The following is a 57,671-nucleotide window of genomic DNA, read 5'->3' on the forward strand; positions in this document are numbered from 1 at the left end:
TCTTAAATATTCGCTTCGATCTCTAAAAAATTCCTTAAAGCCTTATGCCTCTTAAACATCCTTAGCCCCTCTGCGTGAAACCTCCGCTTTGGTCTAAAAATTTCCTCAAAGCCTTATGCCTCTTAAACACCCTTAGCCTCTCTGCGTGAAACTTAGCCCCTCTGCGTGAAACCTCCGCTTAGGTCTAAAATTTCCTCAAAGCCTTATGCCTCTTAAACACCCTTAGCCTCTCTGCGTGAAACTTAGCCCTCTGCGTGAAACTATTTCAGCATTTCTTTTACCGCCGCCTCCAGCTGGGCATCTTTGCCGGCCAGGAACTCTTCGTATGGTAAAGGCACTTTAATATCCGGCTCTAACTGCAGGTTTTCTGTAGGCCTGTTTTCCTTGCCTATAGTAGCGATCATAGGGATACCAAATACCAGGGTAGGATCTATCTGTGTTTCCCACCAAACTGCCGTACCGGTTCCCGGCACCGGCATACCTATCAGTTTACCCACTTTGTTTTGTTTGTAAACATATGGGAAGATAAACGCGTCGCTGTAGTTGCCTTCGCTCATGATCACGCAGCTAGGTTCCAGCCATTGGCCAATCGGCTCGCCGCCTTTTACCTTCTGGCCCTGCGGCGCAAATTCCAGGTACTTTTTACCGTTCAGGAAACTGTAAAGGTCGTCGTGCAGCCATCCACCGCCATTAAAGCGGGTATCTACGATCAGCGCTTTTTTATCGCGGTTCTTACCCATTACTTCGTCGTATACAGAACGGAAGCTGGCGTCGTTCATGCCCTGTACGTGTACATAGCCTACTTTCCCGCCACTCAGTTTGTCTACCATTTCACGCATGGTGTTCACCCAGCGTTTGTACAGCAGGTTCATTTCTTCGCCTGCCGAAATCGGTTTTACTACTTCTTCCCACCTGGCTTTGGTAGTAGGATTATAAACGCTCAACAATACATTTTGTCCGGATTTGCGGTTCAGTAACGCCGACCAGTCGCTGTTGCCTGCAATGCTTACTCCATCTATCTTTTCAATAACATCCCCTTTCTTCAGCTTAGCTTCCGCTTTGTCCAAAGGTCCGCCGGCGATCACTTCATCCACTTTCAGGCCGTTGGCATAAGAGGTTTCATCATAGAATAACCCTAATGAAGCAGTAACATCCGGGTTTACAGGTTGCGGTGAATAACGGCCGCCGGTATGCGATCCATTCAGTTCGCCCAGCAACTCGCTGAGCAGGTCCTGGAAGTCGTAGTTATTGCTGATATGAGGCAGGAAGCGGGCGTAGTTGTCGCCATACGCCTTCCAGTCCATATTCCTGAGGGTTGGATCGTAGAATTTCTCTTTTACCTGTTTCCAGGCATGCCAGTAAATATAGGAGCGTTCCTTCTCCTGGTCTAACGACAGTTCGGTATTGATGCTGATAGGCGTGATCTTGCCGCTGCCGGCGTCTACTTTCACCACGTTACCGCGGTTGCTCACAAACAGGGTATTGCCATCTTTGCTGATAGCAATGCTGCCAGGGCTTCCGCCCAGCTTTGCCAATATTTTGGTATCGCCGGTCCTTGGCTCGGTTACCCACAGGTCGTAGCCTTTTTCAAAAGCCGCCATATAGAATACTTTGCTGGCGTCTTTATTCAGCACATAGTCGCTGATGGAGGAGCTGTTGATGGTCAGCCTTACCTTCCGGTTCTCAAGGTTATTGAAATCAGGCGTCCAGTTTTTGGGTTCTGCGGCCTTTTTGCCGGTTGTATCTTTCTTGCTGGTGGTATCTTTTTGTTCTTTCAGCAGGCTGAATTCATCTTTCGATAGTTTGAACTTATCGTAAGCATCCTGGTCGAAGAACACGCCATAGATATCGTATTCGCGGCTTCCCTGTTTAGCCAGCGATTTGCGGCCTTCGCGCGCGCTCATCGCAGTTAACAGTTTGCCGTTCATTGCCCATTTGGCATTGCCTTCCCCGAACCCGCTGTTAAGAGGATAGATGACCTGCCCTTTTCCATCAACCGGGAACAGTGCTGCGTTGGAAACGCCGAAGTAACCCTGGGAGTCGTCTACCACCAGGTATTTATTGTCTGGGCTCCATTCGAAGCTCCAGTCGCCATCCGCATAGGAATGGTTATGGCCTTCCGGCATCACCGTGCGGGATTTGCCGGATGCAATGTTGTATACTTTCAGCACATTCCTGTTCTCTATGTAAGCGATCTCTTTTCCATCGGGAGAGAACAAAGGCTGGTATTCTTCTGCCGCAGTAGCGATAACAGGTTCTTCCTTCAGCGTGGTAGCGTTGAAGAAGAACTGTTCTTCTTTACGGGCTTTGGTAGTTTGATAGATATCCCAGTTCCCGTTCCTTTCGGCGGCATAGATGAGTTTAGAACCATCGGGCGACCAGGCGATCATCCTTTCCTGTTGCGGAGTATTGGTGATGCGTTTGGTCTGGTTCCCGTCTACGCTGGTTACGAACACTTCTCCCCTGGCGATGAAAGCCATTTCCTTGCCGTCGGGGCTCATTGCAAATTCGGTAGTATTGCCGTTGATAGGTACGTTCTTTACAGTACCGGCACGGCCATCGTTGAAAATGCGGACATCCACTTTCTGCGGTTGGGAACCTTCTTTCAACGTATATATTTCACCGTTATAGGTGAAGCAGAGCGTATTGTTTTGCGCCAGCGAGAGATCCCGTACAGGATATTTGGTGAAGCGGGTCAGCTGTTGCATGTTGCTTTTATCGGCAACAGATGATTTGAAGAGGTTCTGGGAGATATTACCTTTTTCGCTGAGGTAATAGATTGTTCCGTTGCTGCCGAATACCGGCTCCCTGTCTTCTCCCTCGTAGGTCGATATCTGTTCATAGCTGCCTTTAGCCACATCCAGCACCCAGATATCCCTGGTTACGGAAGAAACATGATGTTTCCTCATAGGATCTTCATAGCCTTTCCTGTCCTGGAAGATGATCTTCTTGCCTGACTGGTCATAGTGCGCCACATCTGCTCCTGCTGCGCTTACCAGCACGGGGTTTCCGCCTTCAACCGGAACCGTGTACATGTTCCTGAACAGGCGGTAAGGAAACCGGATGCTTTTGGCAGGGGCGTTCCTGGCGCTGCCGAACAACACCTGTTTGTTATCGGCAGTAAAGTCGTAAGGATAATCGTTTGCGCTGTTCGATGTCAGCCGTACAGGCTTCCCACCGGTTGCCGGCATTACGAATACGTCGAAGTTCCCGTACCTGTCGCTGGCAAATGCGATGTATTTACCATCGTGGCTCCATACGGGCATCATATCATGCGATTCGTGGATGGTCAGCGGTACTGCCACTCCACCTTTAGCATCTACGCGATAGATATCTCCTTTATAGCCAAAAGCGATAGTTGTTCCATCGGGCGATATGGAAGGGTTACGTAGCCACAAGGCATTGTCCTGGGCATAGGAGGCGGCGGCCATCAGCATGGCGGCACAACCAAACAATAATTTCTTCATAAGCGATTGTTGTAATTGCATCAGTAGAGAGCTGATCCGCTAAATGTAGGAAATTGCAGGCTTTTTATCAAGCGTATATGGATAAAAGGCGAAAATCCGGCTTGCAAAGGCGTAAAGGAGAGGCCTTTACGATTTAATAATAAGTAAATACCGCCGAATTTTCGTAGCTTAATAGTACACCAAAAGCAAGGTAACATGAAAACTATGTTGATGCTCACGGACTTTTCCGAGAATGCCTTCCGTGCAGCAGAATACGGCTCATTTATCGCAGGCCCCCTCCAGGTTGAAAGAATTATTCTGTATAGCGCTTACCAGTCACTCTTAACAGGTACAGATCTGCCCAACAGCTATGTCAAAAACAGCCAGGAAGTCTATGAAGAAACGATGGAAAGCCTTGGACTGCTGCACGATAGGGTGAATACCATGACCGGAGGCAAGATCAAAATCGATATGGTAGCTCAGGAAACCATTTTGCCCGGCGATATCAACAACTACCTGAAAGCAGAAAACGTGGATCTTTTGGTAATGGGCGTTTCAGGCAAATCAGGCATCGAAAAGCTATTGCTGGGCAGCACCACTTCCAAAATGATAGAAGCCAGCGACGTTCCCGTGCTGATCGTTCCTAAAGAAACACCAATCGGTCGTCCGTTCCATTCTATCGTTTTCACTACCGACCTGAAAAGCGCAGATGTAATCCCGGTTCACCAATTGTATAAATTCCTGGATGCATTCCCTGTTCCTGTAAAAGTAGTGAATGTTGAATCGGCGGCCCGCGACAGCCGTTTTGATGTTGGCAGGAAGGAAGCTATAGCCGATCTCTATAAGATCTTTGAGAAGCATAACGCGACTATCGAATACCTGGATGATAAAGACATCGTGGACGGCGTGCTCGACTATGCCGACAGGCATGAAGCATCGCTGATCATCATGGTGCCTAAAAAGCAGGGCTTTTTCGCTTCTATATTCAATAAAAGCATTTCCAAAAAACTGGCATATCATTCAAACATTCCTATGCTTGCCTTACCGCCATTGATGATTGAAAGAAAAGCATAAAAAAACCTCCGGGTATACCGGAGGTTCTGCCGTTTCTAATTTTTTGTTCCTTACGCTAGCATTACCTAGGTCAAGTTTGTTGGGTTTTATCTCAGGTCTGTATGTCAAACCACCCCAATTAGAATTAGAAACTTTCACTTTTTACAGCAACAAAATCATGCCAGGCAAAAAGCCGGTATTTACAGCAATCGGGCTGGCAGATTTCACCACATCCTGTAACTTTCTTTCTGCCGTTGCGTGTTATTTTTCCGCAATAAATAATACTGCGTCCGCTACCACTGCGCCATCAGCCTGCTTATTGCTGATCACTACCGCTCCGTTACTGCCCGCTTTGAAATGGTAAGATCCAAGGTCTACCCATTCGCCGGATGTTTGTCCTTCTATTTTAATATCGCTGGCCGAAACTTTTATTTCTTTGTTCCCATCGCCCGACCGGATATTGATAGTGGTAGTTCCTGAAAGGTGCTGTATTTTAGGAATATAGGTGTATACATGATATTTGCCGGACTGCTTTATTGCAGGTTGAAAGCTGATCTCTTTGGCTTCGCTGCCTTTGCTGTAGTCGGCATATAAGGAATGGCCATAGCCGCCGCTTTTTGTTTCACGAACCCAATTTCCTGTCAGTTTCACCTGGGTGCTGTCGTCGTTGTCTACGAGGATCTCGGGAGTACTGCCGTTTGCCAACGGATTATTTTTGAGTTGCTGCTGCACTTTGCTCACATCTACCTGCTGCACACTTTTACGGGAATTAATCGCTTCCACGGCGGCGGTAGCGGCAGATTGCGCCAATACCATGAATACAGGTTCCATCCTGATAGATCCGTAAGCGATATGGGAAGCAGATAAACACACAGGAACCAACAGGTTGCTACAGTCTTCCTCCCTGGGAATGAGAGACCTGTAAGAAACCGGGTATGGCCCGAACCCTCCTATCTGCACATCTCCTTCATTCTTCACCATACCATTAACGACTATACGCTGGCAGTTATGGGAATCCATTGTATACGCCGCCATCCCTACTCCATCGTTCACCGTTTCCCTGCCCTGGCAATTAGCCTGCGTCATAACATAAGCGCCAACCATACGCCTGGCTTCCCGTATATATAACTGCGGCGACCAGTTCCCGTTATCGGTATACTCGTCTTTCGGGTATCCCCATTTCAGCATTTCATCCCGGATGGCTTGCGGAATACGGGAATCATGACCGATGAAATACAACAGCCCTTTGGTATAATCCTCATGCGCCTTAATAATTTTTCTTCTTTCCTCCTTACTGGCTTCAGGATAATTGTAGTTCATTCCTATCATGTCGGTAGAAAAAGGACCGTTATTGTTAATGTCGGTCTTGTTACCAGGCATATAGTCGAACTTCAGGATGTTGCGGATAGTGAGGGATTTATCATGCTGCAGCAGGCGAACCAGCAATTCATATTGGGACGGGTCATAATTCTCCGGCCGGGTGATAGGAATGCGGTTATCGGGGTTGCTGGTAAGACAGATCCTGAAATTATAGGCTTGTACTTTCTTGTCGCCTGTCCCGTTTTCGTCCGGTGCTGCATCACTGATCCCCCACAACAAGCCGCTTTGCGGGTTGCCTGGCTCTTTGTATGGATCTATCCCGTCAGGGAACTGGTGCTTGTCGCGCAACTGAACGCCGTTATAGGTTTCGGAGTACAGGCTGTTGGCCTCTCTTCCTACTGTATACTTAACGCCTGCTTTAGCCATCAGGTCGCCCTCATAGGAACAGTCTATGAACATCTTTGCTTTTACAACAAGCGGGGTTGCTCCTTCGACCGTAATGGTGCTAATACCTCCGTTGTTTTTAACCACTGAGGCGAGGGAGTAATTATACAATACCTCTACCCCTGCCTCCTTTATATACTGTTGAAAAGTGGCTTCCGCTACATGTGGTTCGAAGATCCACTGCTCCAGTTTCCCGTAGTGATGCCCTATTCTCCTGTAAAAATCCCTGGAAATGCCTGTAATGGCAAACTTATTACCGATATCTGTATATCCCAGTCCGCCGGTTGTAAGCCCTCCCAGGCGTTGGTCCGGCGAGATCAGCAACACCGTTTTATGCAGTTGTTTGGCCGTATAAGCAGCAATAACGCCCGCCGAGGTTCCACCATACACGCATATATCAACTTCCCTCACCTTATTGGCAAATAAAACGCCGCCCGACATTAGCAGGCAGCTAACAAAAAGAATAGCTCGTTTCAATAGCATAGTAAATGATTTGTCAGCCTATCCCCTCAAAATAGGAAAAATTTATTCCCTATAAAAGCGGGTCATTCATCTTTTGCTGAAACAAATCAATAAAGTTTCCTACATGGAAACCATCCATTAACCCGTGGTGTACATGAACGGACATAGACATACGTTTACACCCCTGCACTTCCGTCATCTTGCCAAACGAGATCTTCGGGCAGCTATCCGGGAACGAAAAAGCCCGGGCATGGGAAACAGCGCTGAAATCTATCCATGGCAAAGCGGAATAATGGATCACATTTTCACCGGAAATAGCGGGAACAAGTCCTTTGCTATTCCTCACCCGCGCCACTTCCTCCGCCGCTTTGACCGAGAAAGTAGCATAGTCGGGGTAATAGTCCATATACCCGAAGCCGAATGTACTGTCGGGGCGATTGATGGTAGGCGATGCCCCTACGGTATCGTATACCCACACTTTTCCGTCGTTGATCCGGTACCTGAAAGGGGTTACCTCGTTGGCGGCAACCAGTGAACGGTGCAGGTACAAGAGAAAAAAGGAGGTTTCCATGGCATTGGCCTGCTGCCAGGCAATACTGCAGTCAATGTCTACACAGACCCCGAAAAAAGGTTCTTCAAACCGGCTGAAAAACTCGTAATGCTCTTTTCTTGCCCAGGTGTCGATGTCTAATAAGTGCTTCATGGATTTAAGTGTTGCAGGATCTCCCTGATCGAATCGACTTTATAAAACCTTGGATCTTCCACGTTATAATCGATTCGTTCATGCTCCCAGGTTATATGATAGGGTATATGAATAGCGTGACCGCCGATAGCCAGCACCGGTATTACGTCTGATTTCAGGGAATTGCCCAGCATGAGGAAGTGGTCGGGACTACAGCCCAGGTTCTTCAGCAGCTTATGGTAGTCTTTTTCCTTTTTATCGCTCATGATCTCAATATGGTGAAAATACTTCTCCAGTCCCGAGTTCCTCAATTTCCTTTCCTGGTCCCTAAGGTCGCCTTTTGTGGCCACTACCAGCCTGTATTTACCGGAAAGCGCCTGCAATACCTCTTCCACCCCATCCAGCAGTTCAATCGGCTTATTCATCATTTCCTGGCCGTATTGTATCACTTTATGCAGGATTTCCGGGTTTACCGAATTACCGGTGACGCGTAACACAGTTTCAAGCATGCTCAATATGTATGCCTTAATGCCATATCCGTACAGGTCGAGGTTCGCCATTTCCGTTTTAAAAAGTTCCTGGGAGGCGCTGTGTTTGGGAAGATAATCTTCCAGCAGGCTGCAAAATTTATCCTCTGTTTCCTGGAAATAAGGCTCGTTTACCCAGAGGGTATCGTCGGCGTCGAAAGCTATAACACTGATTTGTTGTATCATCTTATCTTTGCATTTTTAAGGAACGCAAAATTACATAGCCCCTCAATAAAACTTGGGACATTTGTCCAATATCCGATATGTTAAGAATTAATTTACCCATCCTGGAATTCGTTGAAGCCCGGTTGAATGGCCACCCCGAGGTCGGGAAAAAAGTGTTTGAAGCAGGGAAAACGTTCATACAGCAAGGGTCCCGGATCTCGAAGGTCTATTTCCTGTTGTCGGGTATCGCCAAATGTTATATCCAGGAGGATAACGGGAAAGACTATATCTTCGAATTCCTGGGGAAGGGAGAAGTAGTGGGCGATATTGAAGCCATCCGCCAGGAAAAATGCCTTTGCAATATTACCGCTATTACGGAAGTGGAAACGCTGGTGGTGCCGCAGGCCTTATTCAATTCCCTCCTGGAAAGCTATCCGGCCTTCAACGCTATGATCATGAAGGAACTGGCCACCCGTATCAGTCAAACCTGCATAAGGGCCGCCTACCAGCAGCTTTACCCGGTAGAATATGCCCTGCTCCGCGTGCTCACGCTGGAAAATGCGCAACAGATCTTCATTTCAAAAAAAGACCTGGCCGCCTACCTGGGCATTACTGTAAGAAGTTTCAACAGGACAGTGAAAGAGCTGCGCCAGAAAAAGATCATCGATACCCAGGGGCTAAAACTGGATATCAGCCAGGAGGCCCTGGTGAAAATTCTAAATCGTTTTGATGAATAATACCCGGTTCCTATTTCATAAGAGAAAAACGTCTCCTCGTCTAATGCTACGGAAGGCATGGATCAAAGCCTGATCTTCAGTCCCATTTCATTCTTCATAACCAGCAATGCCTCTGCATTGCCCTTTGCATCATCTACAGGATGATGAGTATGTTTTGTTTTCCATAGTATAAAATTCTACATTATTGTTGTGCGCCGATGCTGATCTTACCATTCACTATCCTTGGCTTGCCGTCGATATCCGTGGTACCGTTGACCGCCTCGCTGATCACGGCGCCTGCGTTAATAGCAGGCGAATTCGGCCGGATGTGCAGATCAGGGGTTGTAATACTTTTCAGCAAAGGATCTTTCCCTGAAAGAGATGCGGCATCCATTTTACTGGTCTGTTTCCAGGTATTGAAGTCGGTAATGGGCGTGCCGTTAGTAACGCCCCAAAGCCATTGGTACTGGCTTGTTGTATAATACAGGTTGTTATCTATCACGTTCCCGTTGCCACTGTTGGTATATTTATGGATCAGCTGGTCGTTGGCCCCGCCGTATACCAGGTTGTTGCGGATCACGTTATTAAAACAGTTCTCAGTCAGCCTTATCTCTCCTTCTATTTCTCCGAAAGCGCCTACAGTGCGGTTATTGCCGAACAATGTATTATTCACCACGTAACAGTCATACGTTCCGCCATGGGTATAGTTTAAATAATCTCCCATGTAGATGCCTGTACGATAACAATTATAAACGAAGTTATTTCTTACGATACAGGTTTTCGTAGGCAGCACATTGCTTTCGCTTACCAGCCCTATTCCCCTGTCGCAGTCGTACACTTTATTACGTTCAATAACAGTACCGGCGCCGCCGCAAACATAGATGCCGATAGCGCCATAGTTATCTTTTCCCCAGATATCAGCGCTGTTGCTCATGGAAACATTATACACCAGGTTATCGCTTACTACCCCGTTACGTGCGTAGTTGGTACTGATGTCGCCGCCGGGGTTCAGGTTATCGCCGCCGGCGATGATGATGCCTATGTTTTCTGTATGGTAGATGGTATTATGGGTGACAGAGAAGCCATCAATATTTCCTGCCAGTGTAAGATTCTCACTGGTACCGGTTTCCATATCATGGATGGTGCAACCTGTAACCACCAGGTCTGTTATCGGTTCTGCCGCATTGCCTACCACGAAGATGGCATGAGCGCTCCTGCTCTCGGCCAGGGTAGCCTTGTTTTTGATGTTGTAGATATTGCAATTCCGGATGGTGATATTTTTAGAATTGCCGGTAATAGAAATACCTTCCGGATCGGTACTGTTCCCGTGGGAAGTGAAGTTGCAGATATCCAGTCCTTCAAGGGTTATATAACGGAGATTTTTGATGGTCACCAACGCCTCCCATCCTACCACTGCCAGGCCGGTACCATCGATAATGGCTTTTTCGCCGGGTGCGGCCTTCAATATAATTTCTTTGCCTGCTATTCCTGATTTCGGGAAAACTACCTTTTCATGATAAGTTCCTTCTTTCACTATCACTACATCGCCCGGCAGGGCTTTGTTTAACGCGGCATTGATGGTTCTCAGCGGTGCAGAAGATTTCCCGGAATTCTGGTCATCTCCGCCCGGCGCTACGTAATAGGTGTTTGACTTGTTTCCGCTGTTACTATCATCTGGCTTTGGGTCTCCTTTGCTGCTGCACGACATCAGCAGTATAAATCCTAACAGGTATAAAACAGATTTCATACGATTACTTTTACTAACTACTCCTGTTAGCAGTGATCGGGTGACAATGAAACCGGTATTTTTTAGCCCAATACGTGATGCGCCAGTACTTTTTGCACTTCGTAAACATCCACCGAGCGATTGAACTGCTTTACCACGCTGGGTTCTGTTTCGCTCGATACCCAAATTTTCAATTCCGCCTCCAGGTCGAAATGCCCGGCAGTTTCGATACTAAAACGGGAGATCGTTCGGTAAATAATGCTCCTGTACTCCATTTTACTTCCTGTGATCCCCTGTTTATTAATAAGGATAAGGCGTTTATTAGTGAATATAAACGTATCCCTGATGAGTTTAAAACCCATTTCGATGCTCTCGCTGTCTGTCAGCAAGCGCCCATAATCCCTTTGCAGTTGTTCAATGCTTACTGAACCTGCATTTCCCATTAAACCTGAAAATAATCCCATATTCAGAATTTTTATGCTAGATACAAAGTTTTAGCATTCCGGGAAAAAAATAATGCCGGAGGTAACGTTATGGAAATAACGCGTACCGCCGGCATTGGTTGTTTTATTGCTTATGAGAACTATTACAGATTTTTTGACAGCAGGTCGATCTTCTCGTTCAGGGCATTTAAATGCGCCCTGGTTGACTGGTCTGCCGCCTGCGGTAATGCTTTTTTGATCAGCGCCCCGATGGTTTTGATCTCGTTAAAGGCAACTGAAGAAGCCAGCGATTCGCTGATCTCCGCTTTCGCATTCCTTGTGATATTGAACAATGCCCCTACGTAGGCGTTCTGCATCATCTGGTGGTTCCCATCTACCTTGGAAAGATTGTTCCAGATCTCTTTACGCACCAACTGCATGTATTGCTCTATACCCAGGGCTTTGTTACCGTAGCGACGCTCCAGCGTCATCAGGTAATTGATGCGCACAGGACTCAGCAACGAGTTTACAGCGCTGATCTGTATGGTTTCTACCGGATGTATGCCTCCCGGCACTTCCACCATATCCCTGATCTTTGTATCCATCAGCCATGTCGGCGTTTTAAATACTTCGTTGTTGAAGAATTCAACGGCGTCGATCTGTTTGGCTTTAGGAACAACGGTGTAGGAAGGCCTGTCGTCGCCATCCATGCGCACGGTGTAATTCACTGCTGCGATGTTTTTGGCTACATGGATAAGATACTGGTTATATTGTTTCATTACCTGCTCGTACATATTCTTCAGCAGTTCCCGTTGTCCGCCATCTTCTTTTGTCCAATCTTTCAGGTTGGCCATTACCCTTTTCAGGTTTTTAATACCCAGCGCATTGGCTTTGGCGGCGTTATCTCCAAGATCTTCCGTCTGGCAGGCAGGATCAATCTTTTTTTCTTCTCCATCCCCAAACCAAAGGCGGTCATTGGCTGCCAGGCGTTTGGTGATCAGGTCTCTCATTACCTTGTTATCTTCTTCCGGGGTTTTGGCGTTGATATACTTGTATCCCCATTCTATTGCCCATCTGTCATACTCGCCAATGCGTGGGAACAGGAGTTCCTGCGGGATCTTGTCTTCCGGTTGCGCCACGTAATTGAAACGCGCATAATCCATGATGCTGGCGGTATGCCCGTGCGCTTTCAGGTAAGCGATGTTGCGAAGACTATCGACCGGCGTTCGGCTGCTGCTGCCGAAATTATGACGCAAGCCCAGGGTGTGCCCCACTTCATGACTGGATACAAACCTGATCAGTTGCCCCATCAGCTCATCATCAAATTCCGCTGAGCGGGCTTTGGGGTCATTAGGTCCCGCCTGCACCTGGTACCAGTTATGCAGGAGTTCCATCACGTTATGATACCAGCCAATATGGGTTTGAATGATCTCGCCGCTGCGGGGATCATGAACGTTAGGACCATATGCGTTGGTAAGTTCGGATGCGAAGTAGTTGATGAAGCTGTAGCGAACGTCTTCCATTCTCATGGTTGTATCGTTCTCCGGCCATTCTTTGGCTACAATTGCATTTTTAAACCCTGCCTGCTCGAACGCCACCTGCCAGTCGTTCACTCCCATGATCAGGTATTTGCGCCATTTCTTCGGGGTAGCAGGATCAATGTACAGCACAATTGGTTTCGCCGGTTCAACCAGTTCTCCCCTCTTGTAACGTTCCATATCTTCCGGCTTAGGTTCCAGCCGCCAGCGATGAATGAAGTGGCGTTCCTTTGACCCTTGCTGATCATCTGCATATTTCACCATCCAGTCGGAGAAGTAGCCGACCCGCTGGTCGAAATACCTCATCTGCATAGGCTTTTCAGGCAGCGCGATCAGGGAGGTAGTTGTTTCCAGCGTAGCAGGCCTGGGAGCCGGGCCGCTGATCATCCCGTTTTTGCTGATGGAAATTTCGATATTGTCAGGAAATGCAAGAATTGCGTTCACTTCATGATCCTTCATGTTTTTTACATCCAGGGACTTGGCGATAAAAGGATGATTAGGCGCTCCCGAGTTAATGAAGTTATTATTCTCTTTCAGGAATTTGCTGACATCGATCACGTAACTGGCAGAATCCTTCCCATAGGCTTTAATAGGGAAATTAGCAATAACAGGATTCAGGTTGGAAGCAGTAACCGCCCTGGCAATGGCATTGCTGGAATCTGCCGCCCCTATCACCAGGTTCAGGCGAACCCGGATAGATTCGTTCGGTCCTTTTTCGAAAAAGATGGTTGAGTTGTCTAACTCTTCGCCGGGATATGCCAGGATACCGCCCGGCGCTTTTTTAATGCGATTAACTACCAAAATGTCCCTGCCCAGCAACGGCTTGTCGATCTCCAGGAAGACGCTATCCATCTCCCTGGTGTTGTGTACAGTAATAAGTCCCCGTTGCGTGATCATGTTTTTGGTGATCACCTGGTCATAAGGCTTTATACCGTTCTTCCCTACCGGCGCAACGGGTTTTGCTGGTGTTGCAGCGGCAGGCGTAGCGGCGGCTGACTTCTTGGATTTTTTATTCCCGCCCTTGAACACAGCACAGGATGCCAACACAGTCACAAGAGGGATATAAGCATAGCGTTTCATTCGTAAATACTAAATGATTTTGGTAATGAATAAATCTGTATGTACTAAAAACACCCAGGTTAATGCAGCGAACTATCCGGTTATGTATTTTTTCATAAAATATTTATTCAGCAAAAAGCTCCTTCTGCCAGGCAGGAAGGAGCTTTTACTGCATTAACAGGGATGGATAGTAACTGAAGGACTATTTTAGTTTTGAAGATAGTTTCCTGATACGGCTATCCAGGTCCTCCAGGTGCATCCTGGTTTTGGCATCTGCTGCCAACGGGATAGCTTTTTTAACTTCTTCTTTCAGTTTTGCAATTTCAGATGCGGCGATATTAAAGGCAGGGGAGCCCATCAGCGTCGGCTCCGGCGATCTGAAAATGGTAAACATACAAGCCAGGTAAGCTTTCTGCATATTGCAATGATAATCGTCGATGTTCACTGTTCCTTTCTGCAGATCTCCCCATATTGCTGCATGGGCTTTCAATATAATTTCATCGGCCGTAAGCGTTTTGTCGGCGCCATACCTGATGCCGCGGCGATAGTATTCGTTCAGCGTTGGCGCGCTAAAGGCTATGTTGATGCTCCTGAGCTGTGCATCTTCAATATAATTGCGCGTTCTCGGCATGTTGATCTTATTCAGCAATTCCGGGTCTACCAGCCAGGTTGGAGTATTGATAAATTCGTTGATAACAAAATCCAGGGCAGCTACCTGCTTTTCTTTTGGCACAGGTTCGTAAGAAGGCGCTTCGTCTTCATCTTCTTTAATTTCGTAAGTAACGCCGCCGATATATTTTGATACGTTTGCAATGAGTCCCAGGTATCTCAATACCCCAACCTCGAATATGTCATGCATCAGTTGCCGCTGTCCCCCATCTTCAAATGAATATTTGCTGATCTCTGCAAACACTCTTTTCATATTCATGATCCCGTAGGTATTGGCTTTAACGGCATCGTCGCCCAGGTCTTCCGTCTGGCAACGCGGATCAATAGGGGGTGCGTCGTATAACGACTCCTGCTCTCCGTTCCCGAACCAATAACGTTCATTGGCAGCCAGGCTGTCTTTGATCATCCGTGCCATTATCTTCCTGTCTTCCTCCGGGTTCGCGGCAAAAGTTTGCCTGTATCCCCACTGGATGGCCCATTTATCGTAGTCGCCTACCCGTGGGAACAGCAACGCTCTGGGTATGCTGTCTTCAGGTTGCGCCGCATAATTAAAACGTGCATAGTCCATAATACTGGCCGTATGCCCGTATTGCTGCAGGTATGTTTTACTGCGCAGGCTATCTGAAGGCGTTTTGCTGCTGCTGCCAAAATTATGTCGGAGTCCCAGCGTATGCCCCACTTCATGACTGGATACAAAACGCATCAGCTCCCCCATCAACTCATCGTCCAGGTTTCCTTTCTGCGCGCCGGGATCTGCGGGTCCTACCTGCAATACATACCAGGCATGCAACAGCTTTGAAATATCCTGGTACCACTCTATTCTTGTATGAAGTATTTCGCCCGACCTTGGGTCATGAACGTTCGGACCATAAGCATTCTGCTGCCTCGAAGGCAGGAACTGCAATACAGAATAACGCATATCTTCCAGGCTCATGGCAGAATCGTTTTCCGGCCATTCTTTCCCAATGATCGCGTTTTTAAAGCCGGCCTTTTCAAATGCCGGCTGCCAGTCGTTAATCCCTGCTACCAGGAATTTGCGCCATTGCTTCGGCGTTGCAGGATCTATATAGATGACGATAGGCCTGGCTGGTTCCACCAACTCGCCTCTTTTGTACTTCTCTACATCTTCAGGTTTGGGTTCCAACCTCCAGCGATGGATGATCTTGTTGATCCGGATCTTTTGCTGGTCATCTTTGTATGCTACATACGGGATGGCGAAATATCCTACACGTTGGTCGTAGAACCTGGTCGCCATAGGCGTTTCCGGCAATTTGATAAAGGAGGTAGTAGTAACAAGCGACATAGGACCTCCTTTTTTATTAATGAGGTTCATCTCATAGGCGCCGTTTTTACTGATGCTGATAGCTATATTTTCGGGAAACGTGCGCACAGATTCCACCTCGAAGTCCTTAAACGTAGCGATTTTAATATATTTCTGGAGATCGCTTTGGTCAATGCTGTTCATAAACCCTGATGCATCCCTGATCAATGGCGTCGCATCGATCACGATACTCGAATCCTTGCCATAAGCCAGGATGGGACAGGTAGCCAGCACCGGTCTTGTATTGGCGCCGGCAACCGCTTTACTCAATAACTGGGAAGAATCGGCCCGGCGTGATAACACCTGCTGCCTGATCTTCAGGTTGGAAAACTGCCCTTTTTCAAAGAACAGAATTTTCTCGTCCAGTTCTTCTGTTGCAAAAAATGGGAAACCTCCTGCGATCTTCGCTATCCGGTTAATCGCCAGCACGTCTTTTCCCAATAGCTGCCTGTCGATTTCCAGGTACACGGTATCCTTTTTTTGGGTACTATGAACAGTGATAAATCCCGGGTAGGTAACCATCTCACCGGTAATAACGCTACTGTACGGCTTTACCCCGTTCTTATCGGGCTTTACTTCTGCAGCTGCCGCAGTTGTTTCCTTCTTTTTGTTCCCACCTTTGAATACAGCGCAGGACGACAGCACAGCAACCAGTGGTATATAAGCATAGCGATTCATCAATAATTGCAATTGATTTTGGTAATAAATAAAAGGGGGGTGTATGTTTGAATGATCTTCCGTCAGAAACGGGTTTCAGGCAATGCGTTTTGCAACATGGGCCGTTTGTCTTTGTCTGCAGGCAGTATTTCGAACAGCGAGGGCGGTGTAATCACCTCTTCTGACACGACAATACCGGGCAGCTTTTTAATTACATTGGCATAAATATCTGCACGGTCGGCCGCTGCTTTGTCCCAGATCAGTACTAAGGGAAAAGCCGCATCGTTTATTGCCAGCCGGAAATCTGTTTTCTGCAATCCTTCTTTGGTAGTGCTCAGATCCAGTACCACGCCTGTATGTTTCTTAGCCCATTGGCTGATCAGGGTACCGGATAATAACTGGTATTTATAAAGAAGCTCGTTGGCGAGAGTATCGTGATGCAAAGTTGGCAATTGCACTACAACAAAAGGTTCGTCGTTCCCCGAAACGGGAATATCCAGGTAGGATATAGCGAAGTTGGATAATTCGGTTTGTCCGTTGGTTTCCTTTCCCAATATAGGCATATGGTCTTCCGGGAAGGTGGGCCTGTCGGGCAACTCTTTTCCACCCGGCGTTTGCGGCCTTATGTCCCCGCAACTGCCGAGCAGGGCGGCGCCTATCGACATAACCAGTAATCCTTGCAGGAATAAGATCTTTTTTCTTAACAGCATAAAAATGACTTCTTATGCTACATAAACACGGTATAGAAGGAACAGAACTATCCTGTTCCTAAAAAAAATCCTGGCATAGGGGTAGTTCCAATCAGCGGGGTTAGTGTTCCTGGAACTGTAAGCGTTGCAGCACACTGGAAAAAAGAACAGGCCACAGACCTGTTCTCCTTCCGCCATTTATAGTTTCAGTGGGTTTACAGGCCAGCTGTTACCGCTTTCATTTTGGCCAGGCCGGTACGGGCTACCAGTAGCGCATCCTGTTTGTAGTAGTTTGGATTAAAGACTTCCAGCGACAGGATGACGGGATTACCGGGGTGTTTTAATTGTTTCAGCAGCGGCTTTAAAGGCGCGATTCCATCGCCGGGGTAGATCCTGTCGGGCTCGGAGATCTTTGCCGGGGCAATACCGGCAGGATAATCGTTGATATGAAGTATATCCATGGCAGGCCTGCCTACGAACGGAGCGCTGTTGAAGCTGGACCCTCCCTTGAAAATATGGAAGGTATCCATCAGTACCCGGGCATCCGGGTCGCCCGTTTCTGTGGCCACATAGATCACCTGGCTGATCTTTTTCAGGTTAGTGGAGCCGCCCCACATTTCCAGGATAGGCATCACACCGGTTCGTTTGCCCATTTCAAGAATGGTCTTATACCGTTCAGTGATCACATTCAGGTCTATAACGGCAGCATCGGGTCCATGCGCCCCGAAGGGCGGCGCTGCCACCCGTTTGCAGCCAATTTTCGCCAGCAATTCCATTTCATGGCCCAACTGTCGCAGTCCTTCTTTCCTGGTAGCTTCATCATCCACTATCCATTTGGCGAAGCCTATGGCATTTTCAATTTCCAGTCCCAGGTCGCGGATCACTTTTGCAGCGGTAGCGGCATCGCCTCCTTCCGCCAGGTATTGCTGAAAGGTATCTATCCAGATCTCAACATGCCTGAAGCCTGCTTTGGAAGCAACTTCCAGCTCTTTTATAAAACCCAGTTGCTGCCCCCTTATCGTGCTCATGTTCAGGGAATATTTAAAATCCGCAGCCGGTTTGCTGATCGTTCCTTTTGCTGCAGCAGATCCCTGGACCAGGGAAGCCCCGGCAGATAAACCAAGTACTTTCAGCAACTGCCGGCGATCAAGTTCGAATGATGACATTTTTCGTTCGTGGAATTTGGTGAAGAATAAAGACCTTAAGATATTCAATAATTCCGGTCTTTACTATACCCGGCTGTTGGCAACAGCGTTATTTTCCTTCCCGGGTCACTACTCTTTCGCCAGCTTCTTCTTAAACTCATTCTCCCAAAACTTAACTTCTTCCTTATAACCTTTTTCATCCCGGAAAGCGGCAGGGTTATAAGCATCGCCCGGTTTATGCTTTTCGTGCAGTTTGAACTGGCTGGCATGAGAAGCTACCCAGATATCGAAGGTCTGATGTTTAAGAGAATTGATCGTATATGCGTAATCTTTGGCAATACCCGGGTAAGACCTGATGTCTTTGAATTTCTGTTCCGTAACGATGCTCGGCAGGTTTGCGATCAATACTTTATAGGTCTTTTTATCGTCCTTTACATTGAGCAGGTAGCTGCAGGAACCTTTCGTATGGCCGGGGTGATGAAGCATTACCAGAGTTGTTCCTCCTAAAACGACACTATCTTTATCTTTCAGCAGCTTGTCGGCTTTCACTGGTTTGAAGGAACTGTACTGGCCTCCCAGCGCGTAATCAGTCTTTCCTCCGCTGGCTACTTCCTCCGCATCCGCTGCATCTACAAAGAATTTTGCACCTGTTTCTTCTTTGATGGCTGCCATAGCGCCCAAATGATCATAATGCGCCTGGGTAGTGAGAAGTATCTTCGTGTCTTCAAACTTAAAGCCCAGTGCTTTAATGTTCTTTTTTATATCGTTGACTGAAGATGCCAGGCCGGTATTTATCAGGATGTTGCCGGCGGGCGTAACGATGAGGTAACAGGCCAGGTCGTAAGTTCCTACATAATACAGGTTCCCCGCTATCCGGAAAGGCTGGTAAGGCTTTACCCAATCCGGTTGTCCTTTAGGCTCCACCACTTTCTGGGCCATCGCGAAGTGACTTATTAAAACTGCAGCGCAAAACAACAGGTATCTTTTTATCATGATCGTGCTTTTAAATCCGGGGAAATATTGTTTAACTGATAAACCCCGCAAACTAACCAAAAGGTTGGGCGCCGGCAAATTATTTTCTCGGATAAATTTAATGCCCCATCATTATACGCAACAGGCCTAAGGAAAATATCTTTCCTTAGGCCCTTCCTGCCAAACATCCGCGCCGGCAGGCAATGCGACTATCTATTTTACCACTCCAAGCTGTTTCATCATGGTTAGCTCGTCTGTCACCCGCCAGTGTTCTGCAATACGCCCGTCTACGATCTTCTCTATATTTATCTGCAGCACCTTTACCGGCTTCCCTGTGGGCGGCAGGCCGAAAAGAGTATCCTGCTGGGTTCCCGTCATTACCACCCGCATGGTTAAATACCCCGGCGCCGGGATCATGTCCTGGATCTCGTAATGCAGATCGGGGAATGCTTTCCTGATAGCCAGCACAATGGGCTTCAGTCCTTCTGGGCCGGGAACTGTTGGCGCGCTGGGCGTATGGTTTATATAACCCGGGGCAAGTAAACTATCGAGCAGGTCTACTTTGCCCTGGTTCCAGACTTCTTCAAAATAACGTTGGCCGATCGTACGATTTATTTCCAGGGGATCCTTTATCTTCTGCGGTTGCGGCGCCGTACAGGCGGCAACCATTGCTATTAAAAGGAACGGGAGATATTTATTTTTCATGGTTCTTCATTTTAGTACAATAGTCTATTCCATACTTTCCGGCCCCCTGTAAAAAGCAGACAATGGATAAACCAATGGCCAGGAGAAAGAATTCCATCCCCTCTCCTTTTTGCATCCCAAACCAGTTCATAAAGAAATAGTCGTGCTGTACTGTGATAATAATACCAACCATGATAACGAGGATCAACAGGGCTGATATCCTTGTAAACCAGCCCAGGACAAGGAGTATCGGCATTGCAAATTCAATGACGATCACCGCAAAGCCAATAATAGCTGGTAATCCGACTGTTTTTGTAAAGTACTCCATAGACGCCTGGTAGCCGAACCCACCGAACCAGCCCAGCAATTTCTGGGCGCCATGGGGGAAAAGGACAATGCCCAGTGCCAGCCGGGCAGCCAGGGATGTAAGATCGCGGGATTCTGAAGCGGGTAATGCTAAAATTTTATTCATAGTTTGAAAGTGTTGTATAACGTCTCAAAATTAGAATATGGGGCTGGCCGGACCTTTGACATTTGATCTGAATTTAGTGTGATAAATATCACAGCATAGGTGTGCGTACATTTACCTTTGGCGCCCTCATACGCGCTCCGGTAACTGTTACCGGGAAAGAAAAAGCGCCTGTGACAAAAGTCACATCATTTTCAGTTGAATGCGCTATTTTTATAGGAAATATCAACCACTTTGCATCCGCTTCATAAACATATTACAGCAACAGTACCCCTTTCTGAAAAAGAATTCGAATTATTGCTCTCGCATGGCAGGAAAAGGAAATTAAAGAAGAACCAGTTATTGCTGCAGGAGGGCGACTATTGCCTTTCAGATTTCTTTGTGCTGGATGGATGCCTGAGACAATATTATATAGACAATGCCGGCAATGAACATGTGATACAATTTGCATTCCCGGGTTGGTGGATAAGCGACTGGTATTCCATTCTTCATAAAAAACCCTCAAACTACCATATTGAGGCGCTTATGCCCACAGAAACTTTACAGTTCACATATGAAGATCTCGAAAAACTGTTCCACGAACTGCCCCCGCTGGAACGGTATTTCCGCATCAATTTCCAGAGGGCCTTTGCCGCACAGCAACGCCGCATACTATGGTTGCAGCAACCATTGAAAGAAAGGTATGCCGAGTTCGTTTCGGTATACGGATTCTTTGAGCAACTGCTGCCCCAAAGCCAGATCGCTTCTTATTTAGGTACAACGCGCGAATCTATCAGCCGGATAAAAAACACTGTCTCCAACAAATAATATTATAAATAATTAAGCCGCCTACAGCAGCAGGCGGCTTAGTTGTTTTTTCTTATCAGCCAGCGGTTTCAATAACGAACGCCTTTAATTCAGCCATCTTGCCGTCACGAAATTTCCAGACATCACAATAGGAGTAATCGACCATCCTTCCCGCTTCGTTCTTCATACTGATCTTACCGATGGCCGTCACAAAATCGCCCTCTGCGATCAGGGTTTCCACTATAAACTTTGGCGGTTCAACATAGGCTACCGCCATATACTGCCTGACGGCTTCCTTTCCTTTCAGTGTATGGTCGCCCACGAATGTCCATTCCGTATCTTCCGAGCAGAAAGACAGGAAGCCTTCGTTATTTCCTTCCCTGATCGCCGCATTGGCTTTTTCCAGTATTGCTTTGTTAGTCAGATTCATGCTACCGTATTTTATATCCGTTGAAGTTACTTCGCCAGGCTGATATTAGTCAACCCGCCATCCGACAGGAGTTCTGTACCTACTATAAAGGCCGATTCGTCTGAAGCCAGGAACACCGCTGCATGCCCGATGTCGGAAGGGCGTCCCTGCCTTCCGGCAGGTGTAATGTTCGCCCAGAACTGCTTCACCTGTTCTACCTGTTCCTGCGGTACGGCCTTATCAAAGATAGGCGTATCAATAGAGCCGGGCGAAAGTGCATTCACCCGTATCTTCCTTGGCAACAGGTCAAGCGACAGGCCTTTGGCCAACGATACAACAGCCGCTTTGGCTGCGGAATAGATAGCCATGCCCGGCATCGCGCGATGCGCCGCGCTGGAAGCGATAAGGATAACAGAAGCGCCGTCGTTTAAATAAGGCAGCGATTTCTGTACGGTGAAATAAGCGCTTTTCAGGTTCAGCTCCATGTACCGGTCGTAATGTTCTTCCGTTACATCGGTAATAGCAGCCAGGGGCACTCCGTCAACCACTCCGCCGGCATTGACAACCAGCACATCTGCTTTTCCGAATTTAGCGGCCGTTTGTTTAAATATATTTTCCAGGTCAGCAACCTTCGTTACATCTCCCCTGATCCCGATAAAGCTGTTTCCTAATGCCTCTGCTGCAGTGTTCAACGTTTTTTCGTTCCGGCCCGTTATTGCGCCTACCGCTCCTTCTTTGCTGAATGCCTCTGCGATACCAAAGCCGATACCGCTGTTACCTCCTGTAATGACTGCTACTTTGTTTCTTAATTTTCCCATCTTTCTGTCTTTTTATTTGTGAGTTACAAAGCTAGGCACTCAAAGTATATTTTAGTAACTTCGTAACCAAAAGTAACGGTAACCTCTAAGTAACAAAGTAACCTTATGGAGTGCGCAAGTGAATTTTTAAAGGATCGCAAAAAGGAAATGATGGCGATCAACGACGCGATGGATGTGCTGAACGGGAAATGGAAGATCTGTATCATTTCATCCATCTGCTATTACAACAAAAGAAGGTTTTCAGATATCCTGAATGATGTAGCCGGTATTTCAAACAAAATGCTGAGCAAGGAACTGAAAGAGCTGGAAGCTAATAAACTGGTTAAACGAACGGTTTTAGACACCCAACCGGTTACAGTACAGTACGAACTGACAGATCATGGCAAAACCCTGCAGACTATTATCACGAACCTGACAGAGTGGGGAATGGAACACCGGAAGAAGATAATCGGAAAGAACTAGTACCATCTGTTCGTCCTGGTTAAGGGTTGCAAAAAGTTAATAATCCCTTAATACACACACCTGAAAATTGCGCTTAAGTTTGTCATTGGGAAAATAGTGGCAAACTATGCGATCAACTTTACCTGAACAACCGGATATATTATTATTGGAAGAATGCAGGAAAGGCAATACCAGGGCTTATGATGTACTGTTTGACCGGTACTCGGGCAAACTGTATCATTATGCGCTGAAGTATATCCGTGACGAAGCCCGGGCAGAAGAGGCCATGATGGACCTGATGTTCTGGCTCTGGGATAAACGTCATCAGCTGGAACCGGATATACAACTGGGCCCCTACCTGTTCAGGGCGATGAAGCATGCGATCATCAAAGTACTGACCCGCAACCAGACCGCTACCGTACCGCTGGACCTGGCCGGCGATACTTCCGTTGAAGACGCAGCCAATCGCCTCCGGGAAAACGAGCTCAGTGAACTTTACCAGGAAAAACTGAATGCCCTTAGCCAGCAACGGCAGAAAGTATTTCGTCTCAGCAGGCATGAAAACCTTTCGCATGCAGAAATTGCGAAGGAAATGAACCTCTCGCTGTTCACTGTTAAAAATCATATCAAAGCTTCGCTTACCTATCTCCGTACTGAACTGAAAGAATACATAGACATTACCGGTATCCTGGTATTGATTTTTATTTCCTGAAAAATTTTTTTCTGCACATTAGCCCCTCTCCTCTTTTTTTGGCCTTTATTAAGTAGGCGATAAGCATCGCCTGCATAACATGGCAAATATTACCAAAGCACTTTTAATCAAATACCTCGACAATAACTGCACCCCTGATGAAGCAGCTATCGTGGAAGCATACCTGCGCCAACCGGGCAGCGGGGATGTACTTAACCTCTTGCTGGAAGAACGCCTGGAGAAGGATATGGAAGAAAGTATGGAGGCGACTGCAGACAGGTCCCTGCAACAGCAATGGGTAACGGCGATGCATACACGCATGGGCAGAAGCGGCCCGTCCAGGCCTATGCGGAAATGGTACTACATGGCTGCTGCCGCTTCTCTTTTAATGATAGCCGCCATATCAGGACTATTCCACACCGGCCAGCGAAAACAGGCCAGCATTGCAATGTCCGTGCAACAAAACAAAGCGGGGCAGCGAAAAGTCATTCAGCTCAGCGATGGTTCTACCATCTACCTGGGCGCAGCCAGCCGCCTGCAATACCCGGAGCAATTAACTGGTCAAACGAGGGAGATCAGCCTTGCAGGGGAAGCCTTCTTCGATATTGTTACCGATCCGGCTCACCCATTTATTATTCATACGGGAGATGTAGCTACTACGGTACTGGGCACTTCCTTTAAGATTGAAGCGTTTGAAGGGCAACCGGTAACAGTTGCCGTTGCCACTGGAAAGGTAAAAGTAGCCGCACAAACGAACGGGCAAATAAAAGAACTGGCCGTGCTCACCAGCGGCAAACAGGTATCCTGGGATCATCGGCAGGCAGCACTCGATAATGTAAACGCAGGCGATGTAGCTACATGGCATAAAGGCCGCCTGGTCTTCAACAACCAGTCGTTACAGGAAATAGCCGCTGCACTTGAAAGATGGTATGATGTACAGATAAGCTTTGACAAGGCGCAAAAAGCAAAAGAGAAGGTAACAGTAACATTGTTCGCCGCCAGCAATCTTAATACCACCTTGCAAACGCTGGCTGCAGGAAACAATTTCAGCTATACGGTAAAAGGCCGGCAGGTAAGTATTCACTAAACTTTAATCATAAGCATGCACAAACACTACTAAACAAAACAAAAAACGTTCCCGCACGCATTGGACCGCAGCAGGAACGTTTAAGAAGGTATCCGGACTGCCAACAGTTTTCTCAGGACGGCAGGCAGCCGAATTATTAACAGATTTTCCCGGCAAACCGGGTCTAACTATCAACATTCAAAAGTATGGAAAAAGGATTAAAAAATGATCCTTTAGGATTTTTCGTGGAACCTGTGCCCGAAAGCTTTGAATTTGTGTTAAAGCCCACTGGCGCAGGGTCTCCTCCCGCCACCAATAGGTACAGACACAAAATTTACTTCCTGATGAAATGCTCATTTATTGTTCTTGCAACACAGTTGACTTTTGTAAGCCTGTTGTTTGCAGATAATCTCAGGAGCCAGGACCTTTCCCGTCGCCTTACCCTGCACATCGAGGGCGCGAATATCAAAGAAAGCCTGCTGAAAATCGAAAAGGAAAGTGGAGTTAATTTCCTGCTCCCGGAAGCGCTGATGTCTTCCGACTCAAAGAAGGTAAGTCTCCACAACGATGATATCAGCGTAAAAGACGCCATTGCCGGCGTACTTAGCGGCACCTCGCTGGAGTACCGCCTGCTCAATGGTTACGTGGTGATCGCCCGTAAAAAGGTGCCTGTAAAGATCTCTGGCCGGGTATTGGAAGCTAAAACTAAAGAACCATTGCCGGGGGTATCTGTACGCATTAAGAACAGCAGCGGCGGGGCAGTCACCGATATGAACGGTTACTTCACAGTAGAGATACCTTCGGAAGGTGCAGTGCTGATCTTCTCGCTCATGGGTTATGAACCCCGCGAAGTAAAAGTAACAGGCGGCTCCGCTCCTGTCAATATCCTGCTGAATCAGAGCACCCGCAACCTGGGTGAAGTGCAGGTACAGGCGCGTCGCAAAACCAATACAGAGATCACCGTGTTGCAGGAAAGACGCAATGCAGCCATCGTGCAGGACGCCATCTCCGCCCAGCAGATCGAAAGAACCGCTTCCATCACCACTACGCAGGCGTTACAACGTGTAAGCGGGGTAACTATCACCGATGATAAATATGTAGCGATCCGCGGACTGGGCGACCGAAGCGTGATCGGGCAGCTCAACGGCGTACGCCTGGCTTCTTCAGATCCCGACAGGAGCGCCATCCCCCTGGACCTGGTGCCTGCTTCGTTGCTGGATAACATCACCATCTACAAAACAGTAACGCCTGATAAACCTGCCGATGCGGCAGCGGGCATCGTGGAACTGAAAACCAAATCGGTACCCGATAAAGCAACGCTGGAGATCATTGCACAAACAGGATTCAACTCCAACATCGGTCCCGGCGGGCGCATGAACAGCTTCTACAACAGCGATCTCGGATTCCTGGGCAACAAAGTGAACAGGAAAAACCTGGGCAACGATTTCCTGCAGCTTGGCCAGCAATATCCAGGCGGTTTATCGCAGATCCAGAAACTTATTGCCGAAAGCAACGGCAGTCCGGCTATGCAACAGGAAGCAGCGCGCATCAATAAGATCATGCACAGCTTCGACCCGGTACTAACTACCCGTTATAAGACCGCTCCGTTGAACCAGTTGTATTCCGCGACCTATGGCAACAGTTTCAGGGTGTTTAAGAACAAAACGCTTGGCGTGGTTGCCGGCGCTAACTATTATCGCCGGACCACGGATGTATATGGCGGCGATCTTACGCAATACAGCATCTACCAGGGCGTGATCACAGGAAACCCGGATGTATACAGTCCCCGCAACATTCCTAACTACATTACCCCTAACAGCCTGTTCATGGGTAAATACCAAACATATAAGGAAAACACAGGCACCGAAACGCTGAACTATGGTGTGTTAGCTGGTCTCACCTTCCGCTTTGATACCCGCAATGAAATAAGCATGCAATACATGGGCAGCTGGGGAAGCGAGGCGCAGGCGATCAATATGTATGGAAAATATGAGTATACAGGTTTACCCGGTGAGGTCAGAAGTACTATCTACTCGCTGAAACAAACCCGCCGCAACCTGAACACCTTCAACCTGCAGGGCGAACATAAGTTCCTTGCCGGCCAGTATTCTCCGAAACTGAGCTATAACCTTGCATCTTCCACTTCCGCGCAGAACGACCCTGATTTTAGGTTTGTAACGCTTACAGACTACAAACCCCGCGGAGGCGCATGGTATATTAAACCAACCGTCGGGCAGGATCTCGGAAGCGGGGAATACGTATATACAGACCATTTATATGCACTGAATTCGGGTTACGTGAATGGCTATGGTACTTACGGCATCATCCAGGCAGAACCCAACGGCCGCCGCTGGCGCCGCCTGTCCGAAACCAACTGGAACTATAAAGCAGACCTGGCATTTCCTTTCCCTTTGTTCGGACAAAAACAGGAATTCAAAACAGGCTTCAACTACCTGAACCGCGACCGCAGATTCACCGAAAATATGATGTTCCTGCCCGGCTCTAACTTCTCACAAAACAAAGCAACAACATTATATGCCGTAAATGGCAACCTGGATGCGCTGGTAGGTCCGAATGTGATCGGCATCCAGCTTCCTTCCGGCGGCACCGGCGAAGGCACCGATGCGGTAGGAGGTTTTCTTTACAATACGCAGAAATCTCCCAACAACTACAACGGTTTCTTTGAAACAAACGCTTTCTACGGCATGCTTGATCTGCACCTGCTGAAGAACCTGCGCCTGGCGGGAGGCGTACGTTTCGAAAGAACGAATATACAGTCGGCAGTGGATACGGCGAACGTTTTCCTTGATCCGTCGCTTACCACCAAAAACAGCGATGGTACATCCGTGCCCGTTGTACTCATCAATCCCAACACCGTTTACAAGACCAGTTATAAGCCATACTATGCCATCAATATGACCTATACCTACAAGGAAGACATGAACTTCCGCGTAGCCTATAATACAACCCTGGCAAGGCCGGAGCTGAGAGAACTGACAAATGTGTTCGAGTTCGACGCATTCCAGATGGGCCTGGTGGTAGGCAATCCCAAACTGGTGAACCAGCATACCGAGAACCTCGACTTCCGTTGGGAATGGTTCCCTAATCCCGGCGAAGTGATCTCTTTATCTGCTTTTGGCAAACGTATCAACAACCAGCTGGTAAAAGTATTCAGCCTGCAAACCGAAGGCCTGGCAGCCAAATATCCGGAATACCCTACCATCCAATTCCAGAACGACCCGAACACCGGTACGGTATGGGGCCTGGAACTGGAACTGGTAAAGGATCTGGGCAGGTTAACGCCGGTCATGAAAAACTTCTTCATTGGTTCCAACCTCCTGCTGGCGCAAAGCAATATCAGGAAAACAGCCGCCCGTTATAATGCCAACAAATCGCTGGACCGGCATACGCCTGAAAACAGTCCCTTGTTCGAGCAGGCGCCTTATTCTATCAACGGCTGGCTGAATTATAAGAACATTAAACTCGGAACAGATCTTACCGCCGCTTTCAACATGGTAGGAGAACGCCTGGTGCAGATCAACCTGACCGGTGAACCGGACCTTTACACCCGACCTGCGCCGACCCTGGATTTCATTTTCTCGCAGCAGTTGGGCAAACGCCTGCTGTTTAAAGGTTACGCGAAGAACATCCTGAACCCAGCCATCGAAACGGTGTATGCCAACCCGGGCACCGGGGGCTTCTGGTATGGCAAGCGCTATGTGAACCGCAGTTATAAAAGAGGTGCAGAGATCATGATGGGATTCACTTACAAGTTGTTCTAAAAACTTAAAAAAGGGAAGATATGTATTATAAACGTTTTGCCGCAGCGTTGCTCCTCTTTGCCGGTTGCATACTGTCGTGCAAGAAGGAGAAGCTGAATTACTCGTATGATAACCGCCATGATACGATAGTTGGAGGAAGCTCCAATGTCAGGCTTGTCAACCTGCTGGGAAACAACCAGCTGGCTATTAACGGCGAGCGGCTGACCGGCTACCTGGTGCTGCAACCGCCTGTCGGCGGCGGAGAACCATTGTATCCGGGCACCTACTGGTTCCCTGCCAATGGTAAAATGGGAACCACTTTCACTATACCGCGCCAGTTCCTTACCAATGGCAAAGCCATGGTAAGCAGCGACAATATGGCATTCCAGTCGCCGAGCGACTCTATCGGGTTTGAAATAACGGAAGAGTATAACAAGCCTAAGGACTATTACATGGTAAGAAGTTTGCCATATACCGCGGCCGCAACGGAAAGAGTAACTGCAATACCGCGCGATATCACCGCCCCGGCAAAAGCCGGTTACTTCAAGATACGCCTCGTGAACATGGGCGACGAGGTAGCCGCCAGCAATAACGCAGAGAACCTGGCCTTACCATTGACGCTGGCCTATGCAGATGGTACGCCTGTCAGCAACGCTACCAGCAATATCAATACACATAGCTGGTCTGATTACGTGGAGCTGCCGTATGGTACTTACCAGTTTAAAGTGCTTACCCCTTCAGGCACTGAAGTGAGTTCTGTTTCCGGTAATGGCGTTGAGCAGACAAACATAATTGAACCGGCTACATCAACGCTGGTGAAACCGGTGAACGGGTTTCCCAACGCAGTAAGTACGGGGCTGACTTTCGGACCTGTTAAAACTTTCCAGCCAGGCGGCGTATATACTATAGCCGTAGGCGTTACCCGGATGACCGCGCCCTATGTATACGGTACTCCGGGTGAAAGCTTTCCTTTCTACCAGAATACCTTTCGCATAATCGCCGATATCAGCGAACCGGCCAACACGGACTATTACCGCCTGCAGGCCGTGCAGGCGAACCCGGATGAGGCGCAGGTGACTTTCCGCGTAAACGGTGAAAAGCTGGGAGATGCAGGTTACGCGGCGCATACAGGCTACGGCATTTATATCACAGGCGAAACAACCATAGAAGCCCTGGATGCCGCAGGTAAAGTGATCGCATCTGCCAAACAGTTGCTGAAACCCGGTTTAAACTATACAGCATGGTTGTACCTGACGCCTGAAGGGAAAGCCGCTATTTCGCTTGTCAATAATAATCTCAGTGGCGGCTGGTATGCAGTACGCCCCGACAATACGGGGCAGGACGGCATTTACAACCGCATGCTGAACGAATATCCGTTCAACCTGCGCTTTCTCAACTTCTGTCCTGATCTGCCTTATGTGAGCTTTACAATGGATAACGGGCAGGCTGTGGGCTCTGAAACCGGTTCGCGCAACCTGCAACCCGGAATACCTGCCCTGGAGCTGCCCTATGCCAGGTTTAACCAGGTGCAGGAAGCTTACAGGATCCTCGCTTACAGGTCTGGTCCCGGCGTTTACCCTGGCACGTGGCTGTCGGAGATCCCCGTTCTTAAAAGCACAGACCTGATCGCGCGCCCCGATGCTTATGTGCGGCCGGTAAAGCCAGTGCATGAACCGGGCATCTATACCATTGCGCTGATCGGCCGTTTGAAAGGCAACCTGCCTGAAGCAACGAAAGCGAAAATGATCATTATTAAACACACGAAGTAATTGTTATGACCAAGATAATGCACCTCCTGGCTGCCTGCACGCTGGTATGGAGTTTCAGCTCATGCAGCAAGGTTGACTATACGGAGATAGAAAGACCAGCCTATCTGCGGGTGTTCAATGATTTAAACCTGAAAATAGGACTGGAAAATAAGGATGAAGAGAGACCTTTTCTCTGCATGTTGATAGACCCGGTAATTGACAAAGACGGGGTGCCTGTATCGGCAGCTATCAAAGGCGACTTCCTGGATCAGCGCGAGCCATACGCGCCTCCTTATCCTTCCCACCTGGGCAGCAGCACCAGCAAAAATAATCCTGAATACCCGGGAAAAGAGAATGTACTGGTAGGACCTGTGTTAAATGGGTTCGATCTCTCCAGCTGGGCGCAGGTACCTTCCGGCAAACATCGCATCGTATTCTATTACCGGCCCGTGAATGAAGTATCCTTCTTTGACCTGGAGCCTAAAGTACGCAGCAATAAGGTAGTGGACACAGTGATTGACCTGGGCGTGGAAGAAGTGTATACCATGCATGTATTGCAGCGGAACTTTATCACAAAGGAAAAAGGTATCATCCTGCGCAAGGAGAATTTTCACCAGCTGCCGTTATCTGATTCCATGGTGTATGTGAATTTCTACAACTACAGCGCAGATGGATTCTGGCAGGCAGATAAAAGCCTGAAGAAAAACCAGTTCAATTCAGGCGTTATGCAATATGGGATCCGTGATGAAATGAATATCTGGCTTTCGATCTGCAAACCAGGCGGATGGAATACAATCCCGGGTTACCGCTTTGCTTACCTGGGGCAGGTAAAGAGGAATACAGGCAACCATGTAGCGCCGTATTTCAGCTTCCCGCTGTTTGCCGACAGCGCGTCCAATCATATTGTAACGGATATCTGGCAGCGTATTTCCCTGCTGGCGCCGGGAATTGATCCGGAGATAATCCCGCATGGCGATTACGCTACGATCACCGACGGCGCTTACGGGTTGATTGCCTGTTATGGAAATGGTACGCGGCAGAACTTTGAAAGAGGGGCGCTTTTCCTCCCCAGCATGATCGTGAACATTCATTCAGGCGTTTATAATCCCCGCTCTTTTGCGACGGTCAACACCATCGAGGTGGTTAACGGTAACGCCTACCTGACAACGATCCAGCGCAAGTATGAACCCCCGGTTTATTAAGCAGTACCAACTAATCATCAAAAAAGTAAAAGCAATGTTTAAATATATCAGAACCTGCATGATGCTTTCCCTGTTGCCGCTGGCTTTTTCGGCCTGTAAACATGATGAGCTGGCAGTGCCCGGGGAAAAGGAGTCGTTCCGGCTGGCGGGTGATTTTATCAGGAACAACTATGACCTCTCGCTCTTCAATGCAGCCATGGAATATACCGGCCTGGCCGAAGAGATGAATGGCCCCGGACCTTACACCCTGCTGGTACCGGGAAATACGGCATTCAATGAACTGGGAATTACCCGCCCATCTGATTTTCAGAAATTAAATAAAGACAGTCTTAAAGCCGCTTTGCAATACCATATACTCAGCCGCCGGTTGCCATCTTCAGCCATTCCCGCCAACGGCGTTGATATCAGGTATACCAACCTGGCCAACAAAGAGGTATACCTGACCTATGCCGCATTTCCTGTTGACTATCCGCAGTTTCCCACTAACCATATTTACGTGAACGGTTCATTTGTCACGAAAAAGGATGTGGTGCTTGCAAACGGGATATTGTATGTGTTGGACAAAGTGATCAAATACAATCCCGGTACGGTGCAGGACTGGCTTGCAGCCCGGCCGGAGTATAGCGTATTTGTGGCGGCGCTTAAGCAGTTCGGGCTCTGGAACCAGCTTTCAGGCGAAGGTCCGTTCACTGTTCTGGCGCCCGACAATGAAGCGCTGGCAAAAGCGGGTATCACCATGGAATCATTGCAGCTATACACGCCTGAACGATACCTGGGAGCAAGACTGTTCGGCGTATACCTGCTCAGGAAAAGGCATTTCTTTCTTACCGATTTCCCTGCGTTTTCCTCCATGTATGGCGCCAGCGGCACACAGGCTGCAATTGAAGGCGACAGTTACGAATATACGATGAGCGCTACGAAGAACACCTACCAGGTTTCACCAACGGTTTACACGTTCGGCTACCAGGACCCTGCGCGCCCCTTTCTCGGCGTCTTGCGCAGCGTTACAGGAAATACTTCCCGCAGAAACGATAACCTGACAGATAACGGCGTTGTGCATTATTTGCCGGGGGTAGTTGTCATGCCGGAAGAAGCTTTAAAAAAATGATACATAAAAAGCTATTAACATGAGAAGCATCATATTTTGTACACTCGCATGCTGGCTGTTGACAGTGGCCTGCCGGAAAGAAGAGTTCCAGCAGCCGCCGCATGGCGGGCCGGTACCATACAATGATACCGCCAGGTATGAATTGAAATCCCTCCTGGGAATGACGGGGCATAAACTGTTTTATGCCGCCTGGCAGAAAAGTAATTTGAATACGATACTCGCTGCGCAGGGAGCCGCCATGCGCTACACTATCCTGGCGCCCGATGATGCGGCGATGACCGCAGCCGGCTATACCAATGCCGCCATTGCCGCCGCACCGGTAGAAGAACTGGATTCCCTGCTCTGCTTCCACGTCATTCCCGAATATGTGGATACGCTGGCGCTTCGCGGCCAGCGGGGCAGCGTACGCCGAAAAACCATGTTGCAGGATAATACGCTGGTAGAATACCTGAACGGAGTTGGTTCTAATGTTCCCTTCATTAAACCATATACATACAAGCAATTCCTGGCCCTTGGCAAGGATGGCGGCTTGCTGGTAAATGGCAGGAACACGGGAAAGGGCCAACCCATGTATGCAACCAACGGCATTATCTGGCCGGTGAACCAGTTGCTGAAACGACCAACCGAAAGCATGCTTGACATTATACGCCGCGATCCCCGGCTCAGCATCTTTTCGGAATTGCTGCAAAGAACAGATGAGATCTGGCAAACGGAAAGCATGGGTTATTATGAGAGAGGAAACTTCAAGGGACTTGGACTGGTGAATGGAACAGAAGTAGTGAGCGACGGATTTTTTGCCCCAACGAACGATGCTTTTAAAAGAGCCGGTTTCAACTCAGTAGATGATCTTATGGCATTGAACAGCCGTTCCATGCCTTACTTCAACTGGGATACCTTTGAAATGGTAAATGGCTTTGTGACCGATTCTCTCCTGGCCTATCATGCCTGGGGAAGGATGTATACGCCTGTGGGCGCCTTCGGTACAGGTAACCGCTCCGTAGCCATGTTCTACTCCAATGACCTGGATAATAATATCATTGGCGACTATGACCTTACCAGCAGCAACGGGGGCAATTTGCCTCCCTACCCTATGACGCTTGAATTTGGCGTCAGCACAGCCGGACAGATCACAGTAAAGGTAAAAGGCAGCAACCATCCGGCAGCCTCCATCACGGAAGCAGACATCAATACATTCCAGGGACCGCTGCACCTGGTAGACAACCTGATTCTTTCCAATAAAGTACAGTACTAATGAGAAAGTTTAAGATCAATATACAATTACTGGCTGCCTGCGGCGCGTTGCTGCTGACCGCTGCCGGGTGTTCCAAGGATAAAACCGCGCAGCCCCAGGACGGCAACCGCATTGCGCAGGTACTGGCAGATAACTTCAACCTTACCATGATGAATACGGTGGTTACCCGTTCCAACCTGCGTACAGATCTGAGCGGGCCGGGTCCCTATACCTTGTTTGCGCCGTCAGACGAAGCATTTATAAGATCAGGGTATTCCAATACGGTAGCAATATTATCTGCCAGTCCCAAACTGATAAACTCTATCGGCGCCTATCATACCGTTGAAGGAATATACGACCTGAGTAAACTGCCTTTCCTCTTCAACCAGGAGATCACTTCCAGGGGAGGAAAGCTTTTTGTAACAAGGTGGGTAAAAGGAGAAGACACTGTGATCACCATCAACGGGAGCCGCCTGCTCTCGTCATTTATCAGTGCATCCAACGGGCGGGTGCAGGTGATCAACCGCATGCTGGAACCATACCTGCATGCCACGATTGCAGACGCCATTGCCGCCGAGTCGTCGCTTACCCTTTTCTGGCAGGCAATACAACGCGCCGGGATGGTGGATATGCTTAAAGGTAAAGGACCGTACACCATCTATGCACCTGACAACGATGCGATGAAAGCAATGGGATATGCAACCCTGGACGCCGTGAACGCAGCGCCGGCAGCGGCAATAACAGCCCTGGTGAAATACCAGGTTGTAGCAGATCGCCGCTTCGTCAATGATTACATCCTCTCCACCGCCATCGGAAAATCAACCACGTCGCAGGGAATGAGCGATAACAATTCCGTTACCGTAACGCTTACGCCAGATCCCCAACAACCCAATGTATTTTCAGGCATTACGCTTCGCGGACTTGGGAATACTACAGACGTAAATCTCCTGAAACAGGATATTATCTCCGGCAACGGCGTACTGCATATCACAGACCAGGTGTTAAAAATAACCCAATAATCATCAATGTTTACATAAGCTATCAGACATGCAAGTTTATACTTTTAAATATATACGCTTCTTCTTACTGTTGCTGCTGCTGCCTTTTGCAGCGCTGGCGCAGGAAACGGGAGGCGGCCTTACGGGTAAAGCGCAATCCGCAAAAGGAGAACCATTGCCTGGTGTAACGGTGATCGCCGTTCATGGCCCTTCCGGAACAAAATATCCTGTCATTACGGATAACGGCGGACGTTACCGCATCAACGGCATGCGGATAGGCGGACCTTACAAGGTTACCGCCACCATGATGGGAATGGAACCGCAGATCATTGACAATATTACCGTGAAGCTGGGCGAACCGCAGCTGCTGAATATCACGCTCGCCGATCAAAGCACTAAGCTGGGCGAAGTGGTTGTAAAAGGAACGAAAGCCGGCCCCCGCGCCAACAGCTATGGCGCAGGCCAGAATATAAGCAGGCAACAGCTCAACAACATGCCTACCGTCAACCGCAGCATACAGGATATTACCCGTATGGTGCCGCAGGGATCAAAAGACAACAGCTTTGGCGGCTCCAGCTTCCGGTATAATAACGTGACCATCGACGGCGCTATCAACAATGATGCGATCGGTTTCAGCCCTTCCAACGGCGGGCAAAGCGGCACCAGCGGCCAGCCGGGCAGCAGTACGCGAACCAACCCCGTATCGCTCGACGCCATCGAAGACATGCAGGTATACCTTGCACCCTACGATGTTAAAATAGGGAACTTCACAGGCGGCAGCGTGAATGCCGTTACCCGGAGCGGTACCAACAGTTTCACCGGCTCAGTATATGCGTATGGCCGCAATGCCGCTATAACCGGTAAAGACAAAGCAGGTACGCTCGGGAAGATGGACAATGAATTCAAGGACTACCAGGCAGGTGTACGCCTCGGGTTTCCTATCATCAAAAACAAATTATTCTTCTTTACCAACGAAGAGATCACACGCCGTACAGAACCTACACAGCTGATGGCCGGCAAGGCAGAAACCGCGCAGATCCTCAGCGCCGAAGATGCAACCGCTATCCGCAAAGAAACCATCAGCAGATATGGCCAGATCTTCGACCCCGGTACTGCCGGCAGTTATAACACCAGCTCCAGGTCCGATAAATTCTTTAACCGCCTGGACTGGAATATCAACGATCGCCATCAGCTTTCTGTACGCAATAACACCATCCGGTCAAGCGCCGTTCATATGGACCGCGACCAGCAGGACTTCCGCTTCAGCAGCATGGCATTCAAACAAACGAACAACCAGACAAGTACAGTAGCCGAACTTAAAAGCCGGTTTAACAACGCCATAAGCAATAGCCTGGTGGCAGGTTTCAGCATGGTAAAAGATCGCCGCGACCCGCTCAGCGATCCTTCCCTACCGCAGGTACAGATCATGGGCCGTACGCCGGGAACTACCATTTACCTGGGCACAGACCGCGAAGCCGCTATTTTCAATATGAAACAGCGTACTATCGAAATCAGCGACAACCTTACCTATACAAAAGGCAAACATACCTGGTTGTTCGGAACGCACAATGAGTTGTATCATATCGACTACGGCTTTGTAAACAGCTGGAACGGAAGAGTGGATTATCTCAGCATAGAAGATTACCTGAACAATAACCCTTACCGGGTGCGCGGCAGTTACAATTATGTAAACAACAACCGTGATTACATCCTCGCTCATCCCGGGGCAGTGTTCAATATCAGCCTGCATAGCGTGTATGCGCAGGATGAGATACAGGTGACTGATAAACTGAAAGTAATGCCCGGGCTCCGTGCAGACTATACCTGGTTGCCTGAAAAACCGGAGCTGAGCGAAAAAGTGATCAATTCGCCCGCCGACCCATATTTTGGTTCTACTTATTCCTATACTCCGTTGAGCCGTATCCGTAACAAATTCTTTGATAAGGTGAAACTATCGCCCCGTTTGGGCTTCCGCTACGATTGGCTGGGCGATCAGCGCCTGATCCTCCGCGGGGGCGCGGGGCTGTTCACAGGCCGCATTCCTTTCGCCTGGCTGGCTTATGCTTACTACAATAACGGTATCGGCTATGGATCGTTCGACCAGCGGGCCGACCAGAAGCCATTTGCGCCGGGGTCGGACGCTATTAAGCCAGGCCCCGAAGGCATAGCAGGTTTTATTAAAGACAATGGAACCATCATCAACAATCCCAATGCCGGCAAAACGCAGGTAGACCTGGTAGACAATGACTTTTCCATGCCGCAGGTACTGCGAGCCAGCCTGGCGGTAGATTACACCACTAACAGCCAGTGGAAATTCACGGCGGAAGGCATCGTTACCAAAGTGCTGAAAGATGTATTTTTCCAACAGGTGAACATCTCTGATAATCCATTCTATTATGGTTATGATAAGAACAGGGAACAACCTGTGTATGCAGGCAGCATCAACCCGGCTTTCTCCAACGCTTACCTGTTAAGCAATACAAGCAAAGGATATCGTTACAGCATTACGGGAACTATCGGCAAAACGTGGCAGAACGGGCTGTATGTGAACGGCGCCTATACATTCGGAGAAAGCAAGGATGTGTTCAATGGCATCCGTAACTCCATGGAGAGCAACTGGCAACTGAACCAGGCGTTGAGTCCCAACGCCGCCGGGCTGGCTTATTCGAATTTTGACATCCGGCATCGTATAGTCATAAACGTTAATTACCGGAAGCAGTGGAACAACGTATTGGTAACCACGCTGGGGTTGTTTGGCAGCGCGCAATCCGGCAGTCCGTTCACCTACGGCATTGTAAACAACAGCGTACAGGGATTGCCGCAGCAGGTGAGCCTGGCTTATATTCCAAGGGCCAACGAAGCGGTTAAATTCTTCCGTGATACCGAAAGCCGGACGGCCGAAGAGCAGGCAGCCGCCTTCAATTCGTATGTAGATGGCAACGCTTACCTGCGCACCAGGAGAGGCATGTTCACCGAAAGGAATACAGGACGTACGCCGTGGAATGTACAGGGCGACCTGCATTTCGCACAGGAATTCCATCTTCCTTCGCTGAAAACACAGTATATCACTATTACCGCCGATATCATCAATTTCACCAACCTGCTGAACAGGAACTGGGGAATACAGTACTTCTCCCCTAATACCTTTAACAGCACTGCCAGCGTAGGTTTAACGCCTACCCTGTACCCGCCTGCGCAGGGCAAGGAAGGATACCCGGTTTACGACTTTGCCAACCCTGGCAAACCTTATTCGATCGATTACCTGAACTCGCGCTACCAGATGCAGTTAGGCATGCGTTACACATTTTAATACATGAGAAATGAAAAAGATAATAACCTACTTGTTTAGCCTGGTGTTGCTGGCTGCCGTCGGGATGCTGGAAGCATGCAGGAAAAATGATCCGCCTTTGGCGAAGCCGATAGTTGTGAGCAGTTTTTATCCTAACAGCGGTAATGCCGGTACGCTGGTAACCATCCTGGGAACAGGGCTGCCGGCGGATGGCAAGGTAATGTTCGGCGATATAGCGGCAGATATACTGAGCCAGAATGATACGGCCATGGTTGTAAGGGCGCCTGAGAACGGGCAGACCGGCAAACTTGCACTGGTTGCCGCCAACAAAACAATAGAGATCGGCAACTATACCTACCAGGCTTTGAGCGTGCGCAGTTTCTTTCCGCAGAACGGACCAGCGGGCATGCATATACGAATAAGCGGAGCAGGATTTGGCAATACCGCTTCTCCCGCTGAAGTGAAGATCAACGGCGTAAGCGCAACAGTTGTGAGCGTAAGCGATACCCTGATCGTGGCGGAGATACCCGAAAAAGCCGGCAGCGGTCCTGTAACGGTGATTGTGGATGGCAAGAGTTCATCGGGCGCTGTATTCCGTTTCCAGTCAATTACGACAGTCAAACCCCTGACAGGCGGACCAGGTACGAAAGTGACCATCAGCGGTTCAGGATTTGAAGCGCTTGCGGCAGGCAATACGGTTGATTTCAATGGCAAACCGGCACAGGTGCTGGAAGCGTCAGAATCCCGCTTAGTGGTAGTGGCGCCGGCGGCAATTACCACCGGTCCTTTATCCGTGACCGTTAATGGCCAGAAAACGCCGGGTCCTGTTTTTACCATCGTACCCTTCCCCACCATCGACCTGGTGACGCCGCTCAGCGGGCCTAAAGGAATGGAGATGACCATTACAGGACTGAACTTCAGTAAAGAAACAGATGAAAATATTGTCACTATCAACGGTGTAGCGGTACCGGTTAAAACAGCTACCGCGAATAAACTGACGTTGACGCTTCCCGGAGGCACCGGCACCGGGAAGGTGATCCTGTCTGTAAATGATCAGAAAGTAGAAGGACCGATATTCAAAGAGCAGAACCTCGGCATCCTGCAGGTGGTGCCGGCCAACGGCCTGGCAGGAACAAAAGTGACCATCAGCGGCGCCGGCTTCAGCACCGTGCCTTCCGAAAACATTGTAACATTCAATGGCGTTACGGCAACAGTGGAAAGCGCTACTGAAACCTCGCTGGTTGTAATAGCCCCTGCCAACCTTACCACCGGCGCACTTGTGGTACGCAGGGCTGCTTTGGAAGCTACAGCGCCGGCAGCTTTCCTTCGTGCAGGCGTTCAAACGCTGTATGGAGGACCGGGAACAGGCAGTTTCATCAACTATGCTTCTACCAGCATAGCGGTAGACTCTAAAGGGAACGTATATATTTCCAACCGCGCCGATGCCACTATAAGGAAGATCACTCCAACAGGCCAGGCTTCCGTATACGCCGGTATTCCGAATACTTTCGGAACCAGGAACGGTCCTGTTGCGGAAGCTACATTTGGAAGCATCAGCAGCCTGGCAATTGACGCCAACGACAACATCTATGTTGCGGATAATTATGCAGGACCAACGATCAGGAAAATTACGCCTGATGGCATTGTTTCCAACTTCAAAACCGGTTTGCCGAGAAGTGGGGTGCTTTTCCTGAACAAAGCAGGAGAAGTCTATATCACCCAGTTATATGAAGGTATCCTAAAAGTATATGCTACCGGGGCCACTGAAAGGCTGTTTTCATACACGGCCAGCGATGTTTGTCGCCCGTCTGTCGACGCTGCCGGTAATATCTATTTCTCGACAGATGATTACAATCCCTACCTGTCGATGGTTGGCGGCAACGGTACTTATACCTCGCAGTGGCTGGGAGGATCGGAAGGCTACCTGGATGGTCCCCGCTTGTCTGCGCAATTTGGCGCCGGGTTATCGGGCACCGTTATCGACCAGGAAGGCAACCTGCTGATCCTGGATAAATGGAACTACGCAATCCGCAGGTACAACTTCTTAACCGGTGAAGTAACCACTATGATGAAGCTATCGTATGGGTTTGCCGACGGAAGTTTTGAAGAGGCAAAAATGGGAGCAGGCGTATCAGGTATGGCCCAGGGCAAAGATGGAGGTATCTATCTCCTTGACGGCAACAATGGGGCGGTTCGCAAAGTGTTCTTACGATAGTATTATCACTGAATCTTAGTAATATATCCGATAAACGTTTCCCCGTCTGTTCCCAGACGGGGTTTTTTATTCAGATAAATTCAGGTCACCCGCGGCGCAGGTTCATTAACTTGATACATAGCGGGATAAGCCCCAGTGAAATAGCAATGAATATGGCTACGCGGATGTAGTTAAGCAATTGCCACAGTGAAGTTTTACTCACCAGGTTTTGGGCAACCGACTGTGTTTCGGCTATTTTCTGGAAGTTGATGATGTTAGGCGCAAAGAAAGCCAGTGTCCAAACCCTTACAGCAATGTGAAAGGCGAATAATACCAGCAGCCAGTTCCGGGCGAAATCAATTTTCCAGCAAAATATGAGGGCCAATATAAAGGTCACTTCATGTAATGAATGAAATACGATCCAGAAATTTTTCAGGCTGGCGCCCCTGCCGTCTAATAATAATTTGAAATTGGCCGGCGGCGCATCTGTCCATTTAGGCACGAATACAAGCGTTTCAAATATCTGCGCCCCGTTCATGAGGAAGTAGACAAGCGTTGTGATATACAGCCATGCTTCAGCTCTTGTCAGGTAATTGGTTGTAATGTTATCCATTATTTAACTGGTTTTATAATTATATCAATTCCGTTGTATTTTTATAGATAATACATCTATTTAGATGCAAAAATAAACAAACAGGTGATTTTGTCAAATTTTTCGTCCATATTTCATTAGATTTACATCCAATCCGATATAATAATGAGTGAACTTGTTAAACTGATCAGCGCCTGGGAAGAGTATTCCCAAAAGAATTCATCCGTTACGGCAACAGACTTCTGCATGTATTTTTTGGCTAAAGAAAGCAACAACCAGTTGTTCAGCGGGCTTACGCCTCCCGACCTCGACACCGTATTTGCAAAACTGGTAGGCAGGCTGGCGGGCATGCACCGCGTGTATCTGAAAATGGCGTTGCAGGAAATACCGGGATTTGACCTGGAGTGGTTCTATTTCCTTAACTCTATTTACCAGATGAAAGAAGTAAAGAAAACCCAGGTGATACAGTACAACTTTACAGAACAGACCACGGGCATCGATATTCTCAATAAACTAAAAAACCTTGGGTATATCGCAGAGCGAACAGACCCTGACGATAAAAGGGCCAAACTGGTAGGTATAACAAAAGCCGGCGAGAAAATGCTGTTCAGGCTTTACCAGCTTTTATACAAACCTAACCTGCTGATGTATCATGGCATCGATCCGAAAGACAAACAAGTGATCATCAACCTGCTGAAAGACACGGAGCACACGCACCAGGAATTGCTATCCGGCGCCCGGAATAAAACCCTGGATGATCTGCTGTTGGAGGTATTGGGAGAAGAAAAACTTGCACAGGCGGAAGCGGAACAGGAAAAGCGAGTGGCTGCATTTTCGGGAACCAAACAACATAAGAGGGAAAAGAAACCGTAGCATGAGGCTACAGCATGGTTTTCAATAACAATCCTAACGCCGCCGCTATCAATATCACCACAGGCTCCGGCGTCTTCTTCATCTTCCATAATACAACTATGGTGGCCAGGGCAATTATGACAGTATAAAAGTCGGTAAGCGATCGCCGCGCCAATACGATAACTGCACCGGAAATAGCGCCGATAGCCGCCGCTGTTACGCCATCCACAAACGCTTTGATGCCGGGATGCCTGCCGTACTTCCTGAAATAAGGCGCCGGCAAAACAGTGAACAGGTAACAAGGGAAGAAAGTAGCAAATGCAGCTACCGAAGCCCCCTGCAAACCAGCCGTCAGGTAACCGATAAAACCCACTGTGATAACCACCGGGCCAGGCGTGATCATCGCCACCGCCACAGCATCTACGAACTGTTGCTCGTTCAGCCATCCATACTCTTTCACTACCCCGCCATATAGAAATGGTACAATAGCCAACCCGCTTCCAAATACAAACGCTCCTGCTTTCGTGAAATACCAGAATAACTGGCTCAGCTTCCCCCCGGAAACGCCGGTAGTTGTACTCCATAACAATGGAAAGAACAGCGATTTCGACGCCACTTCACCTTTTCGTATCAGCGGCATTTTCTTTGGCGGCGTTTTTATCAGCCAGTAGATCACGCCTGAACCCAGGAACAGCCAGACGTTCTCATTCTCTTTCCAAACCGTGTAAACTGCCGCTACGAGGTAAATAGCCATCAGCAGGTAGTTATGACCAATTGATTTCTTAGTGAGCTTAAATGCACTCATAGCTATTATGCCGATCACCGCAGCCCCTACGCCGTAAAACACTGCCTGCATCCACGGAATGCCCTGCCATAAAGTATATACATAACCCAGCGCTACTACCATAAAAAAAGAAGGCAGTACAAATGCCAATCCCGCCAGCGTAGCGCCCAGCAAACGGTAATGCACATACCCCATATAAATCCCCAGCTGCGCTGCCAACGGTCCCGGCGCCAGTTGAGCCAATGCAAGGCCTTCTTTATAATCTTCTTCCGTAATCCATTTTTTATTTTCAACAAGATCCCTATGCATGTAGCCAGCCAATGCAACAGGCCCGCCAAAACCCCAGGTTCCCAATTTTAAAAAATAGATAATAAGGTCCCGCAACTTATACGGAGCGGTTGATTGATTGTTTTCCATACTCCGCAAGTTCTCATTCAGTTTATCAAAAAACTAGAATGAAAAAGAAGGTTTTGATCATTCTTTACTTTTTTGCAAAAATTACCTGGCTTTGTTAGCCGTCTGATCCAACGCAGCTTTCAACCCCTTTGCCAGTTTCTCCGCCGGTCCTACGCCCCAATAGTGTAAAAAGAAGATACGAGGTTGCTCATGTACCATATGATTGTGCACGGCTACTACTTCAATACCGTTTTCTATCAACGCCCTAATCACGGGTTCTACTTCATTTTCCAGCATAGTGAAATCGCCTGCTACCGCAGCTTTATCGTCTGTGCCCTGCCAGGCCGCCCAGGTATTGAACCCCATAAAGGCGCTTACAGGTATCCCATGTTCCTGCAGCGGCACATCGGGGCGGCCAATGGTGTATTTATACACTCCTTTATTCCACTCTCCTTTCTGCCCTATAAGACTGTCGAGACGCGCTATATGAATGGTATTTTCAACGCTGTCGGCTTTCGCTTGTTTGGGGTCCTCTCCCCTTGCTTCTTTTACTTTATCGAAGGTGGCCTTTGTACCGGCAGCTACTTTGCCCAGGTCGCCCTTGCCATCAATGTGCATAAACATAATATCAGGATGGTTCCGGACGAAGTGGTTATGGATGGCAGTAATGGCAAACCCCTGGCGGATCACTTCCTGCTGTACGGGCGCCAGGTCTGTTTCGGTTACAACAATATCTCCCATTACCATTATGCTGTCGTTGCAGGGTGTGAAGGCCGCCCAGCTGCTTAGTCCCATGGCCGGGATAATTTTAAACCCATCTACGGTAACATGCAGGTCGTGCTGCGGTACGGTAATTTTGTATTCGTTATTCTTTGACACTCCTTTCATGCCTGTCAGTTCTTCAATTTTCTGAACATCCAGTTTGTTGCTGCCGGGAGGACATAAAATATTATTGCGTTTATTACTGGCTGTATCGGCGCCGGGGGCAGTTGAATGGTTGCAGGCAGATGCCAGCGCCATAGCGAAGAAGGCGCTAAAGAGAAAGCAGGAACTTATACATTTCATAACAAGTGTATTACAGGTTGTGCTGCCTGCAATTTCCTGCACTTTGATACTATAAAATAGAACAAAAACTAAGGTTTGGCCTGTTTTTTACTTTTTTGCCAGGCCTTTTTTATAGGCAGAAGGGCTTTTACCGGTAAACTTCTTGAAAATACGCGTAAAATGGCTCTGGTCTGAGAACCCTGTCAGGTAAGCGATTTCAGTCAGTGAATGTTCTGTAGTGTTCAATAATTGAATTGCCTTATCTATACGCAGTTTACGGATATAATCGCCGAACGACAGATCATCAAAGTATTTGGAGAACTCGCGCGACAGGTAAGCCGGGTGCACCTGCAAGGTTTCTGACAATCCTTTCAGGCTCAGATTCAGGTTGGTATCTATCTGGTCCTGGATGATCTCTTTCAGTTCCTTTGCCCATGCAGGTATTTTCCTGCTGCTTTTTTCCTGTTGCAGGTACTTATTGAAAATATCCAGCAACTGGTTTTCAAACGGCTGTTGCGTGTGCTTCACCTGTTGCAGGTGTTTGGCCCAGCTGTATAAAGCATCGTACAGCCACATACCTTTTTCCAGCAGTGCATAATCGTCTGGTTCATTATAGGCAAGACCCGCGGAGATAGCCCATAACCCTGATGCCTGGCTGGCCAGATCGTGCCTGTCGGTATCGGCTCCCCTGACGATCGGCGCCAGCACCTGCACTGCCGGGTCGTTGATCTTGTGTTTTTTTATGATGTAATCGAAGGTGCACTGGTCGGCGTAGTGCGTATACTCAACGCCTGGAATATCGAAGGGAATGGCATTTTCAGCCGCAGCTTTCTCCAGTACCTCTTCAAATGGTACATAGATAAACCGGGCATCTGCATCCACAAACCTGCGTATTAACCAGGGGCAGGCAAGGCGATCAATTTTCGGACGTTCGCGGGTGATCCATTTCATACCTGAAAGATAACCCGGATTTTCATTTTTCTGCATCTTCAATTTGCGGACGAACACCGGCTGGCAGCGGAGATAAAATTTCTGAGAGCCAGGAATTTGTCGTAATATTCCTCTTTAAATTCCACTACAGCAATTATTAACCAAAGCTAACTTTGTAGATATCATGGATGAAGTAAGGGACAGAAGGTATATAAAGGAAATTATTAATGAATATACCACCCGCTTTGTTGCCTGGGGCCCGCCAGACTCCTGGGACCTTGATCAATTCAAGACGCTGGAAAACATGATACAGGAGGCAACAAATGTTACCGTGAATGCCAATACCCTTAAAAGATTTTTTCAGCAACGCACCGGCAACCCGCAGCTAGCCACCAGGGACGCCCTCTGCAGCCTTCTTGGTTATGCCGGTTATACCGATTTCGTTATAAAAAAAACAAGGACAGTGGAAGCTGCCGCAGCTGAACCTGCCCAGGAAAAAATACAGGAGAAACAGGAAAAAGCAATGGACACGCCGGCGCCTCCTCCGGTTGCAACAACACCAAAACCTACGACGCCGGAGAAAACAGCGAATTCCAGCCGCCTGTACATCTACCTGCTTTCAGGCCTGCTGCTTGTTGTATGCGGTTACCTGCTGTATACCCTGAAAATAAAGGAAATGTATACCGACTACCTGCTGTCGAAGATCGAATTTTCTGTTTCCAACCCGAAAGGCGCCAACCCGTTAACTGTCACCTTCTCCTATAATATTCCCGCTCCCCTGCTTAAGAACATCAAACTGGTATATGAAGAAGCGAATGGAGATACCGCGGAAAAGCACCTGGCAAGGAACGTTGGCAAAGTAAATGCAACCTATATACAGGAAGGCGATGGCAAATGCATATTGGAGTATAACGGTCGCGCAATCAAGACCCTTACAATAGAAAACCGCAAACAAGGTTGGTCTGTTTATACCCGGAACGAACGTAAAGGAATTTTCAGAACACTCCCCATCAGTGAAGCATACAACAAAGAAGGCTATGCCAGCCTGCCGCTGGACAGCGTTGTGCCGGAAGCCCGGCCTGGACATCTATTTGTGAGCTATGTATATTATAAAGAGAAACTGGTAGATGGAGATAATTTTATTTATGAAGCCAGGGTGCGCAATTCAGCTAAAGATTATGCAATTCCACGTTCCGATGTAATGATGTACATCCTTTCCAGCACCGGCATGCACGGGTTTGCATTGAATGAAGCAGGTTTTGCATATATTAAATTCATCAGCAGCGAAAAGATGATAAAGGGAGATGAATTTAACCTGAGCAATTTCAACTTCAACGCATCTGAATGGCACGTTATGGGTATCAGGGTAGAAAACAAAAAATCCAGCTTCTATCTCGACGGGCAAAAAATATACAGCCTCGACTACACAACGCCTATCGGCATGGCCAACGAACTGATCCTGCGGTTTAAAGGATGCGGGGCGGTAGATTATGTGAAGATCACCAAACTGGATGGACAACCGGTTTACGAACAGAATTTTGACCAGGTCCTGCAATAAGAGTTTCAGCACGGCTTTCGCAGAAAGACGGCACAAACCTAAAAGAACAAACCTGGTTGCTGCTTAGCGTGTATGCGTTAAGCAGCAACCAGGTTTGTTCTTCTATTAATAATATTACTTTCCTTTAGATACTGACGGCGGCAATTCCGCGCCCTCAAATTTTCCTGGCTGAGGGCCCATTCTGAACTCCAACGTTCCGCCGTTTATAATATCATTGTGGGTAATGAACAATTTCGTATAGTCTTTCCCGTTCAGCTTTACACCCTGTACGAACCTGTTTTTGTCGCTTAACCCCGTTGCTGTTACTGTAAATGTTTTATTATTTACGGCGATGGAAGCCTTGTTTACCATTGGCGTACCAAATACATAAATACCTGAAGCCGGGTTAACGGGGTAAAATCCCAATGCGCTGAATACATACCAGGCCGACATCTGCCCGCAATCGTCATTCCCCGCCAAACCATCCGGCTGATCTGTATACAGGGTAGTCATGATCTGGTGCAACCTTTCCTGCGTTTTACCCGGCTGGCCAATATAATTATAGAGATAAGCCACATGGTGACTAGGCTCATTCCCGTGCGCATACTGCCCTATAAGCCCTGAAATATCCACAGGCACATTTTCACCGGTCAGCCCCGAAGAAACGGTAAATAAGCTATCCAGCGACCTGCCGAAGGCTTCGCGGCCTCCATGCAGGTTGATCAGGCCCTGTATGTCGTGCGGAACAAAAAAAGAATACTGCCAGGCATTTCCTTCTACCCAATCGCTTTCTCCATAAGAAGAAAAGAAAGGATCGAATGGCCGCCGAAATTTTCCTTTGCTGGAAAAGCCGTTCATTAGCTTGTATTCCTGGTCGAAGTAGGTGCTGTACGACATAGCCCTCTTCATAAAATAATTGTAATCTTCTTCCTTACCCAGGTCCCTGGCCATTTGCGCAATGCACCAATCGTCGTAACAGTATTCCAGCGCGGTAGAAACAGACTTGTTGTATAGGTCATAAGGAATATAGCCGAACTGCTTCAGCTCCGGTATTCCAAAACCCTCCTGCATGGCAGAATGTTTCATTGCCTCGTAGGCCTTGTTTACATCATAATTGCGGATACCTTTAAAGTAGGCGTCTACGATCACCGGTACAGAATGGTAGCCGATCATGCAATTCGTTTCGCCCGACCATAAAGGCCATACCGGCAGTAAGCCATACTGATCGTACTGCGCAAGCATAGACCGGATGATATCATTTACCTTTCCAGGTTCCAGTATCGTGAGCAAAGGATTGAGAGAACGAAAAGTATCCCATAATGATAAAGCCGTATAATTTGTAAAATCTCCCGCCTTGTGTATTTTATCATCGAATCCCCTGTACTCTTTATTAACATCATTGAACAGGTAAGGTGTGATCAGGCTGTGATACAATGCGGTATAGAAAATTGTCCTGGTTTTTTCGGGCGCTTCTATCCTGATCTTCGCAAGCTCCTGCTCCCATTTCAACTGGGCCTGGGTCAGCGTTTCGTTGAAGTCCCAACCCGGGATTTCAGCGCTCAGGTTCTCTAATGCATTTTCTACACTTACTGCCGATATACCTACTTTTACCAATACCATTTCATCTTTCCCTGTTTCAAAGTTCAGTACCGCTTTCACCTGTTTTCCGGATGCCGATTGCGCAGGGATAAACTTATCGTCAACCGCTATTGCAGCATGGAAAGGTTTCGAAACTTTTATTGCATAAAAAAGACGCTGGTTCACCCAGTATTTTTCGCCGGGTTCGCCCCAGCCTTTTGTTTTCCGTTCTCCCGCCAGCGTGCAGCTATCAACTACGTTCACTGAAGTAAAGAGCACCGAATCGGTAGCATAATGATGAGAGAGATCCAGTATGATATGCGATTCCTTAGCTGCGGGGAAAGTATACCTGTGAAAGCCGCAGCGTGGCGATGCGGTTACTTCGGCAGTAATATCGTAGTCTTTCAGTTTTACTTTATAGTAACCCGGCGTTGCCACTTCTTCATCGTGCGAAAACCTGGAGCGGTATCCTTCTTCCGGCTTTGTTTTGCTGCCCCGGTCGAGTTTTATCTTCCCCGTGTAAGGCATAAGCATAACATCCAGGAGATCAGACCGCCCGGTACCTGACAAATGGGTATGGGAGAAGCCAATGATGGAGCTATCCGAATAATGATAGCCGGAACACCAGTCCCATTCTTCCAGCCCGGTATCGGGGCTTACCTGCACCATCCCCGAAGGATAGGTTGCCCCCGGGAAGGTATGACCATGACCGCCGGTTCCTATAAATGGGTTAACATAGCTCAATACATCAACATGCACCTGTTGACTGTCTTCTGTTGCGCCGCATCCCGCAATAAAAGGGATGAAAAAAAGTAAAACTAAATATCTGCTCATGGCTTAGTTATTTTTCTACACCAAATTCCAGTTCATTGGCCCAATGTTCCTTCCAATCGGGATGAAAGGCCCGGGCATTGACCTTGGATACGCTACGATCCCTGGCCAATTCCATACAGGCCGCCCCCGCTCCATCGTCGTTGATGCGGGCGGAGAATTTTATCTTCCCGCCTTTATCGAAAAGTTTTTTCACATCAGGTATTTCGCTCCACGGAATAGCACATTCTGTAAACAGGGTATTCCCTTTCCGTACCGTTACCAGTTTGCCATTTTTCACCGGCCCGTCGTACGGCGATTTAGGTTGCCGCGGGAAGAAGTGCTTGCGCGGCATTCCGGGCGTCAGCAGCCGCCATATCTCGAAACCTCCGCCATATTCGTCTGCCACGGTATTGAGCGCATACTCATAGTCGGTGCATTTGTACCCTGTATAACGCGGCATAGTTCCTTTCGGAGCGGCTTCCATGCCATCTTCCCCGATCGGGATCACATTGAACGCGATCAGGATGTTATCAAACTTCTCTCCTGTCATCCCATCCGGCAAGGTACCTGTTTTGCGGTAAGAGAACTTCCTCACGCCTGCGGGCCATACCAACGGCACCAGGTCGTTCTGCGTAACCGGCGCGCAGCGGATGTTTGCAGCCAGCGAGTTTTGAGCCCCCACCAGGTAATATCCCGCTTTGCCGTACACGCCCATCCAGTTGCCCTGCGTATCGAAATCTTTTGATACCAATACCGCAGTGGCTTTTTTGTTATTGGCCCCAACAACGTTATCTGATGCATCAAAGAACACACCCGCCACTTTGGTGGTATTTCTCCAGCTGTCCCAGCTGATGGCCGAACAGCGGATACGCAGCTTCCCTGACAGATCGAGGCTCAGGTAAGCGCCATTCCAGCAGTTCTCAATATTGGTGGTCATCAGTTCTTTCCCGCTTTCCCTGTCGTATACAGTTATTGAAACATTGCGCTGGTTAATGCCGGGGAAATACAGGGATGTTCGTGTATACCTGTCGAAAGGCAGGTCTATGTCCAGCCCTACCGACCTGGTAGTAGCCGAATTTTCATAATAATTCAATACTCTGCCTCCTGAGGGCAATTGCAATGCGCCTTTATCCGACTCCGTAACCGGTTGTTTAACCAAAACAGATTCCATGGCATACATGGTTTGCATGTAAGCCGTGTCGGGATAGAAGTACTGATCGTCGTTGCGCGACTCGAAACGCGGTGCGCCTTTACTAGGCGTTTTATCTGCTACGCGCGCGCCAAAGTAGAAGTACTGGTCGTCGTACGCTACATAAGTATTGGCCAGGCCTTCGGAGTTGGTATCAAAATTTTCGTAAGGATGCCAGGCCGCCTCGGTTAAAGAGATGCTTGCCTTCGAAGAACCTTTGATGGTCTGCGGAATAACACCAGCCCAATCGCCCAGGTCTCCGTCTACCTGTATGGTTTTCTTCGCAACATAATTGACGTGCATTTCTTCGTAATGATCTGCAAACCCATCGTTGCCCGCATCGAAATGCACTTCCAGCGGGTATTTGTTTTCTTTGTTTGCACTGCCGCTCTTTACCCGTACGGGGATAGTTTTCGTTTCAAACGCTTTCAGCGCAATGGTTCCGGGATAATCGAGCTGCAACCCGTCGATATTCACCGCTAATTTCCCTTTAACCGGGCGGTTCAATATATTCGTTAACTGCAGTTCCATAGCCGGTTTTGCCTCTACCGGCGCTGTGAAATCTTTTGCAATGATCTCCAGCGGTTCATATCCTTCTATCTTCGCGTTGCTCACAGCAGCTACCAGTTTATCGTAAGCGCCAGGCGTACCGTTCACCCGCATGAAATAGCCTTTGTAGGTAAGCGGTATGGTAAACGCCCCGTTCTGAGGCGCTATCCTGTTGCCATAAAAATCGTATAAGAGGAAAGAAGGATCAGCTTTTACGATCATCTTACCGTCGGTAATGGGAGTATATTGGTTGAGTTCATCGGCGGCTTTTTCACGCGCTTTCGGATCGGGAGACGTTTTGGCAAGCTGGTAAAGCGCCTGCCTTTTCTTTGCATCCGTAAGGCTTCTTACATTCCTGAACAGCACGCGCGTTGGACCAAAAGCATCTCCCAGGTCGCCGGCAATAACAACCGTTCCATCTTCCTTATTGTTATTATATCCATCAAATAACATTATCCATGGCAATCCGTTCTTAAACAGCAGCCGGTTGAAATCACGGTCGCCGATCAGGCTTTGGGTAGCGCCCATAGCGGCGGCGGTAGACCAGGTATTATGCAGTCGCGGTACTGTTTCCGAGCCGTTCTTTGTACGGATAGTCAGGTTCTGCACGGAACGATGCGGATCTCCTGAATACATATATCCTCCGTATACGCCCATAGAACGGTCGTAGCCCGCTGCCCGGCTTGCCGCCACCACAAGGCCTATACGATCGTCTGTATTTCCCACCCAGCTTTCTGTATCCCATATCTTCACCCTTCCTTTATAATCTTTCCGGTTGTTGAATTCGGGGTACAGTACAGGCGACTCCAGGCCCTGGTAGTGGATGGAAAGAAAATCAAATATGGGCAACATCTTCCAGGCGCCGTCTGAGAAAAATTTATCCATGGCATTGGAATTGGAATCCCCGCCGCCTACCAGCACATCCCGGTCTTCCTTGCGCGTTTCCAGCACCGCCTCCGCCATTTTAGTATAGATCTCGCGGTAACGGAGCATATCCGCCTGCCAGCCGGAAATAGATGTACCTTCCCATGGCTCGTTCCAAAGGCATACAGAGGTAACAGGTCCGTACGGCCAGCCAAAATTCATCAACAACTCTTTTACATACTTCTTAAAATCTTCGTCCATATCCGGCATCCAGGCAAGATCCTGTTTGGTGCGCAGGAATTTCCCGGTACTATCCAGGTGTGGCCGGCTGATGCCCAGCGGCATGGATTGCGCCGTCTGACCTTCGCCGAACATCAGCATCACTGTAATGTTGTTGTCTTTAAAGTTCTTCATCAGGCGTTTCAGCTCCTGCATATATGCCTGGTAACCCGGATTGGTAGTTGCCATGTAAGGCACCCCGTAGCGGATAGCCTGCACACCCATGCGGTGAAGGAAATCCACTCCCAGGTAATCCAGCGATTGCTTGGGGTACTGCATCTTTACAGGCGAAGGCCGCATACTTAATACGAAACTGGTTCCCAGCCGGCGGCCATTTTTACCAAGGTCGAACACTACAGCGTAGCCGCCATAGTCTTTAATATCATCGATAGTAATAACCGTGTTGGCGTAACCGTTAGGGCCGATGTTCAGCCTCACAGGTATCACCTTTTCATAATTCATCTTCACCATCTCCGGCAGCCAGATATCGTTAGGTATACCCTTTGTTCCATATTGGATAATATAAGCCCTGGCATCTGCGCCAATAGGTTGGTTCGTGTTGTTCACCAACTGGAATTTCAGCCGGATCTGATCTCCCGGCCAGAATACGTTTGCCGGCGCCGACGACTCTACCAGGTTAACATCGTAATCATAACTTCTCAACCCATTTTTAAGGCCCAGCACTTTCTCATAACCTATCCAGTCCTGTGGGTCTTTCATCTGGCTCCTGGCCGGCTGCATTACCAGCAAACACAACATCGCCAGCGCAAAATTTCTTAACTGCATATTACTTTGAATGTATTTCGAAATCATTTTTAATCCTGAACTCATCATCCGGCTTCTTCAATGCCTTTACCAACAAACTGCCTGCTGATAGCTGCAGGTATTTATTATCTGCAATTACTTTGATATCCTGCGGCTTCGGCAATTGTTGCCCTGCCGCAACCGACAATGATAAACCGATGACCGCTTCCTTCATTGCGCGGAGGTCGAATACTTTCCGGCTACCGGAATGAATGACATAGTCGGCCCATTTTTTATCGCCTGCTGCCCCCAGCTCCCAATGCCCATCCTCCTCGTTCCAGTTGCAATAAGGCACTTGTACCAGCATCCGCAGGTCGCCGGAACTGAATTGCAGTTCGCGTTTGTTCACCGTGGAAAGCGAAAAGGAAGAAGCGCTGATATCCCCGCCTGTTTCAATTCTCAGGCGCAGGTCTGCTGCCGCCAGGGTTGTATCTTTCAGCCTGTCGAGGTTGGGATGCCTGTCGCCGCCGTTATAGGCCAGGTTCAGTACCGACAATACGGTTGAAGAATCCTGTACACTTTTGATATGCACAGCCGCAAAATCGTACTGGTCATGCAGGAAACGGACGCGCAGGTAAGAGGGATGTTCCGGCGAGCCCCAATGGGCAATCAGCGGGCGGCACTGGTTCCATAAGTATGCCTGGTTCACCGAGGCCAATGCATAACGTTGCTGCATATACAATTTGCCGGTAATATCCTGCGCCTTCATTTCTCCATCGGGAAATGTTGCGTGGTTCTTTACCTGGTATTTTCCAACAGTGAATGTATCTGTTTCCGTACGCGGCAGATCCGGCTCCAGGAAATAATGCAGCAAAGCCGGAGGTATCTGGTGAGGCTCCAGCACCCGCGGCTGATGCAGGTATTCGCCCGGCAGGTTTACCTGCCCGTTGGAGGCGTAGAAGAACAACTGTTTCAGCTCCGGCGTCAGCAGGTCGTTATACGCACGGAGATTAGGTCCGCACCATTGCCCCGATGGCTGGTGAAAATGGCGGGCGATCATGCTCCAGCAAAGGTTGTACAATTCGTCTACCATCTTTTTATCCGCAGGGTTGGTGATCGCCAGTTTCATTCTCAGCAATTCGTTCATGGCTACTACCGTATAGGTAGGACTGTTATACTCAGTAAAGCCTTTGCTTTCTTTGGTGAAATTGTAGAAGTACGCAAGTTTCTTTTGGCCGTAGGTTTTGATATCAGGCTGTTCATACAGGTTGCCTACAACATAGCAAACATAGGTTCCCATGATGCAGATGTTGGTATAATCGGCTTTCACGTCCCTTTTCATGATGGCATGGGCAGCCAGTATCAGCGCTTCTCTTACCTGCTGTTTAAGATCATTATCTATCCGCTCCGGTGCATTGAGCATAATATCAATTAACGAAACAGATATAAAATCGGCCCAGTTATAATCTACCGGCGCTTTTCGGCCAGCCAGCGGGTCTTCAGGATAATAAGGCCATACGCCACAGAATGCCCGGGACGTGTCTTTTTCCTGCAAGGGAAGGATGGTTTTTAAGATATCAATGCCCCGCGCTATGCTGGCGGTATCATTCATCCGCAACACGGCCGCTGCATACTGGATAGAGCCGCGCGTGTCATGCACTCTTACGCCGCTGTCGAGATCGCTGTGATAGTGCTTTTCTTTGGTAACCATCCATATCATCTTCCTTCCGGCATCGTAATGTTCGTCGCTCTCGCGGAGCTCCTTCTTCAGCAGAACGATCTCCTCGCCGGTCAACTTTATCGGCTGCCGTCGTATATCGCTGCCGGCCTGCCTGCAGCCAACACCGGAGAGCAGCAACCATGCTATCATTAAAATTGTATGCCTGCGCATCCGTTATTTTTTCTGTTGATCTAACATCTTTTGTACTTCTATACCGGCAAAGATCACGGCAAATGACCCGTGTGTATCATCATCATAAAAAGGCCTGTTCATGTAATAGTTCTCATCTTCAGAACACATGGTGCCAACGCATATTTTATGTACGGTACCGTCATCGTCGATCTCCGAAGCAACGGCCTTCCAGCCTTTCTCCACTACCGGCGTAAATTTCTTTTTATCCAGCCATCCCATTCTCACTCCCCTTGCCATTGCCATGGTAAAGATGGCAGTACCTGAAGTTTCTACAGGGGAATCGTTGCGCGTGATCACGTTATGCCAGAAACCTTCCGGGCTCTGGTAGCGAACCAGCGAATTGGCAAACTCCCTGTAGAGGTTCAGTATTGGTTTATATTTCGGATGATTCTCCGGCAATGCCATCAACACTTCCGTCATCGCCCAGATGGCCCAGCCGTTGGCTCTTGACCAATATGGCAGCTTTACCGACGGGCGGTTGGAATAATTGGCGTGCATAAAAAGCCGTGCATCTTTATCGTACACATGTTTGGTGAAATCCAATACCTGGCTGGCGGCATCGTCAAAGAACAGTTTGCGCCTGGCCGGATCGCTGCTGTAAAGTCCTGCCTGGATTAAGAACGGAATACCCATAAACATATCATCTACCCAAACCGTATAAACCTCGGGAGTGGTACGGGTATAGTTGGTATAGCCCGGGCTGCGGATCTGGCCCGATCTGGCGTATTCCATCATTTTATCAATATACGATTTATAGATGGCTTCATTTTTAAAATCCTTCTCCTTCCGCAGGCGGTAGATAAGGGGCATGGAAGGAGCGAGCGTAAAGTCCAGCAGCCTGGAATCAATAACCATCGCATTGGCAGAATTATATGCTCTCAGCTTGTTCACCTGGTAGTCTACGAACGGCATTCCCATCATCTGGAAATCACAGAAATCATTCGCATACCGGTTGTATTTTGTTTCACCTGTTAGTTCGCTTAGTTGCGCCATTGCCCAGGCAACGCCGCCATTATGGTAGTTCCACTGGTAAGTAGTACCCCAGGCTTTAGCGCCTATTACATCTCCCAGAACCTCTGTTTTAGGGATGGTCCAGGTCACGGCTTCTGAAAGGCCAGGGTACATAGCGCCAAAGCGGATATCGTTTTCCGGCTCGTGCGCAGTGGTTATTCCCGGTTCAAAAGGCCCGCAGATCAGCCAGGTGCTGAGAGAAGCAACACTGGCATCTACGTTCTTTACATTTTTCAGTCCTATTTCCGGGTAAACCTGCGGGGTATTTATAACTGCGTCATGCTCGCTGGGCGGTTGCAGGAACACGCACCATTCTTTTCCGCTGGTTGAAGATTTTATCAGCAGGTCGTTATTCCCTTTCCTCAGTTGTATTTTGAAGGAATCTGGCATCGCCATGCTTCGTTCATCCCTGGTAATGGCAATATCCTTGTTTCCGTTCTTTTCATAAACCAGCTTACCATTGCACCAAACCCGGCAATCGTCGTTATGCGCGATCTCAATCGTAAACAGGGTATCTTTTTGCGCGGTCAGTTGCGTGTAGGCGTAACCTACTGCCGGTTTCCCTTTTCCGAATGCCCTTCCGAAATCTACAAAGCAGAGATTATTAAACCGTTGATTTCGCGCCGGTAATATCAACCGGTAAGCAAACGGCGTTTCCCGTATCAGTTTATCCCCTATCTTCTTTATTTCATCAACAGGACGCGGGCCTTCGTTCAGCGACTGTGCAGTAACGCTGCCTGCCGCCAAAAGAGCAAACAATAAAATGCTAAAATATTTCTTCATCATTACTATCATGTATGGTCAATTCAATTATGCCCGGCTACCTGGACTGCAACCACTTTTTTAAAGCTGCCGTCCACTCCGTTTTATAGAGAAAATTATCATTCAGCGCCCAGCCATGGCCACCCTTGGGATATATATGCAACTCTGCCGGCACGTTCTTTTTATGCAATGCTTCATAATAAAGAACGCTGTTCAGGGATGATACTGTTTTATCGTCGTCACTTGCCACGATAAAGGCAGGAGGATTTGTTGCAGCTACCTGTTGCTCGTTGGAGTATTCCCTGACCAGTGCAGCATCAGGGTTTGCGCCTAACAACTCTTTGCGGGAGCCGGGATGGGTCAGCCCTTCTTCCATGGAAATAACCGGGTATAAAAGAACCTGGAAAGCGGGGCGTTCATCGGCGTTGGCATGCGTACTTAGCGTGGCTGCAAGATGCCCGCCGGCCGAAGAACCCATTATGCCTATTTTATTTTTGTTGATATGCCATTCCGCCGCATGTTCCTTTACCAGTTGCATGGCTCGCCTGGCATCGCTCAACGGTACGCCGCTGCGGCCTTTGGGCAAACGGTATTGCAGCACGATCAGCGCAATACCCTGTTCGTTGAAATAGGAAGCGAAGCGGGTTCCTTCCTTTATCATCTCCAGGTAAGAATACCCGCCGCCAGGACAGGCGATTACGGCCATCCCGTTTCCCCCGGCGGGAAGAAATACTTTTACAAGGGCATTGTTGTAATCTTCTGTACCGGCCTTTTCGGGCCACAGCGGCAATTCTATGCTTTGCTGCGCCCGGGCGGCATTAACGTATATGCTTGCCAGTAATAACAAGGCAAGCATCTGTAAGCGGTTATTGGTTTTCATTTTTTGTCAACAGCTTTTAGTTTCAGGAACAACACCCCATGCGCAGGCACCGGCGATGAATAACTTTTGCCTGCAATGGCAAGATCCTTTTGCCGCCAAACATCACGTATGGCCTGGCTGCCTTTTATATCCAGTTGTTCCCAGTTAACGGTTATCTCCTGCCGGTTATCGGATAGATTGAATAACCCAACAGCCAGGGAACCATCCTGCAACGGTTTAGCCCATATTTCAATTCCCTTGTTCCTGTCGGCAAACCTCCTTTTCCCCTGGATTCCCAGCGGGTCCTGGTCTATAGCAATTACTTCGTTGTTGGTAAGCAGTCGTAACGTAAAGCTATCTACCTGGTTCAGATCGCAGCCGATGAGTAATGGAGCGGCAAGTAAACTCCAGAGCGTAACATGGGTATATTGTTCATCGGGCGACAACCTGGTAGGATGGATATCTTTCCCCCAACCAACATTTCCTGCAACCAGCATATCCGGGTCGTTCCAGCTGCCTGGCCGTGCGTAAGGCTGCCACCTGTTCTGCATGAAGCCGATAGTGGTCATACTGCACCAGGAGTCGTGAATATCTCCTGTTGTGCGCCATGCGTTGGTAAGATTAGCCCAGTCCGGCGCCAGCTCAAACGGCGCGGCGTTGGAAATGCTGTAAACAATATCCCTCCCCGACTGGCGCAGCAGGTAGGTAAGTTCCGCCGTGTGTGCAATGTCGTTAGTTACCCAATCGTATTTCACATAATCGAATCCCCAGTCGGCCCATTGCTGCACGTCGTTCCTGGCAAAAGAAAATGTGCCGTACCGGCGGGCGGAGTTGATCACTTTACCGTCGCGGGTATCGGCGCTCCCCCCTGTAAACCCTGCATAGGTCTGTACCCAGGGAGAAGAATAAATGCCGATCTTCAATCCTTTACTATGTACATAATCTACCAATGCTTTCATGTCCGGGAACTTCTCATTAGGCATGATGGCATTGTATTTACCGCCACGCTGCCCCTGCCAGCCATCGTCTATATTAATATAGGCGTAGCCGTAGTCAGGGAGTCCCAAT

General features: G+C 48.5%; 41 protein-coding genes and 1 riboswitch (1 of these 42 only partly in view). Of the genes, 16 read left to right on the top strand and 25 right to left on the bottom strand.

The genetic code is table 11. The features are described 5' to 3' along the window. Positions 1-260: 260 nt before the first annotated feature. Positions 261-3,467 (bottom strand): S41 family peptidase, encoded by a 3,207-nt coding sequence (locus tag BLV62_RS18380; protein ID WP_089763476.1) that lies wholly within the window; start codon positions 3,465-3,467, stop codon positions 261-263. 195 nt (positions 3,468-3,662) lie between these two features. Here BLV62_RS18380 and BLV62_RS18385 point away from each other — a divergent pair, with 195 nt between their 5' ends. After that, positions 3,663-4,520: a universal stress protein gene (locus BLV62_RS18385; RefSeq protein ID WP_089763430.1), complete on the top strand. Its 858-nt coding sequence runs from the start codon at positions 3,663-3,665 to the stop codon at positions 4,518-4,520. Positions 4,521-4,550: 30 nt separating this feature from the next. Beyond that, positions 4,551-4,647, bottom strand: a riboswitch (TPP riboswitch). 113 nt (positions 4,648-4,760) lie between these two features. Here the strand turns inward: BLV62_RS18385 and BLV62_RS18390 are convergent. The 3 genes from BLV62_RS18390 to BLV62_RS18400 are packed head-to-tail and all read right to left on the bottom strand — an operon-like array spanning position 4,761 to position 8,120. Next, positions 4,761-6,746: an FAD-dependent oxidoreductase gene (locus BLV62_RS18390; RefSeq protein ID WP_089763431.1), complete on the bottom strand. Its 1,986-nt coding sequence runs from the start codon at positions 6,744-6,746 to the stop codon at positions 4,761-4,763. A gap of 49 nt (positions 6,747-6,795) precedes the next feature. Further along, the gene (locus BLV62_RS18395) at positions 6,796-7,428 is read right to left on the bottom strand and encodes a chloramphenicol acetyltransferase (protein WP_089763432.1); all 633 of its coding nucleotides are present in this window, start codon (positions 7,426-7,428) and stop codon (positions 6,796-6,798) included. After that, positions 7,425-8,120, bottom strand: a complete 696-nt coding sequence (locus BLV62_RS18400; protein WP_089763433.1) for an HAD family hydrolase — start codon at positions 8,118-8,120, stop codon at positions 7,425-7,427. Before BLV62_RS18400 ends, BLV62_RS18395 begins: the two co-directional genes overlap by 4 nt. A 77-nt stretch (positions 8,121-8,197) precedes the next feature. Here BLV62_RS18400 and BLV62_RS18405 point away from each other — a divergent pair, with 77 nt between their 5' ends. After that, positions 8,198-8,836, top strand: coding sequence for a Crp/Fnr family transcriptional regulator (locus BLV62_RS18405; RefSeq protein WP_089763434.1), 639 nt, complete (start codon positions 8,198-8,200; stop codon positions 8,834-8,836). Between the two features lie 181 nt (positions 8,837-9,017). Here the strand turns inward: BLV62_RS18405 and BLV62_RS18415 are convergent, their stop codons facing one another. From BLV62_RS18415 to BLV62_RS18455, 9 genes are all read right to left on the bottom strand, one after another. After that, positions 9,018-10,562, bottom strand: a complete 1,545-nt coding sequence (locus BLV62_RS18415) for a right-handed parallel beta-helix repeat-containing protein (protein WP_089763435.1) — start codon at positions 10,560-10,562, stop codon at positions 9,018-9,020. Positions 10,563-10,624: 62 nt separating this feature from the next. Then, a complete protein-coding gene (locus BLV62_RS18420; protein ID WP_089763436.1) occupies positions 10,625-11,005 on the bottom strand; it encodes a PH domain-containing protein in 381 nt (126 codons plus the stop codon). Between the two features lie 122 nt (positions 11,006-11,127). Next, positions 11,128-13,581, bottom strand: a complete 2,454-nt coding sequence (locus BLV62_RS18425) for a zinc-dependent metalloprotease (RefSeq protein WP_089763437.1) — start codon at positions 13,579-13,581, stop codon at positions 11,128-11,130. 181 nt (positions 13,582-13,762) lie between these two features. Beyond that, positions 13,763-16,228 carry a zinc-dependent metalloprotease gene (locus BLV62_RS18430; RefSeq protein ID WP_089763438.1) on the bottom strand — a complete coding sequence of 822 codons (2,466 nt, stop codon included), beginning with the start codon at positions 16,226-16,228 and terminating at the stop codon, positions 13,763-13,765. 62 nt (positions 16,229-16,290) lie between these two features. After that, positions 16,291-16,917, bottom strand: a complete 627-nt coding sequence (locus BLV62_RS18435) for a hypothetical protein (protein WP_089763439.1) — start codon at positions 16,915-16,917, stop codon at positions 16,291-16,293. A 194-nt stretch (positions 16,918-17,111) separates the two neighbouring features. Further along, positions 17,112-18,062 carry a sugar phosphate isomerase/epimerase family protein gene (locus tag BLV62_RS18440; protein ID WP_089763440.1) on the bottom strand — a complete coding sequence of 317 codons (951 nt, stop codon included), beginning with the start codon at positions 18,060-18,062 and terminating at the stop codon, positions 17,112-17,114. A 108-nt stretch (positions 18,063-18,170) separates the two neighbouring features. Then, positions 18,171-19,034 (bottom strand): subclass B3 metallo-beta-lactamase, encoded by an 864-nt coding sequence (gene bla / locus BLV62_RS18445; protein ID WP_089763477.1) that lies wholly within the window; start codon positions 19,032-19,034, stop codon positions 18,171-18,173. Positions 19,035-19,226: 192 nt separating this feature from the next. Next, on the bottom strand, positions 19,227-19,718 hold the full coding sequence (locus BLV62_RS18450; protein WP_089763441.1) for an ester cyclase: 492 nt from the start codon (positions 19,716-19,718) through the stop codon (positions 19,227-19,229). Next, positions 19,708-20,169, bottom strand: coding sequence for a DoxX family protein (locus BLV62_RS18455; RefSeq protein WP_089763442.1), 462 nt, complete (start codon positions 20,167-20,169; stop codon positions 19,708-19,710). Before BLV62_RS18455 ends, BLV62_RS18450 begins: the two co-directional genes overlap by 11 nt. 231 nt (positions 20,170-20,400) lie before the next feature. Here BLV62_RS18455 and BLV62_RS18460 point away from each other — a divergent pair, with 231 nt between their 5' ends. Further along, entirely contained in the window at positions 20,401-20,973 is a 573-nt protein-coding gene (locus BLV62_RS18460; RefSeq protein ID WP_168927901.1) for a Crp/Fnr family transcriptional regulator, read from the top strand. A 55-nt stretch (positions 20,974-21,028) separates the two neighbouring features. On the opposite strand, the gene BLV62_RS18465 is transcribed toward BLV62_RS18460, so the two are convergent. Both BLV62_RS18465 and BLV62_RS18470 read right to left on the bottom strand, forming a co-directional pair. Continuing rightward, on the bottom strand, positions 21,029-21,382 hold the full coding sequence (locus tag BLV62_RS18465) for a nuclear transport factor 2 family protein (RefSeq protein WP_089763444.1): 354 nt from the start codon (positions 21,380-21,382) through the stop codon (positions 21,029-21,031). A gap of 26 nt (positions 21,383-21,408) precedes the next feature. Further along, the gene (locus BLV62_RS18470; RefSeq protein WP_089763445.1) at positions 21,409-22,179 is read right to left on the bottom strand and encodes a glucose 1-dehydrogenase; all 771 of its coding nucleotides are present in this window, start codon (positions 22,177-22,179) and stop codon (positions 21,409-21,411) included. 105 nt (positions 22,180-22,284) lie between these two features. On the opposite strand from BLV62_RS18470, the gene BLV62_RS18475 reads away from it, so the two are divergent. From BLV62_RS18475 to BLV62_RS18525, 11 genes are all read left to right on the top strand, one after another. Further along, on the top strand, positions 22,285-22,641 hold the full coding sequence (locus BLV62_RS18475; protein WP_089763446.1) for a winged helix-turn-helix transcriptional regulator: 357 nt from the start codon (positions 22,285-22,287) through the stop codon (positions 22,639-22,641). A 106-nt stretch (positions 22,642-22,747) separates the two neighbouring features. Beyond that, positions 22,748-23,332, top strand: coding sequence for an RNA polymerase sigma-70 factor (locus BLV62_RS18480; protein WP_089763447.1), 585 nt, complete (start codon positions 22,748-22,750; stop codon positions 23,330-23,332). 79 nt (positions 23,333-23,411) lie between these two features. Then, positions 23,412-24,398, top strand: coding sequence for a FecR family protein (locus BLV62_RS18485; RefSeq protein WP_089763448.1), 987 nt, complete (start codon positions 23,412-23,414; stop codon positions 24,396-24,398). A gap of 185 nt (positions 24,399-24,583) precedes the next feature. Next, positions 24,584-28,159 (top strand): TonB-dependent receptor, encoded by a 3,576-nt coding sequence (locus BLV62_RS18490; protein ID WP_211118333.1) that lies wholly within the window; start codon positions 24,584-24,586, stop codon positions 28,157-28,159. A 20-nt stretch (positions 28,160-28,179) separates the two neighbouring features. Then, a complete protein-coding gene (locus tag BLV62_RS18495) occupies positions 28,180-29,907 on the top strand; it encodes a DUF4397 domain-containing protein (protein ID WP_089763449.1) in 1,728 nt (575 codons plus the stop codon). 5 nt (positions 29,908-29,912) lie between these two features. Then, a complete protein-coding gene (locus tag BLV62_RS18500) occupies positions 29,913-31,088 on the top strand; it encodes a hypothetical protein (RefSeq protein WP_089763450.1) in 1,176 nt (391 codons plus the stop codon). A gap of 34 nt (positions 31,089-31,122) precedes the next feature. Further along, positions 31,123-32,196, top strand: coding sequence for a fasciclin domain-containing protein (locus BLV62_RS18505; protein ID WP_168927902.1), 1,074 nt, complete (start codon positions 31,123-31,125; stop codon positions 32,194-32,196). A 19-nt stretch (positions 32,197-32,215) separates the two neighbouring features. After that, the gene (locus tag BLV62_RS18510; protein WP_089763452.1) at positions 32,216-33,448 is read left to right on the top strand and encodes a fasciclin domain-containing protein; all 1,233 of its coding nucleotides are present in this window, start codon (positions 32,216-32,218) and stop codon (positions 33,446-33,448) included. After that, on the top strand, positions 33,448-34,446 hold the full coding sequence (locus BLV62_RS18515) for a fasciclin domain-containing protein (RefSeq protein ID WP_089763453.1): 999 nt from the start codon (positions 33,448-33,450) through the stop codon (positions 34,444-34,446). Before BLV62_RS18510 ends, BLV62_RS18515 begins: the two co-directional genes overlap by 1 nt. Positions 34,447-34,474: 28 nt before the next feature. Further along, on the top strand, positions 34,475-37,735 hold the full coding sequence (locus tag BLV62_RS18520) for a TonB-dependent receptor (protein ID WP_089763454.1): 3,261 nt from the start codon (positions 34,475-34,477) through the stop codon (positions 37,733-37,735). Between the two features lie 10 nt (positions 37,736-37,745). Next, positions 37,746-39,929, top strand: coding sequence for an IPT/TIG domain-containing protein (locus BLV62_RS18525; protein WP_089763455.1), 2,184 nt, complete (start codon positions 37,746-37,748; stop codon positions 39,927-39,929). An 85-nt stretch (positions 39,930-40,014) separates the two neighbouring features. Here BLV62_RS18525 and BLV62_RS18530 read toward each other — a convergent pair whose 3' ends face one another. Next, complete coding sequence (locus BLV62_RS18530; RefSeq protein ID WP_089763456.1) at positions 40,015-40,521, bottom strand: transposase; 507 nt, start codon at positions 40,519-40,521, stop codon at positions 40,015-40,017. Between the two features lie 144 nt (positions 40,522-40,665). Between BLV62_RS18530 and BLV62_RS18535 the strand changes: the two genes are divergently transcribed. Further along, complete coding sequence (locus BLV62_RS18535) at positions 40,666-41,373, top strand: MarR family winged helix-turn-helix transcriptional regulator (RefSeq protein ID WP_089763457.1); 708 nt, start codon at positions 40,666-40,668, stop codon at positions 41,371-41,373. Between the two features lie 7 nt (positions 41,374-41,380). Here the strand turns inward: BLV62_RS18535 and BLV62_RS18540 are convergent, their stop codons facing one another. From BLV62_RS18540 to BLV62_RS18550, 3 genes are all read right to left on the bottom strand, one after another. Then, positions 41,381-42,553 carry a chromate transporter gene (locus BLV62_RS18540; RefSeq protein WP_089763458.1) on the bottom strand — a complete coding sequence of 391 codons (1,173 nt, stop codon included), beginning with the start codon at positions 42,551-42,553 and terminating at the stop codon, positions 41,381-41,383. 81 nt (positions 42,554-42,634) lie between these two features. Further along, positions 42,635-43,597: a DUF1259 domain-containing protein gene (locus BLV62_RS18545; protein WP_089763479.1), complete on the bottom strand. Its 963-nt coding sequence runs from the start codon at positions 43,595-43,597 to the stop codon at positions 42,635-42,637. A gap of 87 nt (positions 43,598-43,684) precedes the next feature. Then, positions 43,685-44,563: a chromate resistance protein ChrB domain-containing protein gene (locus tag BLV62_RS18550; protein WP_225889635.1), complete on the bottom strand. Its 879-nt coding sequence runs from the start codon at positions 44,561-44,563 to the stop codon at positions 43,685-43,687. 127 nt (positions 44,564-44,690) lie between these two features. Between BLV62_RS18550 and BLV62_RS18555 the strand changes: the two genes are divergently transcribed. After that, the gene (locus tag BLV62_RS18555; protein ID WP_211117847.1) at positions 44,691-46,064 is read left to right on the top strand and encodes a hypothetical protein; all 1,374 of its coding nucleotides are present in this window, start codon (positions 44,691-44,693) and stop codon (positions 46,062-46,064) included. A 114-nt stretch (positions 46,065-46,178) separates the two neighbouring features. Here BLV62_RS18555 and BLV62_RS18560 read toward each other — a convergent pair whose 3' ends face one another. The 6 genes in view from BLV62_RS18560 to BLV62_RS18585 are tightly spaced (at most 34 nt apart) and all read right to left on the bottom strand, a layout consistent with a single transcriptional unit that may run on beyond the window. Continuing rightward, positions 46,179-48,455 carry a GH92 family glycosyl hydrolase gene (locus BLV62_RS18560; protein WP_089763460.1) on the bottom strand — a complete coding sequence of 759 codons (2,277 nt, stop codon included), beginning with the start codon at positions 48,453-48,455 and terminating at the stop codon, positions 46,179-46,181. A gap of 7 nt (positions 48,456-48,462) precedes the next feature. Beyond that, on the bottom strand, positions 48,463-52,101 hold the full coding sequence (locus BLV62_RS18565) for a DOMON domain-containing protein (protein ID WP_211117848.1): 3,639 nt from the start codon (positions 52,099-52,101) through the stop codon (positions 48,463-48,465). Position 52,102: 1 nt separating this feature from the next. Continuing rightward, entirely contained in the window at positions 52,103-53,929 is a 1,827-nt protein-coding gene (locus BLV62_RS18570; protein WP_089763461.1) for a hypothetical protein, read from the bottom strand. A 24-nt stretch (positions 53,930-53,953) separates the two neighbouring features. Beyond that, complete coding sequence (locus BLV62_RS18575; protein WP_211117849.1) at positions 53,954-55,768, bottom strand: glycoside hydrolase family 88/105 protein; 1,815 nt, start codon at positions 55,766-55,768, stop codon at positions 53,954-53,956. Between the two features lie 34 nt (positions 55,769-55,802). After that, positions 55,803-56,624 carry an alpha/beta hydrolase gene (locus BLV62_RS18580; protein WP_168927903.1) on the bottom strand — a complete coding sequence of 274 codons (822 nt, stop codon included), beginning with the start codon at positions 56,622-56,624 and terminating at the stop codon, positions 55,803-55,805. After that, positions 56,621-57,671, bottom strand: partial view of an NPCBM/NEW2 domain-containing protein gene (locus BLV62_RS18585; RefSeq protein WP_089763463.1) — the 3' portion only. The gene runs 911 nt beyond the window's last position; the window shows 1,051 of its 1,962 coding nt (coding positions 912-1,962); its start codon lies off the right edge, out of view — the gene reads right to left on this strand; the stop codon is at positions 56,621-56,623. Before BLV62_RS18585 ends, BLV62_RS18580 begins: the two co-directional genes overlap by 4 nt.

Origin of the sequence: Chitinophaga terrae (ex Kim and Jung 2007), assembly GCF_900107795.1 — a bacterium.
GTDB classification, from domain to species: Bacteria; Bacteroidota; Bacteroidia; order Chitinophagales; family Chitinophagaceae; genus Chitinophaga; species Chitinophaga terrae.

Excerpts from the sequence above, each read along its gene's own strand:
- BLV62_RS18405 (WP_089763434.1), top strand. The coding sequence starts at position 8,198 with ATGTTAAGAATTAATTTACCCATCCTGGAATTCGTTGAAGCCCGGTTG.
- BLV62_RS18425 (WP_089763437.1), bottom strand. The coding sequence starts at position 13,581 with ATGAAACGCTATGCTTATATCCCTCTTGTGACTGTGTTGGCATCCTGT.
- BLV62_RS18555 (WP_211117847.1), top strand. The coding sequence starts at position 44,691 with ATGGATGAAGTAAGGGACAGAAGGTATATAAAGGAAATTATTAATGAA.
- bla (WP_089763477.1), bottom strand. The coding sequence starts at position 19,034 with ATGATAAAAAGATACCTGTTGTTTTGCGCTGCAGTTTTAATAAGTCAC.
- BLV62_RS18475 (WP_089763446.1), top strand. The coding sequence starts at position 22,285 with ATGGAGTGCGCAAGTGAATTTTTAAAGGATCGCAAAAAGGAAATGATG.
- BLV62_RS18435 (WP_089763439.1), bottom strand. The coding sequence starts at position 16,917 with ATGCTGTTAAGAAAAAAGATCTTATTCCTGCAAGGATTACTGGTTATG.
- BLV62_RS18390 (WP_089763431.1), bottom strand. The coding sequence starts at position 6,746 with ATGCTATTGAAACGAGCTATTCTTTTTGTTAGCTGCCTGCTAATGTCG.
- BLV62_RS18540 (WP_089763458.1), bottom strand. The coding sequence starts at position 42,553 with ATGGAAAACAATCAATCAACCGCTCCGTATAAGTTGCGGGACCTTATT.
- BLV62_RS18455 (WP_089763442.1), bottom strand. The coding sequence starts at position 20,169 with ATGAATAAAATTTTAGCATTACCCGCTTCAGAATCCCGCGATCTTACA.
- BLV62_RS18505 (WP_168927902.1), top strand. The coding sequence starts at position 31,123 with ATGTTTAAATATATCAGAACCTGCATGATGCTTTCCCTGTTGCCGCTG.
- BLV62_RS18480 (WP_089763447.1), top strand. The coding sequence starts at position 22,748 with ATGCGATCAACTTTACCTGAACAACCGGATATATTATTATTGGAAGAA.
- BLV62_RS18385 (WP_089763430.1), top strand. The coding sequence starts at position 3,663 with ATGAAAACTATGTTGATGCTCACGGACTTTTCCGAGAATGCCTTCCGT.
- BLV62_RS18415 (WP_089763435.1), bottom strand. The coding sequence starts at position 10,562 with ATGAAATCTGTTTTATACCTGTTAGGATTTATACTGCTGATGTCGTGC.
- BLV62_RS18575 (WP_211117849.1), bottom strand. The coding sequence starts at position 55,768 with ATGATGAAGAAATATTTTAGCATTTTATTGTTTGCTCTTTTGGCGGCA.
- BLV62_RS18470 (WP_089763445.1), bottom strand. The coding sequence starts at position 22,179 with ATGGGAAAATTAAGAAACAAAGTAGCAGTCATTACAGGAGGTAACAGC.
- BLV62_RS18495 (WP_089763449.1), top strand. The coding sequence starts at position 28,180 with ATGTATTATAAACGTTTTGCCGCAGCGTTGCTCCTCTTTGCCGGTTGC.
- BLV62_RS18580 (WP_168927903.1), bottom strand. The coding sequence starts at position 56,624 with ATGAAAACCAATAACCGCTTACAGATGCTTGCCTTGTTATTACTGGCA.
- BLV62_RS18485 (WP_089763448.1), top strand. The coding sequence starts at position 23,412 with ATGGCAAATATTACCAAAGCACTTTTAATCAAATACCTCGACAATAAC.
- BLV62_RS18545 (WP_089763479.1), bottom strand. The coding sequence starts at position 43,597 with ATGAAATGTATAAGTTCCTGCTTTCTCTTTAGCGCCTTCTTCGCTATG.
- BLV62_RS18380 (WP_089763476.1), bottom strand. The coding sequence starts at position 3,467 with ATGAAGAAATTATTGTTTGGTTGTGCCGCCATGCTGATGGCCGCCGCC.
- BLV62_RS18440 (WP_089763440.1), bottom strand. The coding sequence starts at position 18,062 with ATGTCATCATTCGAACTTGATCGCCGGCAGTTGCTGAAAGTACTTGGT.
- BLV62_RS18535 (WP_089763457.1), top strand. The coding sequence starts at position 40,666 with ATGAGTGAACTTGTTAAACTGATCAGCGCCTGGGAAGAGTATTCCCAA.
- BLV62_RS18560 (WP_089763460.1), bottom strand. The coding sequence starts at position 48,455 with ATGAGCAGATATTTAGTTTTACTTTTTTTCATCCCTTTTATTGCGGGA.
- BLV62_RS18510 (WP_089763452.1), top strand. The coding sequence starts at position 32,216 with ATGAGAAGCATCATATTTTGTACACTCGCATGCTGGCTGTTGACAGTG.
- BLV62_RS18500 (WP_089763450.1), top strand. The coding sequence starts at position 29,913 with ATGACCAAGATAATGCACCTCCTGGCTGCCTGCACGCTGGTATGGAGT.
- BLV62_RS18565 (WP_211117848.1), bottom strand. The coding sequence starts at position 52,101 with ATGCAGTTAAGAAATTTTGCGCTGGCGATGTTGTGTTTGCTGGTAATG.
- BLV62_RS18550 (WP_225889635.1), bottom strand. The coding sequence starts at position 44,563 with ATGCAGAAAAATGAAAATCCGGGTTATCTTTCAGGTATGAAATGGATC.
- BLV62_RS18400 (WP_089763433.1), bottom strand. The coding sequence starts at position 8,120 with ATGATACAACAAATCAGTGTTATAGCTTTCGACGCCGACGATACCCTC.
- BLV62_RS18420 (WP_089763436.1), bottom strand. The coding sequence starts at position 11,005 with ATGGGATTATTTTCAGGTTTAATGGGAAATGCAGGTTCAGTAAGCATT.
- BLV62_RS18520 (WP_089763454.1), top strand. The coding sequence starts at position 34,475 with ATGCAAGTTTATACTTTTAAATATATACGCTTCTTCTTACTGTTGCTG.
- BLV62_RS18515 (WP_089763453.1), top strand. The coding sequence starts at position 33,448 with ATGAGAAAGTTTAAGATCAATATACAATTACTGGCTGCCTGCGGCGCG.
- BLV62_RS18395 (WP_089763432.1), bottom strand. The coding sequence starts at position 7,428 with ATGAAGCACTTATTAGACATCGACACCTGGGCAAGAAAAGAGCATTAC.
- BLV62_RS18525 (WP_089763455.1), top strand. The coding sequence starts at position 37,746 with ATGAAAAAGATAATAACCTACTTGTTTAGCCTGGTGTTGCTGGCTGCC.
- BLV62_RS18430 (WP_089763438.1), bottom strand. The coding sequence starts at position 16,228 with ATGAATCGCTATGCTTATATACCACTGGTTGCTGTGCTGTCGTCCTGC.
- BLV62_RS18450 (WP_089763441.1), bottom strand. The coding sequence starts at position 19,718 with ATGAAAAATAAATATCTCCCGTTCCTTTTAATAGCAATGGTTGCCGCC.
- BLV62_RS18530 (WP_089763456.1), bottom strand. The coding sequence starts at position 40,521 with ATGGATAACATTACAACCAATTACCTGACAAGAGCTGAAGCATGGCTG.
- BLV62_RS18570 (WP_089763461.1), bottom strand. The coding sequence starts at position 53,929 with ATGATAGCATGGTTGCTGCTCTCCGGTGTTGGCTGCAGGCAGGCCGGC.
- BLV62_RS18490 (WP_211118333.1), top strand. The coding sequence starts at position 24,584 with ATGGAAAAAGGATTAAAAAATGATCCTTTAGGATTTTTCGTGGAACCT.
- BLV62_RS18465 (WP_089763444.1), bottom strand. The coding sequence starts at position 21,382 with ATGAATCTGACTAACAAAGCAATACTGGAAAAAGCCAATGCGGCGATC.